Consider the following 56695-nt stretch of genomic DNA (forward strand, 5'->3'; position numbering starts at 1 on the left):
GAGCCTGAAGAGGACCAGGTGACAAAAAAGAAGAACAGTAACGCACTGAGTAACGGGTAGCTGTGGGAGCGATGCGCTTTCATCATGACATTCTCATGTTGGAGTAATACTGATATGGTAACGTTAACAAAAAGCGAAACTCATGTCGTTTTGCTGAGATTCATGATGTTAATCACAAAAGTTAACGTTAACATAATGAGAGTGCGATCGCGATCAAATATTCCTCGCCTGCGCACACGCTACGTGTACGATAGAATATCGTATGATCCTTTTACATCAGTAACTTAGTTAAACCCCGTTGCGACGGCGAGGGTGGAGCACTCAATATGGCATCCCTGAAAGATGTGGCAAAGCTGGCGAATGTGTCGCTGATGACGGTTTCCCGCGCGCTGAATAGCCCGGAAAGGTTGAAACCAGAGACCCTGGCCCGCGTCCAGGCGGCTATCGAACAGACCAACTATGTCCCCGATCTGTCAGCGAAAAAAATCCGCGGCGCTCACGCTACGCCAAACACCATCGGGGTACTGGCGCTGGATACCGTGACTACGCCGTTCTCGGTAGAGATTACGCTTTCCATCGAGGAAACTGCGCGTGCCCACGGCTGGAACAGTTTTGTGGTTAATATGTTCTCCGACGATAGCCCGGAAACCATTGTCGATCTGCTGCTCTCTCACCGTCCGGACGGGATCATTTACACCACTATGGGGCTGCGACAGGTGCCGCTTCCGGCCAAGCTGTTGACCCTCCCCTGCGTGCTGGCGAACTGCGAAAGCCTGCACGATCCGGTCGCCAGCTATATTCCGGATGATGAACAAGGACAATACACGGCGGTGCAGGCCTTGCTGGCTGCGGGCTACCGTCGTCCGCTGTGTCTGCATCTACCGGCTAACCATCTCGCAACCGTCCGCCGCCGTCAGGGGCTGGAACGCGCCTGCCGGGAAGCGGGGATTGACCCGGACGCGCTCGATCACTGCTATATGACCTACGGCGATGAACACTATCGCGATATTCCCGCCGTCGTGTTAGCGCATATCCAACAGCAAAAGCCGCAGTTCGACTCGGTGATTTGCGGCAACGACCGTATTGCATTTATGGTTTATCAGACGCTGTTGGCTCAGGGGTTGCGCATTCCGCAGGATGTAGCAGTCGTGGGTTACGACAATATGGTGGGGATCGGCGATCTGTTCTTACCGCCGCTGTCGACGGTACAGCTCCCGCATTATGACATCGGGCGCCTGAGCGCCCTGCATATCATTAACGGCGACAGCCATCGGGAAACGGTACGTGTTGCCAGCCCGTGGCTGCCGCGCGAGTCGCTGTAATTAATTGCCGATGTTGCGCAGCTTCTCGCCGGACATCAGCTTACGTTCGATATGCTCCAGGGTGACGTTTTTGGTTTCCGGAATCAGCCAGAAAGTCACACCGATAAAAGCGATGTTCAGCGCAGTGTAAAGCCAGAAGGTTCCCGCCGCGCCGATTGAATCAAGCAAGGTCAGGAATGTCGCGCCGATAATCATGTTCGACACCCAGTTGGTCGTGGTTGAACAAGTGATACCGAAGTCGCGGCATTTCAGCGGCTGAATTTCCGAACACAAAATCCACACTACCGGCGCGGCGCTCATCGCATAGCCCGCGATGCACATCATGGTCATGCCGACCGACAGCCAGGAAAGGCCGCTGGAGGCAGTGCCGTTATCAAACTGCATCAGGCAGTAGCCCAGCACCAGCGTGCCGACAGCCATAACGCTAAAGCCGATTTTCAGCGCCGGTTTACGTCCGGCCTTATCGACGGTGAAGACCGCGATAAAGGTGGCGAACATAAAGGTCAGGCCGACAACCAGGGTTGCCACCATCTGCTGTTCGGTGGTGGTGAAACCGGCCATTTTGAAGATACGCGGCGCGTAGTACATGATGATATTCATACCGGTAAACTGTTGCATGGCCTGCAACAACATGCCGAGAAATACCGCGCGGCGCACGTTGCGGTTGATTTTAAACAGCGCCCAGCCGCCCTGCTTTAGCTTCAGGCTTTCACGAATTTCGTTCAGCTCATCGCGGGCTTTTTCCGAGGTATCGCGCAGCATCCGCAGCACCTCTTCCGCTTCCACATGACGTCCTTTTTCCGCCAGCCAGCGCGGGCTATTCGGCAAGAAGACGACCAGAATGATCAGTACAACCGCCGGTAAGGCCAGCACCCCAAGCATCGCCCGCCAGTTACCGCTGTAGCTAAACGCGGTGTCTGAGAGAAATGCCATCACGATCCCCAGCGTTACCATCAGCTGGTACATACTGATCATCTTGCCGCGCACGTTTTCGCTGGCCATTTCAGACAGATACAGCGGCGCGGTATAGGAGGCGATACCTACGGCAACGCCGAGAATGACCCTTGCCGCCAGCAGCATTTCGACGCTGGTCGCAAAAGCAGAGCCAATGGAGCCTGCGACAAACAGCACGGCGCCAACCATCAGACTGTATTTACGCCCGAGACGGAACGAGAGCCAGCCGTTAAAGAGCGCACCGATAGCGGCCCCAAGCATCATGCTGCTCACCACCCACTCCTGCATGCGGCTGGATAAGACAAAATGATCGGTAATAAAGGGCAGCGCCCCGGCAATGACCCCGATGTCGAGGCCAAACAACAATCCCGCCACTGCGGCGGCAATCGAAACAAACTGATTCATGCGCCGGGTATCGCGCTGCGTACGCGGCATTAACGTAGAGTCGTTATTAATTGAAGCCATTTTTTCCTGCCAGACGGAGTAAGACATGTGATGAAAGTACGATATCGGCGGACTAAGGTGTCAGGCAGGACGAGCCAAAGATATGGATTAATAAGCTACCAGTAGCCGTTTTGTGATGGACATTCAACTTTCAAAAGAACAGAAAAAAATCATCTCATTATCGAAAAAACCCATTACACATAGATGTTCAGCTAAAAAACAAATAAACCATATGGACTATTCTAATTTCATGATATGGACAATTATTGTTAATACATAAAAAAACCCTGCCGAAGCAGGGTGAGATTGCTGACAGATGCGCTTGAAAGTGAAGAGGGTTCGTTTTTCTCCCTCTCCCTCCGGGAGAGGGCCGGGGTGAGGGCTTTTTGCACATTCTCCCCTCACCCTAACCCTCTCCCCACAGGGGAGAGGGGATCGTCCATACTCTTTGATAACGCGGCGAAAATTAGCGCGCCAGCCAGCCGCCATCAACCGCCACGGTGTAGCCGTTGATGTAATCAGACGCGCTGGAAGCCAGAAATACCACCGGACCCATCAGGTCGCTCGGCAGCCCCCAACGTCCTGCCGGGATGCGGTCAAGGATTTCGCTGCTGCGCTGTTCATCAGCACGCAGCTGCTGGGTATTGTTGGTCGCCATATAGCCCGGCGCAAGCGCGTTCACGTTAATACCGTGCTTCGCCCACTCGTTGGCCAGCAGACGGGTCACGCCCATTACCGCACTTTTGGACGCGGTGTAAGACGGCACGCGTATCCCGCCCTGGAAAGAGAGCATGGACGCGATGTTAATGATCTTGCCGCCGTTACCCTGAGCGATAAAGTGCTTCGCCGCCGCCTGAGACATAAAGAACACGCTCTTAATGTTCAGGTTCATCACGTCGTCCCAGTTTTTCTCGCTAAACTCGATAGCGTCTTCACGACGAATCAGACCGGCGTTGTTCACCAGAATATCGATATGACCAAACTCAGCTACCGCACGCTCCAGCAGCTGCGGGATGCCGTCAATCTGGCGCAGGTCTGCGGTCAGGCTAAGAAAACGACGGCCCAGCGCGGTAACGCGTTCAATGGTTTCCGTCGGTTCAACAATATTGATACCCACGATATCGCAGCCGGCTTCCGCCAGGCCGACCGCCATGCCCTGGCCCAGACCTGTATCACAACCGCTGACAACAGCCACTTTGCCCTGTAGGGAGAATGCATCGAGAATCATACTTTGTTCCTTAATCTTTCAGAGCCTGTAGGCACAGGCAAGGTTCTATTGGTCCAGCCTGCTGCTTGCACAGACCCTTATGGTTTTAAGAACTCTATAGGGATTTACTCATAAAAATAAAACAGAGTTCCGTTTTACAGTGAGCACATCTTAGCCCTGGCTAAAGTCATTTTCAATTATTATTAAAACGTTGTTTCAATTTTAAGATAAGTAAATCATGAAAATGCAAAACAGATCACGAAGCGTTGCGCCACCGGCAAAATAAAATCAATTTAAATCGATAAAATACAATAAGTTACAACACCTTTGAAAAATGACGGTAGATCATAAAAAAACGACCATAAAACAAAGGTGATCCCGGCATCTGCTGGACAGGCGACAAAAAAGTGCGATCCACCACGGGAAGTTGTTGCGAATTGCGTCCACCATCACAAATAATGAAACGATGTTTTGATAAATTGACACCTATCTTTTAAATCAACTTCCACTGACCAGCTCACGCAGGCTGGCGACATCTCAGGAAGGAAAAGGAGTACATCATGGCTAAAGGCATGCGGGTTAAATTGAATTATGAAGTCAGCCGCGATCCGGACACCGGCGCGGAAATCACCCGCTTAACCCCACCGGAAGTAACCTGTCATCGTAACTATTTCTATCAGAAGTGTTTTTTCAATGATGGCAGCCATTTGCTGTTTGCTGGTGAGTTCGATGGCCACTGGAACTACTATCTGCTGAATCTGGCGAAAGCCGAGGCGGTACAGTTAACGGAAGGTGCCGGTGATAACACCTTTGGTGGTTTCCTCTCTCCGGATGATAAATCCCTCTATTATGTGAAGAACGACCGCACGCTGCTGGAAGTCAACCTCACCACGCTGCAAGAGCGCGAAGTTTATCGCGTCGCCGATGATTGGGTTGGCTACGGTACCTGGGTGGCAAACAGCGATTGCACCAAACTGGTTGGGATCGAGATTGCCAAAAGCGACTGGACGCCGCTCAACGACTGGCAGATTTTCCACGACTTCTTCCATAAAGGCCCCCATTGCCGCCTGCTGCGCGTCGACCTACAAACCGGCGAAAGCAGTGTGATTCACGAAGAGAAAAAATGGCTGGGTCACCCGATTTATCGTCCTTTCGATGACAACACGGTCGCCTTCTGCCACGAAGGCCCGCACGACCTGGTCGATGCGCGGATGTGGATGGTTAATGAAGACGGCAGCAACGTGCGCAAAGTCAAAGAGCATGCACAAGGTGAAAGCTGCACTCATGAATTCTGGGTACCGAACGGTTCTTCGCTGATGTATGTTTCTTATCTGAAGGGCCAGCAGGGCCGGACAATTTATAGCTTCAACCCGGATACCGGCGTCAATGAAGCGGTGATGCAGATGCCAGCATGTTCGCATCTGATGAGTAACTTCGATGGCACGATGCTGGTGGGCGATGGTTCCGGTACGCCGGTCGATGTGAAAGATACCAGCGGCTACACCATCGATAACGACCCCTATCTGTACGCGTTTGATGTCGCGAAGCAGGCATATTTCCGCGTCGCACGCCACGACACCTCCTGGGCAACGGTTGCGAATAGCCGCCAGGTTACTCATCCGCATCCATCCTTTACGCCGGACGATAGCGCAATTCTGTTTAGTTCCGATAAAGACGGCAAGCCTGCTGTTTATATCGCGAAGCTACCGTCTCAGCCTGAGATGCTGAAAGCATAGAATTAGCCACTGTTTAGTTTGAGTTAGTGTTTCTGTAACTGGCCTTGCCCTCCTTTTGGAGGGCTTTTTTATGTCCAGAGTTTTCCCCGGGTCCTTCCAGACACGGTCTTCCCGGAGGCGGCGCAATGCGCCTGTCCGGGCTACCGATCGCGCGGTTCATCTCCTGGATAACACAAACAGAAAACCCCGGCTGACTGCTCCGGGGAAAACGATGAGGAGGTTTTTTTAATTTAGAACGAGTAGGCAACACCGACACGGAAACGGGTCTGGCGGTCGCTGCGGTCGTTGACGCCGACGTTGCCGAGTTCGCCGTACGGCGCCCAGTTTTTATCCAGCTTATAGGCAACCTTGAGGTTGTATTCCTGAGAGTACGGTTTATTGTCGTTACGCTTCACACCTTCCGTACTGCGCGCATAAACGTAGTTCAGCTCAGCGCGCCAGTCGCCCAGGACGTAACCGGCCCATGCATCGCCACGGTTTACCTTATCATCGTCTTTACCTGCATTCGCCGGATAACGGGTGTAGTCATAACGGTAGCGGGCAGCAACATAGAAGCCGTTATCGAAGCTGTACTGTACGCGCAGGTTCGGTTTATAGATTGAGCGGCTATCGTTACTTTCAATCGCAAACCCGGGCGTTACTGAGAAGTTTTTATCCGCCTTCCACTGCCAGCTAATAGTCTCTTCATGACCATTACCAATGACATCAGAATAAGGCTGGCTGGCGCTATCACCACCTGATTTCCACTTCGCCTCGACGGAGAAGCCAAAACCATTAGCGAAACGATGGGAGACGGAAACGCGGTCAGCGTTGCTCTTGTCCGACTTCCCCCCATCGATAAATTCATGACGTAAATCGACGGTGACAGCTGAAGCCGCGAAAGACATGCCACAGAGTGCAGCAAGGGCCAGAGATTTTGCAAACATGAGGTACCCCTTATAATTTAAAATATCGTTTCTTTTTTATGAAACTGCATTTTATTTTTTAAGTAATAATGTTTTAGTGATCGAGATCGTAATTATTTGTTTCAAAAAAGATGGCACAGCAAGACGTGACCGAGCTCAACAAAATAGAGGGTTACGAGGGAATTTGCGGGGAAAAGTGCTCGATAATAAAAACAAAAAAGCCTCCACGAGGAGGCTTAGAAAAATCACATCAGAATGGGCTTATTAGCGCTCGACCGCCAACGCTACGCCCTGACCGCCGCCAATACACAGCGTGGCAAGCCCTTTGCGGGCATCGCGTTTAATCATCTCGTGTACCAGGGAAACCAGGATGCGACAACCAGATGCGCCAATCGGGTGGCCGAGAGCAATCGCGCCGCCGTTCACGTTTACCCGTCGTTCATCCCACTCCAGCACCCTACCTACCGAAATGGCCTGGGCGGCAAAAGCTTCATTGGCTTCGATAAGATCGACCTCATCGAGCCTCCAGCCCGCACGCTCCAGACAGCGGCGGGTCGCATGTACCGGAGCTATCCCCATCAGCGCCGGATCGACGCCGACGCTGGCAAAGGCGCGGATCCGCGCCAGAATCGGCAGCCCAAGCTCCTCAGCTTTGGCTTCGCTCATCATCATCACCGCCGCCGCGCCATCATTAATACTCGACGCATTGCCTGCGGTGACCGATCCCAGTCGATCGAAGGTCGGGAGCAGGCTGGCCAGCCCTTCGGCGCTGGCATCAACCCGTGGCTGTTCATCGGTATCCACCAGCCGCGGGGTGCCGTTGAGCTCGGTCGCTATCGGCACAATTTCATCACGAAAGCGGCCAGAATCAATCGCCCGCCGCGCTTTATGCTGTGAGCTGAGCGCCCATGCATCCTGCAACTCACGGCTGATGCCGTACTCTCGCGCCAGATTCTCTGCCGTGACGCCCATATGATAATCGTTAAACGCATCCCACAGGCCGTCGTGGACCAGGCTGTCAATAAGCTGGCTATTGCCTAACTGCGCGCCGGTCCGGCTGTCGGTCAATACATGCGGGGCGCGGCTCATATTCTCCTGGCCGCCAGCAATCACCACATCCGCTTCACCGCACTGAATCGCCTGAGTTGCGAGGTGCAACGCCTTCAGTCCGGAGCCGCAGACGTCATTGATGGTAATAGCAGAAACGGTATTCGGCAGCCCACCGCGAATGGCCGACTGACGTGCAGGGTTTTGCCCGGTGCCCGCAGTCAGGACCTGACCGAGGATCACCTCATCAATACTTTGGGGATCGACACCGCTGCGCTCGACTAACGCTTTCACCACCACGCTGCCCAGTTCCACCGCTGAGTGGCGCGATAATGTGCCCTGAAAACAGCCTATTGGCGTTCGCAACGCACCGACGATTACGACATCTTTCATCCTCTACCTCTGCTCCGCCCCTGCGCAAAGAAACAGCATCATAGTAGTGAATTGTTATCAAAAAATTTCGTAATTGTTTAAAAAAAGTGAGGGAAATCACAAAGATTATGGGCGATTTTAGCGCCAGGGGTCGCTGACAAACCTGTTTTACGCATCGTGCCCGCTTTTCTGTCAGGTGGCGGCTAGCGCCTTACCTGACCTACGAAAACCCAGCCCGGCCTCCTGACCAACCGACAATACGTTAATCCGCCACCGGGCAATTACGAAGGAGGCTTTCTATTCGCGCCCGTGCCCCTGCAGATGCTGACGCAGCCAGCTTCCCGCTTCTCCCGGCGGCGCTTTCTTGTTCCACAGTAAATCAATAGAAATCGCTCGCGGCCAGCCGGCAATGTCCAGCGTCACCAGGGTGCCGCTGCCGGCAAACTCCTCCACCAGCGCACAGGGCAAAATGCACCATCCCAGCCCCTGCACTGCCATGCTGAACAGCAGCAGATAGTTCGGGGCCGACCAGACCTGCCCCCGCGCCGGTTCCGGAGTACTTTCCAGATAGGTACTTAAGCGCAGCTCCCGCCAGCTATGCAGTTCATCCCAGTTCACTCTGCCCCGGGCCGCCAGCGCGTGATCGGGAGCGACATAAATAGCCATCTCGGTTCGCATCGGCAGGCGAATACTGCCGATCTCCGTCGGATAGCTATCCCTGGCCTCAATCAGTCCCACCTGCGCCCGCTCTTTTTGCAGCAGGTCGACAACATCCTCATCTTCACCAATCAGGCACTCAAATTCGGTATGTGGAAAACGGCGGTCAAACTGCGCCAGCAGATCTTCAAGCACATCGGGATGCAGCGTATCGGAAAGCACAAAAGTCAGCCGTGCCTCCGTTTTACCGGAGAGCGAAATCGCCAGCTCATCAAGCCTGTCGCTGGCCGCCAGAATGGCTTTGACATAGCTCAGCACCTGTTCGCCCTGCGGCGTGAGCGTCGGTTGCCGGGAGCTGCGATCGAAGAGCGTCACGCCAAGATCGGCTTCCAGGTTGGCAATCGCCGTGCTGATGGTGGACTGACTTTTCCGCAGCCGCCGCGCCGCCGCAGAAAACGAACCGCAGGCGACGGTTTCGACAAAAGCGGTTAAGGCTTCGGGAGAATAGCGCATGAACTATCTACTTTATCGATGGATACTATCTTTTGTTTATCATATTTTTCCATAAAATGCCGGGTAAATTCTTATTAAGGCCAGAGGTAACAAGCCATGCAACAACATAACGTACAGCGTAAAACGCTGACGGAACGCGTCATCCACGCGATCAGCTTTGAAGGTCTCGCGACCCTGATTCTCGCCCCTACTGCCGCATGGCTGATGCAGCGTTCGGTCGTTGAGATGGGCGGACTGAGTATTCTGCTGGCGACCGTCGCGATGATCTGGAACATCATCTATAACGCCATTTTCGACCGCCTGTGGCCGGTGTCGCGCGTGGTGCGTAACCTGCGCGTCCGTGCACTACACGCTATCGGCTTTGAGTCGGGTTTTATCATCATCGGCGTAACTCTCGTCGCGCTGGTGCTCGGCGTCTCGCTGTTGCAGGCATTTATGCTGGAAATCGGCTTTATGCTGTTCTTCCTGCCCTACACCATGGCGTTTAACTGGGCCTGGGATACGCTGCGCGAGCGCGTCTTCAAGCATCGCCAGCAACGCATTATCGCCCGTAGCTAACCTTTTGGCGGATCGCCGTACCTTAACCGACGATCCGCCGCTTCATTTATCCACCAGAAACTATCACCGCAGACGAATCATAAATGTGATAAATTGCACTCCTTTTTGTTCGTTTTCTGGTTGATAAAGTCGCATAATGTCTAAAATTTGGTCTAAAGAAGAAACTCTTTGGAGTTTTGCCTTATATGGCACTGCTGTAGGCGCTGGCACGTTATTCTTGCCGATCCAACTGGGATCCGCTGGCGCTATCGTTCTGTTCATCACCGCACTGGTCGCCTGGCCGCTAACTTACTGGCCGCATAAAGCACTGAGCCAGTTCATTCTCTCCGCCAAAATCGCGCCAGGCGCTGGCATTACCGGGGCCGTTAATCACTATTACGGAAAAAAGATCGGTAACCTGATTACCGGGCTCTATTTCCTCGCCTTTTTCGTGGTCATCCTGATCTATGCCGTCGCCATCACTAACTCGCTGGCCGAGCAGTTAGCCAGGCATGTGCCCATTACGCCAGGCGTGCGTGCGCTGCTCAGCCTGAGCGTGGTGCTGGTGCTCAATCTGATCTTTTTGATGGGCCGCCATATCACAATCAAAGTGATGGGTTTTTTAGTGTTCCCGCTGATCGCCTGCTTCCTGTTCCTCTCCATCTATCTGATTGGCAGCTGGCAGCCGGAGTATCTGACCAGTCAAATGCAACTGACCTCGCACACGTTCCACCAAATCTGGATCTCCATTCCCGTGATGGTTTTCGCTTTTAGCCATACGCCAATTATTTCGACTTTTGCTATCGACCAGCAGGAGAAATATGGCGAGCAGGCCATGGGTAAATGCAAAAAAATCATGAAGGTGGCCTACACCCTCATCTGCGCCAGCGTACTGTTTTTCGTTTTTAGCTGCCTGCTATCGATACCGACAACCTATATTGAGACCGCTCGTAACGAAGGGGTGACCATTCTCTCCGCGTTATCGATGATGCCGGGCTCCCCGGCATGGCTGGCGGTCACCGGGATTATCGTGGCGGTAGTGGCAATGTCGAAGTCGTTCCTCGGCACTTATTTTGGGGTGATTGAAGGGGCCAGTGAAATCGTCAAGACGTCGCTCGGCCAGATTGGCATTCGTAAAAGCCGCGCGTTTAATCGGGCGATGTCGATCCTGCTGGTTTCGACGCTGACCTTTGTCGTCTGCTTTATCAATCCCAACGCTATCTCGATGATTTATGCCATCAGCGGTCCGCTCATTGCGATGATTCTGTTTATCATGCCGACCCTGTCGACCTATCTTATTCCAGCGCTAAAGCCTTACCGCTCAGTGGGTAACTTTATTACCCTGGTCATCGGTTTGCTGTGCGTTTCGGTGATGTTCTTCAGTTGATCCTCCGTGCGGCGAAGGCTCTCTTTCGCCGCACTTTCTGCCAATATTCTTATCTCCCCAATCCTCCTGACGGGCATACACTTAGAGCCTGCACACCATCAGGGGGAGTTTCTATGTCCAGCGTAAAATTATCCGGAACCGGCACCTTAGGCGATCGTCAGGTTTATCGCCTGGGATATGGGGCAATGCAGCTTGCAGGACCGGGCGTCTTTGGTCCGCCAAAAGATCCTGAGACGGCTATCCGCGTGCTGCAAGAAGCCATCGCCTCGGGGGTTAATCACATCGATACCTCCGATTTTTACGGCCCGCATGTCACTAATCAACTGATTCGCAAAGCGCTACATCCCTATTCTGACGAGCTATGCATCGTCACCAAAGTCAGCGCTCGCCGTGATGAAAAAGGCAATTGGTTGCCTGCGATGTCCCCCGCAGAACTGACCCAGGCGGTGGAAGATAACCTGCGCAATCTGGGCCTTGACGTTCTGGAGGTGGTGAATCTGCGCAGTATGCTCAGCGCTCATGGCCCGGTTGAAGGTTCGCTGGAAGGGCCATTAACCACGCTGCTGGAGCTTAAAGAGCGCGGGTTAATTCGCCATATCGGGCTAAGTAACGTCACCGCCAAACAGGTGGCGGATGCCCAAAAACTCATGCCCATCGTCTGCGTGCAGAACCAATATAATGTCGCGAATCGTCAGGATGACCCGCTTATCGATGCGCTTGCAGCGCAGAATATCGCCTGGGTGCCGTTCTTCCCGCTCGGCGGTTTCACACCGCTGCAGGCGCAAGAGCTTAATGACGTCGCCGCCGCTCTGGACGCCACGCCAATGCAGGTTGCACTGGCCTGGCTGCTACAACGCTCACCAAATATCCTGCTCATCCCCGGTACCTCTTCGCTACAACATCTGCGGGAAAACCTTGCCGCTGCTGAATTAATCCTGCCGGCCGATGCCCTGGCCACTCTGGATAACCTCCAACCGCAATCCTGATTTTCAGGCATCGGCAAATGAAAATTTGCCGATGCCTGCTCCTTAATATTTGCCTGGAATTACCTTAAAGCCACAGGCACTATACATCCTACAAATTAGCGTTATTCTCTGACGGATAACCCTATATACAGCATAGTTTCATACTTTTTTGACAAGCCTCCTTATTGGAGGCTTCTGTCGTTTTTGTCTCATCAAATTTTTCGAACTCTTGATTACAGGAAAAACAACATCTCATTCAAAGTTTATACAAATCAATTTAGCGATAAAGATAGCTAATAACATCAAATGCTCATAAAAACATCTGATTAACACAATCAGAATGTTTGTATTGCCATATAAAAAAATCAACCAGACACAATAACTTTCACAAGGATTTCACATGATAGAGGGAACGATAAAGACCAGTAAGTATGAAATTATTGCTATTTTCAGGGAAGAACTCCGAAAGCAAGCAGAGATAGAAGTATTTGTTAATAACAAAAGCACTATTACTCAGCTAACGCGCGTGGATTTTGCCGAATTCCATATCTCAACCACCAGCAAAATCCCTCCAGGGCATAAAGTTAAATTTATTTTGCATAGTGATTCAGGAAAAATCGAATTCAGCGCGGTGTTAAAGAAAAATTATGCGTATAGCGAGGGAAAATGCAATAAGGTCGCATTTACCTTACCCGAATGTATCCAGGTGGTGCAACGCCGCCGCGATCCCCGGTTCCGTCTTCGCCACGAACATGAGTTTTTCTGCCATGGCCGACATAAGAATGGCGAAAACTATCTTTTCGAGATCAAAGACATTTCAGACGGCGGTTGCGCATTAATGACTAAAAACCCCAATCTGAAATTCCTCAGCCACAATGCCGTTCTCAAGAACGCCATTCTGGCACTCGCCGAATATGGTGAGATTACCGTAGATTTGGTTATAAAGAATGTCGTTATGGTGACTTTAGATGATAACGAGGAGCGGGAAAGCTACTACCAGATTTCTTGCCAATTTACATTTCGCCATCTTGATAACAAGAAGAGAATAGAGAAAATGCTGCTCGACTTGATTATGGAAGCCAAGAGAAAAAAGAGAGTCTAAAGACATTGGAAAGTATATTACTTTACACCGATGACAATATTATCGGGCGATCAATCCAGGATTACCTGGTTGATAATGAGAAATATGTCACCCCCCTAAGCCTCCAGGATATTGTTACGGGTGCCCATCTCCCTCTGGCGGGGACTGTTATTGTTAACCTCATCCATAAGGATATCTCTGTGGCCACGACGGTCGCATTACTCAACACGCTACGCGTGCACCTCGCACACTGCGCAATGCGGGTTCTGATTGTAAAAAACGAACTCGCCAGCTTATGTCGTGAGCTTATTGACCTGGAAAACTTATTGATTTTGACGGAAAAATCCTCCTTATCGGATTTCTCAGCCATCATCAATCGTCCTGTAACTGCCAGCGACAGCCAGGGTTTATGCACTCAGCGAAAGCTGACAGCCAGGGAACTTCAGGTTCTGGAGTTAATTATTGCCTGCAACAACAATAAAAGAATCGCCGTACTTCTCAATATTGACCATAAAACGGTGCATAGCCATAAGGTTCACATTATGAAAAAACTCGGAATGAATAGCTCACGGATAATGCATGCCAGAATAGTCAACATGTATCATTGTTGAGAACAAAATATGCAGGTGACCAATCAAAATCCGATAATTCATTGGCAATCAGCCTTTAATAATCATTCCCATCGGTAGAAAGGTCACCTATAATAATCTGATCCTCTCTTTACCTCTGACCTGATTTCTAACGAGAGATAATGAACGCAACTCTGTTTTCCGACCATAATTTATCACGTAGCGATATAGCAGTTCGTTATGTCTTTCAGAAAATGTTCTCCCCACAAGGCGTGCTTGTCGCCGTTGAGTGTCTGAGCCGTTTTGATCATATACCTATTTCTCCTGAAAATTTCTTTCGCTATGCCAACTCGGGATTACGAGAAAGCATATTTATGGAGCAACTGGCACTAATCGAAAAACATAAGCAGTGGTTTCTCAAAAATGGTATTTCAGCCACAATTAATGTCGATGATCATATTCTCAACGTTTTACTAAGACCGGAGATTAAAGAAATCGTCGAACAACTCGGCTGCGTTCATTTCGAAGTCACGGAAAACTCCAACAAACTGTTGAATAATGCCCTCGCCTCCTGGAGCGATCCACAAAGCACCTCGCTATGGCTTGATGACTTCGGCTCTGGCTATGCCGGCATTAACGCTATCCGCGGTTATCATTTTGATTATGTCAAAATTGATAAAAACTTTTTTTGGCATTTAATGCAAAAAGATTCTGGTCGGCCTTTAATGGATGCGCTGGTGACCTTTCTTTCGCGTAATCACCATAATGTCATTATTGAAGGTGTCGAAACTGAGGCTCATAAAAAGTGGCTACAAGGGATGGAATGGTTTGCTATTCAGGGACATTACTGGAAAGAGGTCAGCATTGAGCAACTGGTTAAAGAAGATATTACGCTATAAAAAATGCACAGACGTATTTCCCTCACCCCGGCCCTCTCCCACAGGGAGAGGGAGAAAACCAGTCCGACTTTTACTTGCAGAATTAATTATAAACCAGCTCCCAGGTCGCCCAACTGGTTAGCAAACCACTGGTCGCTTTTTCGGGTGCGGGCGTCACGTAGCCGATGTAATACGTAAACACGCCGCCATTGACTGCTTTCTCCACCAGCGGCACCCGGTTTTGCTGTGGATCGGCCGGGACAATTTTATTGCTCTTATCCAGCGTATTATTATCGTTGGTCGCCAGCGCCAGAAAAATATGACTGGCCCCATCCGCCCGCGTATTAGCCAGATAACCGGCATTTTCATTGCTGACGGAATTGACCATAAATCCGTCAATCCAGCGCACGTTCACCATGCGGATTTCATTTTCATCTGCCGAGCCGCCATCATGGCGTAACTGGCAGTTCGATAACTCCAGGGTAAAGGGCTGCGGCTTCATAAATGCCCCCGCCCCGCGATCGTGTACTTCTGCCAGGCTGACCGGCGCCAGCCAGACGCTACCGCTGCCCGCATTGTTGCCGCCGTTGAGCGCCACGCTACAGGAGATATCGGTCACCCGACCGGCAAAATCTACCCGCCCTTGTTCATAATTCGTCTCAAATCCCCACGCCGAAGAGGCCACAAGCGCCCCGCCCATCAGAGTCAGTTGGATGAGTCTTTTGCTATTTTTATACTGTGCTGAATCACTCATTCCCGCCTCCCGAATTAATCGTACGTCAGGTTAAAGATCATGTGCGACTCCACCTCACCGGTACTGGTGGTCGGCCCATATTGATAGAACCGCGCATGGAGAGGCAGGGTGATATAGCGGGTTTCCTGCGTGCGCAAGCTCCCGATGCTGTATTTTTTGTTAAATTCCAGCGGCGTGCCTTCTCTCAAAACCTGAATACCAATGCCTTTCGCCAGCGAGGTTCCTGCTTTTTCGTTCAGCAATGCCCCGCGAGTCAAGGCCGTCCCCGTCGCCAACGTGCCGGAGAAAGAAGTCTGGATATTGGCGTATCCCGACTCGCTTAAGCCACCGCTGCACTGCAGCTCAATATTAAAATCTTTGCCCCCGGCGGTAGTACCCACGCCATTGAGATCGCTGCGCTTGATGGTGCCGACATCAACGTTCATGTTTTTGCCGCTCAGAATGGTACACGAGGGCGAAACCACGGTGATGGCGTTGGCGCTGAGGCGCGTTTCCAGGATTGGGTTGTTGCCGCTCTCCCAGTCGTAAGAGGTATATTTACCCGCCGCCAGAGTACCGCTGCCGGTGACGGCGGCGGTTTTAATCACTTCAAGGGTAAAGCGAGAGCCTTCCAGTGAATAACTGGTGGTCCTGCTGGCGTAGTTGGAGAAGACATCAGGGTAGATAATATTCACCGTCGCGCCGCCGCGGCTAAAACGCAGGCCAATGCCCGGCACGTTGGTGGAATAGATTTTATTCCCCAGATCGGTCGCCCCGGTGGCAACGATTTTTGCCACAAAGCGGTTATTGCCGGTGGTACAGCTATAGCTTGCCCCACCCGGCGCCGACATCGTCCAGTCGCGGGAAACGATAACTGACCCCACCGGTAAATCCGGTGGAACAACGACTCGCCCGACGACCATATCCAGGCTCACCGTCGGTTGCGAAAGGCGCGAACAGGATGCCCATGCCGATGTCGTCCCCAGTGCCATTAAGCCAATAAAAAGCGTCAGTTTTTTACTTAGCGACATAGCGTTTCCTTTGTTTTTTCCTGACTCAAATCCACCGAACATTGTCCGCCGCTCCACTTAACCGTGGCCTTCGGTGCGCTGGCGTCGCTGATAAACATCATGCTGCCCTGTCCTACCACGCCGATTTCCTTCCCGGTAGCGTCAAATATCGTGGCGCCGAACGGTAGAGGCTGACCATTCGCCTGACGCACCTGCAACGTAATGTTGTTTTGCACCGTGGTATCGAAAGAGACCTTGACCACGCTGCCTTCCCACGGCACCACCTGCGCCACGGTACGGTCAAAGGCGACATCGTCGTTGCTGCCTTTCGGGTCAATTTCAACGGAGTTAATCCGGTAAGGTCGCAGATACGGCAGAATGGCGTAGCCGTTGCTGTCAATGCGGGTCCCCGGCGAACCCGGCAACATCGCGCCAGCGGCATCCTTCGCTTCGATCAGCGCCATGGTGGTGCCGCTTTCCGGTGAGAACACCACGCCATGTTGGTGAGCAATCAGCGTCCCGCTAGCGCCCAGACCGCTCTGGCGATAACCCTCGCCCTGGCTATAGCTGCCGTTCAACGTGGTCCACGGGGTACGATAGCTGCCGTTCAGCGCCACATCGTGCTGACCGCCGGTCGCCGTGGTTGTCGACACGCCGTAGTTGAGGTTGTTTTCGCTATCCAGCGAACCGTTGACGCCAATCTGCGAGCTGGCGAAGCGCGAATTATTAAACGAGGTATTTGACGTCAGGTTGGCGGTGCGATTCTCACCAAACCATAACGGATAGCTAAAGTTGAGCGAAACACGATCGTCGCGACGATGGCCGGAGCTATCCGGGGTATAGACGCGCTGCGCGCTGACCGACCACGAGAGACGACCGTACATGTTGTTGTAACTAAACTGGTACTGCTTCTCGGTTCCGGAACGGTTCCAGTAATCCGCTACCCGGCCGCTCAGATAAAAACCGCCCCAGCCATCCGGCAGGTTCTGGTTAACCGTGAAGGTCATACCGTTTTTCTGCCGCCACACGGTGTAATTGCTGTTACGGTTCTTTTCCTGATCGACCGCATACAGCGCGTCGTTCAGGTTGTAATAGCCTTTGGTGGAGTAGCGATAAGCCGCCAGCACGATGCTGGTTTGAGTCTCGGTAAACATGCGGTTAAAAGTGGCGCGATAGCTTTGCCCCTGCTCGTCGAGGGTGTCGCTCTTCAGGCGTGAATGAGTAACGTCGAACGACAGCGCGCCGATGCCGGTGTTCATCCCGGTGCCCAGCAGGAACGCCTGATAGTCATCAAAGCCGGTCACGCCGGTATAGCCGGTAAACAGGTTATTTAAACCGTGCTGCCAGGTTCCCTGGTAGAGCATCGGTTTATTGCGCAGCGAACTATCATCGACCTTACCGGCGGAGAGCGCATAACGGGTCATCCCAGGACGCAGCAATTGCGCTACCGAAGCGTAAGGCACGCTAAACACCTCGACCGAACCATCGGCCTCTTTAACCGAAACTTCCAGGTCGCTACCGTAACCAGAGGGATAAACATCCTGCAGGGTAAACGGCCCCGGCGGCACGGTGGTCTGATAGATAATATTGCTGCCCTGGCGTACCGTCACCAGGGCGTTACTTTGCGCCACGCCGCGGATTTCTGGCGCGTAGGAGCGCATGCCGTCCGGGAACATATTGTCATCGGTCGCCAGGTTTACCCCACGCAGGCCGATGGTGTCGAAGAACTCGCCGTTGGTGAAAATCTGCCCGCCGCTGACAATCGAGTTAATCTGTGGAATCGGCCTTTGCAGGTAGGTCTGGTTGCTGTTCCAGTGTGCTTTCCCCTGCTGCTGCTGCCAGTTCAGGTTACCAATGTGCTTAAGCAGCCAACCATCCCAGGAAAAACCCGCGTTGACGCCAAGATACGCGCTGTTGTTATCCGAGCTGTTTGCCGATGAGCTGTGGCTGTTCCAGGCGTTGGCCATCCAGCCTAAATTCAGCGCCGCAACGCCTTTATCCCAGAACTCCGGGCTGACAAAGTTTTTAAGGCGCTGATCTTCGTAAATTTGTGGTACGGAAATATCCAGTCTCAGGGAGGACTGAATCAGGCTATCTTTGACGTTTTCTTCGTTACGCCACTCTTGCAGACGGCCGCAGAAGCCCTCTTTTTCGCTCAGTTGCGGGTTGAACTTCTCCGGCGAGATACCGTATTGCATCAGCATCGCTTTGGTGTAACAGACGCCCATTTTGCCGTCTTTACCCGCGGTGACTTTCAGGTCGTAGCGACCTTTCCACTCGCCGTTGGTGTACACGTCCAGTGAATAGACGCCCTCGGAGATGGCGCTGGTCGAGAAGCGCGACAGATCGACCTTTTCGCGGCTGCCGACGATAAAACCATCGTTAAACTGATAGACCGTTCCCGGGTTTTCCTCTCCGCTGGAAAATGGCGGAAAGCAGCACAGCGCAACCGCAATGGCCGTGCTTAATCTTCCCGGGCAGATTGACCTCTGCTTCATGATCGTTTCCCTTATTTGACGGCAACTTTCACTGCGACATCTGCGCCATAGTCATTAATGTTGTTAACGGTCAGGGTCTCGCCTCTGTTCACCGCGGAAGAGAGGGCGATGGTCTGGCTAGACTGCGGGGCAAACATCACCGTTTTGCTGTTTAGCGCTTTGCCGCCGTCGCGGGAAATACGGCTTACGGTGACATAAAAAGGCGTCGGATTACTGACGGATAAATTGTTGCCATTTGCGGAAAGAACTAATTTCTCTGCTGCCGCGTCGCGGTTGCCTAATCCGTTGGGACGATAAATAAATTTAAAGCGCGAACGAATCGCCAGTTGCAGAATATTTTGCCCTTCATTTTTCTGGCTCGCCTCGACCGGCGGTATTTCCAGAAGGTTTAGCCACCACAGCGTTTCTTTATCTTTAGCGAGTCCCGCGTTGCTGCCGAGCTTAATACGCAGGGTCTGGCCGCTTTTCGCGTCAACGCGGGAAATAGGTGGGGTGATAATAAATGGCGTCGTAATAGTATCCGGTGTTGCGTCGGCATTACCGTTATCCAGCCAGGCTTGCGCCAGCGCCGGACGGTCGGCGGTGTTGGAGAGCTGCACCGTTATTTCTTTTTCATTTCCTGGATAAATAAAGCGGGTGCCGTTAACAATAATATTATTGGCATGGGCCGCAAAACTAAAAATGAAACAGAAAAAAAGGGCAATACGCTTCATGCTGACCTCAGAATAAAAAATAAGCGGCAGCAGTGGCCGCTTTATTATTGTTTTATACCGCCCCGGCGCGGGGCGGTTTTATTTTTCAGTCGATATTACTGGTAGGTAATTTCGTAAGTCGCATAGCTGTTAACCACGCCGGTAGTGACGGTATCCGGAGTACTGGTGGCGTAACCAACGTAGTAAGTGAAACGTGCGCCATCCGCTACGGCTGCAGCATCGCCAGTTGCAGTAGGCTGAGTGCTGTCACCCGGAATGATTTTATTGGTCAGCGCGGTAGCGTTGTCGGTAGACAGAACCAGCTGAATATTCTGCGCGCCAGCCGCTTCGGTATTCGCCAGGTAGCCCTGTTGTTTGCTGGTTGCACCAGCCAGCAGGTTACCACCAGTCCAGTTCACGCCCAGTTTGCTCACGTCATCCAGTTTGGTATCGTCAGCAGCCTGGCAGTTAGAAACGTCGATGGTGAACGATTTTGGTTTCAGGTAGGTATCTGCGGTAGCTGCTTTAACTTCCGTTAAAGTCACCGGAGACAGATAAACGTTAGCATCGCTGCCCTGGCCGTTTACGGAAACAGTACAAGAGACGTCGGTAACTTTACCGAAGAAATTAACCTGACCGCCGCCTACATTGGTATCAGCAGCATTTGCCGCAGCCATACCAAAAAACGCAGTCGCCATTGCAGCAGAGAGAAGAACCTTTTTCATTGCCATTTCCTTGTCAGAGTGAATTAAGTATCAATGAGCAAACAGTTAATTCGCACAAAAGTCAGAAGCGATATGCGATGCTCACTTGTGCAACTGTTAATAGAAACTTCGACTGACCGGAAGCCGCAATATTTAAGGCGTCAGAAACGGATTCTATAAAAGAATTCGTCGATGCTGTCGGCGTCAAAGAATGCTATTTTTCGCTGATAAATATACATTTGTTCATGAGGTGTTAATCAATGTAACAGATAGATTGCAACTATTAATGAACGAAAATTGATAGTAAAAAACAAAGTCATTGTTATTTACATTGAAGGGGAGAAAGCGATATGGAATTAACAAAATAGCTATTTATCTTGTCATAAAAAGCTATTTATCTACATCGAGAACAATCTTAATAAATCTGCCGCTACGGGCTTCCCACCAGTTGAAAATGCAGGTGCAAGGCACGCCATCCTTCTGGTGTTATCGTCACTTCGCGAAATCCTGCCGTGGTGGTAAACCATCCTTTTTGCTGACCATGCAGTAGCAGCGCCGCCCCAGCCGCACCGCCGAGGTGAAAGCGCCGTTCGCTCCAGTCCAGACAGCCGCAGCATGCTTTGCGCCGCGATCCCAACGTCACCACAATCCCCAGGCGTGCAAAGTGTGCTTCCCCAATGGACGTCAAGGCAGTTCCATCAGGCGTTATCCAATCTTCGCGCAGGAGAAAATCATACAGCGATACCGCCACCTCCCCGGCCAGATGATCGTAACAAGTGCGTGCGACACGTAAACTGACCGGCGTGCGGGTGGACAACATCACGGCCTGCTTGCCAGCCATAGTCATCATATTCTCCAGCAGTCCGGCGACATCGCTCCCGGCGAGGCGATAGTAGCGGTGGCGACCCTGAGCAAGGCATACCAACAAGCGGCTACTGACCAGACGGCTAAGATGGGCGCTGGCGGTTGAGGGGGAAATGTCAGCAACGCTGGAGAGTTCGGTCGCCGTCCACGCCCGACCATCCATTAAGGCACAGAGCATTTTCAGCCGCGAAGCATCCGCCATCGCCGAGGCCAGTGCCGCCATGGCAATAGCGAGCGACTCATCGTCTTCAATTATCTCAACCGGTTTTAACATATCGCCTCATCTGGTTTCCCCAACGGTAAACCACAACTCTATTATAGAAGATCGGGATTCTCTGAGCGGTACTCGCGCAGCACCTGAGCCACCCGAATCTGATAGCCAGAGAAGATATTCTCCCGCCCCTCTTTCTGCGCAGCCTGATGGCAAAGGTTGCGTTTCCAGGCCAGCACCGCTTCTTCATCCCGCCACCAGGAGAGCGACAGAATTTTCCCCGTCGTCGTCAGGCTTTGAAAACGTTCAATAGCGATGAAGCCGTCGATGGTGCAAAGCAGAGGCTTCAGTTCAGCCGCCAGCGCTAAGTAGCGTTCCTGCTTTGCAGGCGTGACTTCGGCTTCAAAGAGTACTGCGATCATGGTGTCATCCTCGCTTGATCAGTGTGAACCGCACTGTAGCTTGCACCAGAGGTTAATGCTTCGTCGGCGGGCGAAGTATGGCTCCCTGTTGCGCGCAAAAAACAGCCAATGCATTCACAAAAACAATAATCAATAACCTAAATCGAGAAAAACCTCGCCGTTAACGCAAATTTTCACTCACTGAATAAAATGCATGAAAATTATTTATCACGTTGTTTTTATTTAGAATAAAAACAAAATAGCGCATTACACTGTCATCTTATGGTCATGAAAGTGTGATCTAAATCGCACTTTTTGCAACGCACGTTATAGTTAGCAGACTTATTATACATCCATCGAAAGCAACAACGCTTTCCACCATAAAAGTTAAAAGGATAAACACCATGAAAAACGTAAAATTACTTGCCGCTGCCGGTATGCTGTCTCTGGTCTCTTTCGCTAGCTTCGCTCAGCCGGTTAGCGTGACTTCAGATACGCTGGATAACGCAGAAGCTAAAATCGCGACCATCGCTAAAGACCAGGGCGCGTCCTACCACATTACCGAAGCTTATACTGGTAACCAGGTTCATATGACCGCTGAGCTGTCTAAATAACCAAATGGTTGCAGAGGGAGCTGCCGGACAGGTCGCCTGAAGGCGGCTAAGTCTGGCTCCCGCCACATAATAAGCACAGAGCAATGTCGAGCCCCTGATGGGGCTTTTTTGTTTTTGTCGATCTGGAAAAGCTCCCGGTGGCGCTGCGCTGACCGGGCTACGGGTGCCCAGCCGTCTGCAGGACGGTAGCCCGGACAGGCAGGTTACCGACCAACAACCGTTCTCTTATTCGATAACGCCCGTTGAATCGACAACACGCTTAACAACACAATCACCAACCCCACCAGCGCCATTCCCTCTATTTTCTGTCCGAGGAAAATCCAGCCCAATATCACCGCCGTTACCGGACTCAGCAAACTCATCGCCGATACCGCCACCGGAGAAAGACGACCGATTCCGCGAAACCACAGGCCATACGCCAGCATTGCCCCGGCAAGACACAGCCACAAATAACCCGCAGCCTGAGTCAGCGTCACCTGATGCAGCGGCGGATCGACCAGCAACGCAATCGGTGCCAGAACAATGCCGCCGATCAGCAGCTGCCAGCCGGTCAGCGCAATAACGGGCAAAGAGATCGCCCAGCGCCGCGACAGCCAGGTCCCCAGCGCCATACTGATCGCCCCGAGGAACGCAGCCGCGATCCCCAGCGGATCGAGCGCCGTTTGCGGCGACAGCAGCAACATCGCCATCCCCACGATCCCAGCGCAGGCCGACAACACCGCCACCCAGGGCGATCGTTGGCGATCGACGCACCAGGCCAATAGCATCACCAGTAGCGGCTGAATAGCGCCAATCACCGCCGCCAGCCCACCGGGTAAACGATAAGCGGCAATGAATAGCAAGGCCTGGAACGCACCGATGTTGAGGATCCCGGTGATGATCAGCTTCCACCATTCGCTGCGCAGCGGAAAGCGGCGGCTCCAGAGAAGCAGAGCGATCCCGGCAGGCAGAACCCGCAGCAGCGCGGCGATAAACGGCCTGTCCGGCGGTAGAAACTGCGAGGTCACAATATAAGTGCTGCCCCAGATGGCGGGGGCCAGCGCGGTCAGCAGCAAATCAACAACGAGATTACGCGAAACAAAGGCCATGATTTTATCTTCACATCAAGGTAAATTGTGGTGTAAGTATGTATCGATAATTATCTTGATATCAAGACAGGTGGGCATTAATGGACAAATCACCACAGACCGACGCCGTGGATCGCATTCTTGAACAGTGGCAACGGGAACGCCCCGATCTCGATTGCAGCCCAATGGGGCCAATCGGCCGGCTGAAACGCTGCGCGATGCTGCTGGAGCCGCGTGTTGAAGCGGCCTTTATTCGTCACGACCTGGTGCGTTGGGAGTTTGATATGCTCGCGACCCTGCGGCGAGCAGGAGAGCCATTTGTGCTGTCGCCAACGCAACTGTTTTCAACGTTGATGATCACTTCCGGCACCATGACGCACCGCCTTAAGGCGCTGGAAAAACGGGGTTTTATCAGCCGCCAGCCAAACCCGGAGGATGCGCGCAGTCTGCTGGTCGCGCTTACGCCCGAAGGGAGAACGTTGATCGATAAAGCGGTGGAAAGCCACGTGGAGAATGAGCATCAGCTGTTGGATGGCCTCTCTGTTGCAGAGCGCCAGCAACTGGATGAGGCGCTGGCGGTCTTTATGCGCCTGTTGGAAAAGAGTTAATAGAACCTGTCGCCGTTATTTTCCCGGAGGCGATGCTGCGCATCTGTCCGGGCTACCGGCTCGCAGACGACGGTGCCCCCGTAGCCCGGGCAAGGCGCGTCGAGCGCCGCCCCCGGGAAAGCTATGCCAACGCAACTTCCGCTTTTCTCCCGGCTCGCGCTGCACTTAGCCGGACTACAGCATCTATACGGGCTAACGGCCTGATTAACCATTACCCAGCGGAAACGGGCGATCCTGCACGACCGTCTTCATCACCAGCGTCGAGCGTAAGTGCTGCACGCCGGGCATCGCGGAAAGCTTGTCATCATAAAGTTTCTGGAACGCCGGGAGATCGCGTGTGACCACGTGCATCAGATAATCCGGGTCACCGAACAGGCGCTGAGCCAATACGATTTGCGGGATCTCTTCCACCGCCTCTTCGAAAGCGCTCACTGCTTTCTTATCGCCCTCTTTTAACGTCGCGAAGACAATCGCCAAAAAATTGAAACCCATTTTGGCGGGATCAAGATTCACCCGATAGCCGGTGATCACCCCTTCTTGTTCCAGCGCGCGCAGCCGTCGATGACATGGGGAGAGGCTTAAATTCACTCGTTCGGCAAGCTCAGTTATCGATAGCCGCCCGTCGGCCTGAAGCTCAGCAAGAATTTTTCGATCGATACTATCCATTTGGAAGATTCTCTCTTAAAAGAACGTTTAAGAGCATAACATTGAAAGCTCATTGCGCAATAAAGCCGATATTCTTTCCCTCAAATAGCCATAATTGATGAGGGAAACGACAATGGGAAATCGCCATTACCGCGCAGAGGTGGGCTGTCCATGGAGATGAGCTTTATCGCCAGTTTCTGGCTGGTCTCTTTTCTACTGATCATCACCCCCGGTGCCGATTGGGCCTATGCTATCAGCGCGGGGATTAACGGACGTCGCGTGATACCGGCGGTCGCTGGACTCATGTCCGGTCACCTGTTGGCAACGCTTGTCGTGGTTGCGGGTATCGGGGTCTTGATTGCCAGCCATCCGCTGGCGCTATCGACGATTACCCTGCTGGGTGCGGGCTACCTGATGTGGCTGGGCATCGCTATTCTGCGCCACCCGCCAACGCCAAATGCCGAAGAACAGACAATGGGCACCTGGAATCGCTGGGCAGTTAAGGGGCTCTGCATCAGCGGGCTGAACCCAAAGGTTTTCCTCCTGTTTCTGGCCCTGCTGCCGCAGTTTACCGATCCTAAAGGAAGCTGGTCGGTAGCACAGCAAATGTCGACCCTTGGCGGCATTCATCTGGTGACCTGCACGCTGGTCTATTTACTGGTCGGCTACGGCGCAAAAACGCTATTGGCGACCCGGCCCCAGATGGCACAAAAAGTCAGTATTGCTTCCGGTATGATTATGGTGGCAATAGCCGCCCTGCTGTTCTACGAGCAGTTAAGATAGCGTTCGATATAAGGCGTGAGCGAGCTCTCACGCCACAGTATGTAGAAACCAGCACCGGACTGTTTTTACAAAATGATTCCCGCATTTAAAATAATCAGACTCTATGCTCTGGTGCACTTATCAATTTTAATCTTTCCTCCGCAATAAGCATCTTATCGACAAGAAAGACTCATCTTAGTCGTATTCAAATTATTCCTGGCGACCATCAGAAATATTCACTTTCTTATTACTGCTATTCATAACAAGGTTTTTGCAGTATGGTTAACAACCTTATGATTTATGTATCTCTGAAAACATAGCCAAGGAGAAAAGAATGAGCAGGACACTATTTCCATCGAAAAAACTAAAACTCATCATAAATATAAAAATAAGCACCCCACAACCAATAAAAATGACATCTTAAAACTATTATTAGAACCAGCATCAAAGATAATTAATTTAAATGCAGCCGAGCTTCATCATTTACCCGACGATGCTAAATAAAATGTACTATACGTCTGCATGCTAAAGGGAACATAATGAAAAATAATGTAATTTTAAGAAAAAGGAACTTCCTGACTCACAATGAAATTGAGTCATTACTCAAAGCAGCGAATAGTGGACCTCACGCTACGCGTAACTATTGCCTGACATTATTGTGTTTCATTCACGGATTACGAGCTAGTGAAATATGTCGCCTGCAAATTTCCGATATCGATCTAGGATCTAAATGTATCTATATACACCGCCTTAAGAATGGATTTTCCACAACCCATCCTTTGCTGAATAAAGAGATCCGCGCGTTAAAAAACTGGCTGGATATCCGCAAGTCCTACCCTCAGTCTGACAGCGAGTGGTTATTTTTATCGCGAAAAGGTAATCCCCTTTCTCGCCAACAGTTTTATCAGATCATTTCCACATCAGGCGATTTTGCCGGGCTATCGCTTGAGATTCATCCGCATATGCTCCGCCACTCATGCGGATTCGCCTTAGCCAATATGGGCATTGATACCCGCCTCATACAGGACTACCTCGGTCACCGTAACATCCGCCATACCGTATGGTATACGGCCAGTAACGCTGGCCGTTTTTATGGCATCTGGGACGAAACGAAAGACAGACTGCGGAGCCCTGTTTTACCGTAATACGCGATGCCATGGACGGCGTCAGAATTGTAGATATCCCTCGCCAAACATTAAGGAATATTAACCATGCTTTGATTATGATTATTGTTCCTGCAAGTTCATATTTCAAACATCTGCTGTCTTATTATCATATCCATCCGTTACCATGGATATAAATGCACTATTTTTCATCAGATTAAAATATCACCAGCAGTGATTTTTCCCTTTTAAGTTTATATACCTGCTAAAGAGACAACCAGGTTATGTTGTAGTAACGAATAAAATCCGTAAGAATAAGATTTATCACGCATCAATATACTTGTCAGGCACGACTATAATGTCATCATTTAACCGTGATTAATCCCCTTCATATAATACGCCATTAACATTGCGGATTATTTGTGAGCTCCCCCTGTTTTTGAGCAGGGTCGTGTTATTTATCAAGATCATATCAGGAGTCATTTATTGTGAACCGACGTCGTTTTCTTACCGGTAGAGAAGTGCAGGCAATGATGCTGGCCGCCCGGCATGGGCAGACAGGAGAGAGAGATTATTGCCTTATCCTGCTCGCTTTCCGTCATGGTATGCGTATTAGCGAATTACTCGATCTTCACTATCGCGATCTCGATCTTGCTGAAGGTCGCATTAATATCCGTCGCCTGAAAAATGGATTTTCAACGATACACCCCTTGATGGTGGATGAATGTGAGGCAATCAAACGCTGGAGCCAGGTACGCACCGCCTGGAAAGGTGCAAAAAAAACCGATGCGTTGTTTATATCGCGACGTGGTACTCCGCTTTCCCGTCAGCAGGCCTACCGCATTATCCGCACTGCTGGCGTCGATGCAGGCACGGCAACGCACACTCACCCGCACATGCTACGTCATGCCTGTGGTTACGAGCTGGCGGAAAGAGGAGCGGATACCCGTCTTATTCAGGACTATCTTGGTCATAGAAACATTCGCCATACCGTGCGATATACCGCCAGCAACGCTGCTCGATTCGCGGGATTATGGGAACGAAACAATCTCATGGAAGTGAATTTACAAAATCAAAGGATACAGAGTAAAGAATTGATAAATAAGAAAAAATAACAGAGTGAACAGGTCAATTGGGGCCAAACTGTGTGCATCATAAAAATATTCAGTAACCTTTTGCAACCATAGAATGCATCCCTTACGACAAAGATAACAATATCACATTGATTATTATGCATTTTTTATTTTCGTTATTTTCAAATAATCCCCTTCTTTTCACCGCATAGGCTCCACACCACGTTGTTCCAGATAGCCTTCCGTGGCTCATCCCCCCAACATCATCAATAGATTACATTAACAAAAAACAATAATTAAGATTAAAACTCCAAATAAAAACAACAAAACCAGATTATTCAGTTAATTATTCTAACGAGTCAAAATGGCCCCAAATGTCTCATATTTTGGGTGAAAAACATGCAGAACCGCAGTCGAAAATCCCGACTGAATCATGGAATACCTGGAGGTCATGATGACGGCCAGATCGGTTCGTAATCCCGATATTGTACAAAGGAAAACAACATGAAAATCAAAACACTGGCAATCGTTGTACTGTCAGCTCTGTCTCTGAGCTCCGCAGCGGCTCTGGCCGATACCACGGTAAATGGCGGCACGGTGCATTTTAAAGGGGAAGTCGTCAACGCAGCATGCGCAATTGACGCAGGTTCAATCGATCAGACCGTTCCAATGGGCCAGGTTCGTTCGGCAAAACTCGCCACTCCAGGCAGCACCAGTACGGCAGTCGGCTTCAATATCCAGTTGAACGATTGTGATACTACCGTGGCCACCAAAGCATCCGTCGCGTTCACAGGTACCGCAATTGACAGTACCAACACCACCGTACTGGCGCTGCAAAGCTCAGCGGCAGGTAGCGCGACTAACGTTGGCGTACAGATCCTTGATCGTACAGGTACTCCGCTAGCGCTGGATGGCGCGACCTTCGGCGCGGCGTCCACTCTGAACGATGGCACCAATATCATCCCGTTCCAGGCTCGCTACTACGCGACCGCCGCAGCCACTGCCGGTACCGCTAACGCTGACGCGACCTTCAAAGTGCAATACCAGTAATTCATTCATCAAGCAGGGAAGCATGTCGGGCCAGGAAGGCCCGTTATCCATAACGGAACTCGGGTGATAACGATGCAAAGGATGAAGTCAGGTCTGTTGATTTTTTTGCTCCCCCCGCTGGCGATGGCCGGCAATCAGTGGAACGCCACTTTGTCCGGGGGAAATATGCGTTTTCAGGGCGTCATCATTGCCGAGTCCTGCCGTGTTGAAGCGGGTGACCAGCAGATGACAGTCAACATGGGACAGATCAGCAGTAATCGGTTTCATTCGGCCGGGGAAGATACCAATCCGATCCCTTTCGATATTCATCTGCAGGAGTGCAGCACCGCCGTCAGCCAACGCGTTGGCGTGACGTTTCACGGCGTCGCCGATGGTAAAAACCCGGACGTACTCTTGGTCGGCGAGGGCCCGGGGATCGCTACCGGTATTGGCGTTGCTCTGTTTGATAAAGAAGACCATCTGATCCCACTGAACAGTCCTCCCGCAGCCTGGACAAGATTGTATACCGGGCCAACTACATTGCACTTTGTGGCGAAATATCGGGCAACAGGGCATCAGGTTACCGGGGGAGCGGCTAACGCTCAGGCCTGGTTCTCCCTGACCTACCAGTAATTAACCAGCAGACGTACCAAAACAGGAAACGACGGTGAGTATAAAAGGAATAAGCGTGAGAAAAACACTGGCGATGACGCGCGGTTTACTGGCAGGAGTGCTGATGATAGCCGCTATCGGATTTACCGCTCAGGCCCAGGCAGGCGTGGCGCTGGGCGCGACCCGCGTTATTTACCCTTCCGGGCAGAAGCAGGTTCAGCTGGCGGTCACCAATAACGACGAAAAGAGCACATGGTTGATTCAATCATGGGTGGAAAATACCGATGGTGCAAAAGACGGGCGTTTTGTTATCACCCCGCCACTGTTTGCCATGCAGGGAAAAAAAGAGAACACCCTGCGTATCATTGATGCCACCAACAACCAGCTGCCGCAGGACCGGGAAACCCTTTTCTGGATGAACGTCAAAGCCATTCCGTCGATGGACAAGTCGAAACTTAGCGATAACACCCTGCAACTGGCGATTATCAGCCGCATCAAGCTTTACTATCGCCCGGCAAAACTGGCGCTGCCGCCGGATCAGGCGCCGGAAAAGCTGAAGTTTCGCCGCAGCGCAGGCTCGCTCACGCTGATCAACCCCACCCCATATTACCTGACGGTCACCGAACTCAATGCCGGAACCCGGATACTGGAGAATGCCCTGGTTCCGCCAATGGGAGAAACCAGCGTCAAACTGCCTTCCGATGCAGGTAGCGAGATTACGTACCGGACCATTAACGACTACGGCGCACTGACCCCGAAAACGAAAGGCGCAATGCAATAACTGACGGGAGAACGCATTCTCCCGGAAATAAAAATAAGAACTGACAGCCGGGCGACTTTGGACCGGAGGGACTATGTCACATCTGAAATATGGACTCGACTACCTGGGCTCCGGGCGTATAAACAGCCATGGGCCGATAAATGTGCGCGCTTTCGCCCCAGTCACGCTGGCCCTTTTACTCTCCTCACTGATCTTTTCAGTGCAGGCAGAGCTCTATTTTAATCCGCGTTTTTTAGCGGACGACCCTGCCGCCGTGGCAGACTTATCAGGATTTGCCAGCGGCCAGGAGGTGCCTCCGGGAACCTATCGCGTCGATATTTACCTTAACGATGGTTTTATGGCCACTCGCGATGTCACTTTTAATGCAGGAAAGAGCGACCATGCGCTGCTCCCCTGCCTGACCCGCGGGCAGCTTTCAGGAATGGGCGTGAATACCTCATCCGTTGAGGGGATCAACACCCTGGCGTCCGATGCCTGCGTGCCGATAACCGAGATTATCAAAGATGCCACCACCCGCTTTGATGTTGGCTTACAGCGGCTCTATCTGACCATTCCCCAGGCGTTCATGGGCAATCGCGCCCGTGGCTATATTCCGCCTGAACTCTGGGACCACGGGATTAACGCCGGGCTGCTGAACTATAACTTCACCGGTAATAACGTCCACAACGACATCGGCGGCAGTAGTCACTACGCCTATCTGAATCTGCAAAGCGGGCTGAACCTCGGTGCGTGGCGTCTGCGTGACAACACCACCTGGAGCTACAGCAGCAGCGGCAGTTCTTCAACCAATGAAAACAAGTGGCAGCACGTCAATACCTGGCTTGAGCGCGACATCACCCCACTACGCTCACGCCTGACGCTTGGCGACAGCTACACCAACGGCGATGTCTTCGATGGCATTAACTTCCGTGGGGCGCAGTTAGCCTCCGACGACAATATGCTGCCGGACAGCCAGAAGGGATTTGCTCCGGTGATCCACGGTATTGCCCGCGGCACGGCGCAGGTTTCGGTGAAGCAGAACGGCTATGAGATCTACCAGAGCACGGTGCCGCCCGGCCCGTTCACCATTAACGATCTCTACTCCGCAGGCAACGGCGGCGATCTGCAGGTGACCATCAAAGAGGCCGACGGCAGCAGCCAGGTTTTCACCGTTCCCTACTCATCCGTCCCGGTGCTCCAGCGCGAGGGCCATACCCGCTATGCCGCCACCGCTGGGGAGTTTCGCAGCGGCAACGATCAGCAGGACAAACCGAAGTTTTTCCAGAGCACTCTTTTGCACGGTTTACCGGCCGGCTGGACGCTGTACGGCGGTACCCAGCTGGCAGATCGCTACCGCGCCTTTAATCTCGGCGTGGGGAAAAACCTGGGGCAGTTAGGTGCCTTGTCGCTGGATGTGACTCAGGCCAACGCGACCCTGCCCGATGACAGCAAGCATCAGGGACAGTCGGTGCGTTTCCTCTATAACAAGTCGCTGACGGATACCGGAACAAATATTCAACTGGTGGGCTACCGCTACTCTACGCGCGGCTATTTCAGCTTAGCTGACACCACCTATAACCGAATGAGCGGCTACAACGTCAACACTCAGGATGGCGTGATTGAAGTAAAGCCGAAGTTCACCGACTACTACAACCTCGCTTATAACAAGCGCGGCAAAGTGCAGCTCAGCGTTACCCAGCAGTTAGGACGCACCGCCACCCTCTACCTCAGCGGCAGTCATCAAACCTACTGGGGAACCAGCAGCGCCGACCAACAGCTACAGGCCGGGCTGAACGCCGCCATTGATGATATCAACTGGACGCTGAGCTACAGCCTGACCAAAAACGCCTGGCAGCAGGGCCGTGACCAGATGCTGGCGCTTAATTTTAGTATCCCGTTCAGCCACTGGATGCGCTCCGACAGTACCTCGGTCTGGAAAAATGGTAACGCCAGCTACAGCATGTCTAACGATCTGAATGGTCGAACCACCAGCCTCGCAGGCCTGTACGGCACGTTACTGGAGGACAACAACCTGAGCTACAGCGTACAAACCGGCTACGCGGGCGGCGGGGAAGGTAACAGCGGCAGTACCGGCTACGCGGCGCTGAACTACCGCGGCGGCTACGGTAATGCCAACGTCGGCTACAGCCGTAGCGACGGCATTAAGCAGCTTTACTACGGCCTGAGCGGCGGCGTACTGGCCCACGCCGATGGCGTCACTCTCAGCCAGCCAATGAACGATACCGTGGTGCTGATCAAAGCTCCTGGAGCAGACGGGGTGAAGGTGGAAAACCAGACCGGTGTTCGTACCGACTGGCGCGGCTACGCCGTGCTGCCCTACGCCACCGAATACCGGGAAAACCGGGTGGCGCTGAATACCAATACGCTCGCCAACAATGTCGACCTTGATGATGCCGTAGTCAGTATTGTGCCGACCCACGGAGCGATAGCGCGTGCCGAATTTAAAGCCAGCGTCGGTATGAAGCTACTGATGAAGCTGACTCACAACGGTAAACCGGTTCCCTTTGGCGCAATGGTCGCCTCTGTGGGTAGCCAGAATAGCAGCATCGTTGCCGATGATGGCCTGGTCTATCTGAGCGGGATGCCGCTGACGGGCAAGGTGCGTGCGAAGTGGGGAGAAGGGCCGGATGCCAGTTGCGAAGCCGACTATCGTCTGCCGCCGGAAAGCCAGAACCAGGCGCTAAGCCAGCTGTCGGCAGTATGCCGCTAAGGAAGCCATGATGATGAGAAAAAACCTGTATCTGCTGGGCACCATACTCTCTCTGGTCTCCCTCAGCACGCCTGCTGTCGATAGCACCATCACGATTAGTGGATATGTGCGAGATAACACCTGCGCCGTTGCGGGGGAATCAAAGGATTTTACCGTCGACCTGATGAATAACGCCGCAAAGCAGTTTAATGCCATCGGCACGACCACGCCGCTGGTGCCTTTTCGCATCGTGCTGTCGCCCTGCGGCGGTTCCGTTACCGCGGTCAAAGTCGGTTTTACCGGCGTAGCGGACAGCGACAACACCAGTTTGCTTAAGCTCGATAGCGGAGTATCGGCGGCTTCCGGCATCGGCGTGCAGATCCTCAGCGGCAGCCGGGTACCTCTGGTTCTCAACTCCCCCTCGTCAAATATTACATGGACAACACTGAAGCCCGGTCAAACCAATACGCTGAGCTTTTATGCCCGATTGATGACCGCACGCGTTCCGATAAGCGCAGGACACGTTAGTGCTACCGCGACGTTCACTCTTGAATTTCAGTAACCGGAGGCTGATATGAAATGGACTCATGCACGCTGGCTGCTGGCCGGTTTACTGGCCTTCGCCAGCACCTCCCATGCCGCCGATGTGACCATTACCGTTAACGGCAAAGTGGTGGCCAGGCCCTGCACCATATCTACGCCGAAGGCTACCGTCGATTTGGGTGATTTATACACCTTCAATATGCTTTCACCCGGAGCGGCATCGGGCTGGCATAACGTCACGCTCGATCTCAGCAACTGCCCGATTGGCACGTCACGAGTCACCGCCACCTTCAGCGGAACGACTGACAGCACAGGCTATTACAAAAATCAGGGAACGGCGGGAAACCTTCAACTGGAATTACAGGACACCAGCGGAAGCCGATTTAACAACGGTTCAACCAAAACGATGACCGTCAACGATGCAACGCAGTCGGCCAGTTTTCCATTACGCGTCAGAGCGCTGACGGTCAATGGCGGGCCAACACAAGGAACAATCCAGGCGGTGATTAGCGTCACCTACACCTGGCTTTGAGGCAGGAGATATCATGAATCAGCAGATTACCCCCCCCGTTCAATGTCGCCTGACCTTCATCAGGGCGCTGTGGGTTTTGATCTTTTTATCTGGATTCTCGACCAGCGCCAGAGCCTACACCTGCTACGACTCCACCGGCACGGTATTGAACAGCGATACCGGAGGAAAGGTATCCAACGTCTATGTCAATCTACAGCCAAGTCTTGGGGCAGGACAAAACCTGGTCGTCGACTTATCCAATTCTATTTTTTGCAAGAATGATGCTCCGAACACGCGTAACGATATGGTGAGCATGCTACAAGGCTCGGCCTATAGCGGCCTGCTGACAAATTTCACCGGCTCTTTAAAGTACTACGGAGTCAGCTACAATTTCCCGCTAAACTCCCCAACCGCCAGCCACAACTTTACTTCCGGTAACTACACTAACTGGAATACGCAGCTCTACCTGACTCCAATATCGACCGCCTCCGGGCTGGCAATAAGCGCAGGTTCGCATATCGCAACACTGGTCATGTATCAGGTCGGTTCCGATATCAACGGCGGCGGTAATGTTCGTACTTCAAAATTTACCTGGCACATTTATGCTAACAATAGCGTGATCATCCCTACGGGCGGGTGTGATGTTTCCGCCCGCAACGTTACGGTAACGCTACCTACCTATCCCGGTTCTACCGCAATCCCACTCACGGTAAGATGTGGGCAAAATCAAAATATCGGGTTTTACCTCTCTGGCACCACGGCTGATACCGCCAACACCGTTTTCACCAATACGTCCTCAGCCTCCCCGGCTCAGGGGATTGGCGTTCAGCTATTGCGTAATGGCTCTATCATGCGATCAAACAGTACCGTCGCAATGGGAACCGTTGGCACTTCTGCGGTTAATTTGGGCCTCACCGCGACCTATGCACGCACCAGCGGGCAGGTCACCGCGGGGAACGTCCAGTCAATTATCGGGGTGACCTTTGTTTACCAGTAGCGCGCCTGTCGCGCACGGCAGGGTGGGGATAGATTATATCCTCTCGCCCTGCTCGTTGGTGGCCGACGGGCTGGTAAAAGTCATGACGGCCTGTGGGATGCGGCCCGTGGTGCTGCCGCTGGACGCGACGACATTACCTGCCGGAGCTGATATTCGCCGCATCGTGGTATTTCTGCCCGAAGCTCCGGCCAGGCTGCTTATCACTCTGCAGCAAGTCGCCTCGATGCTGGAGCTGGCGGCCACGCCGCTACCGATGCTGATCCTCAGCCGTAGCCCGGCCAGCTGGCTGTGGCATACCCTGCTGCATCAGGTTATCGACCACCATCTGCTTTCTGAAGTGAGTGCCGCCGCCTCCGACCTGCCCGTCCCGAGTCTGACCACGCTACTCCAGGACTATACTCTGGAAAGATATCCTTCGCTTAAACAGCTGGCGGACGAAGAGATGCGGATCGGCGGAAGAAAAGCTGGCGGACTCACCAGACAGGAGCTGAATGCTATTCTCGGTTTACTTAGCGGAGACAGTGTTAACGCCCAGGCAAAACACCGCGGTATTAGCCACAAAACGCTTTATACCCAGCGAACCGCAGGACTGAAAAAAATCGTCGAGCATCATCCTCAGTTGGCAACCCGTTTCCCCGGCAACCAGACAAAGAGACAGAAAATACAACCTAACGCTGCGCTTTCCGCTTTTGAGCGAGAATTTGTCCATGCTGTACACTGTCGGCAAATTTTCCCGGTTTTCCAGCCCATTACTGATGGTCGGATGCAGCTTAAAGGTCTGGAGCTCCTCTCTCGCTGGCGGCAAAACGGTCACGTTATTCTTCCGGGCGATTTTTTACCGCAGTTGCGTTCAGAGTACGCGTGGCTGGTTTTGACGGCCTTTGTACTCCGGGAGGCCGTGCAGAATATCAATCAGCATCCGGGGGAGTTTTATTTCTCGGTCAATATCCCCGCCGCCATCGCCAGCCATGAAAATCTGGTCAGTATGCTGGAAACGGCGCGTCAGCAACTGCATCAGCCACATGTATCTTGTCGGCTGGTACTGGAATTTGCTGAAACCATCGACATCAACCGCCAGAGCAAAGTGGCTGAAAACATCGCCCGATTACGCAAGCAGGGCTTCACCATTATGCTGGATGACTGCTTTTCACAAAGCAGCGTCATGTTTCCGGTGCGCTCCGTCAAATTCAGCGCATATAAGCTGGATATGAGTATTGTGAATGATATGCAGGGAGATCTACACGCGCTCGCGCTGATAAAAAGCCTGATCTACTATTGTCAGCTGACCGGCAGCCGCTGTATTGCTGAAGGGGTGGACAGTCTGGATAAATTCAATAAATTGAAAGCGCTGGGGATCGATCGGTTTCAGGGATACTTCATCTCTGCGCCGGTGGAGCGAGAAAACGTCGGCGATCTTATTCAGCGCCTCTTATCAGGCCGCGATCTGACTCTTATCGCCGGGTAAATAGCGCCAGCACGCTGGCGCATTGATTTCAGGCGCGAATATCGTCGTACTCGCGGGTATTATCAAATTCATGTTTAGCAAACGGGCACAACGGAATAATTTTCCGCTGCTCGCCACGCATTTTTTCGACCACTTTCGCCACCAGCTTTTTCCCCACGCCCTGACCTTTCAGGCTGGGGTCCACGTCAGTGTGTTCAATAATACTGAGATGCTCGCCTGTCGGTACAAAAACGATTTCCGCCACCTGATTCCCTTCGGCGTCATTGACGTAAAACTTGTTGTGGCCTTCCAGTATTTCCATCATTTCCTCGCTTATTTGTGGCGATACTTCAATGCGCCGCTTGGGCAGGTATCGATAACCTTCATGACCGTGGTGACATCCACCTCATCGGGAACGATCCACGGTTTACGTTTCAGGTTGAAGAGCTTTGCGCTACCGCGCACGCAGTTTCCCGAGTGCTGGCAGAGAGCGGTATTGAAGTAGACATCAATCTGCTCCCCGGTATAGGCACGATAGCCCGCTTCCAGTAGTTCCTTATCCATGACATTGCCTCAGCTGTTTTTATTGGTATGGTTGTAAGCATAGTCCCGGACGCTAACGCTGGCTATGGGGGATAAGGTCGCGTTAATTTAACAAACGCCACTCTCGCGCCTGATTTACCGCCTGAATACGTCCCTTCACCTGTAGCTTCTCGTAAAGTTGCTTGAGATGCCATTTGACGGTTTCCGCCGAAATGCCCAGCTCGCGCGCAACGCCTTTATTGGAATACCCCTCGGCGATCAAACGCAGCGTTTGCTGCTCCCGTTCGGTAAGACGCAACGCGGGCGGCTGCGGGCGATTCTCATCCGTGGCAATCCCGGCGGTCGCGAAATGCGATAACAGAGATGGGATATCAGCGGTCAGGTTGTCGTCCGGCCCACCACGTTTAAGTATCTCACTCAGTAGCGAAGCCATCTCCGCCCCGCCCTCCAGCAGGCTGCGCAACAGTCCCTGGTGCAATGCGCGCGAAAGGGCCGGGCGGCAGACAACCACAGCCTGCTCCTGAGCCCCCGCGCGCCAAAGGGCAACAGCCTGCATCAGCCGTAAACGCACGGCAAACAGCCACTCGCCGTTGTGTTCCCGGACGCTTGCCAGTTTATCCAGTCGCCGCGCGGCGGCCAGCGGATCGCCAGAAGCATAAAGTAAACGACACTGGCTTAACGCGATATATCCGCCAACCGCATCCTGCTGTTGCGCCTGATTAAGCCCCTGCAGGCGGCACAGCAGCGCTTCGGCAGTTGATCTGTCACCCGCGTGGAGCGACATGGCGAGCCGTTCCGCCAGCAGTGGAGCCTGCGCCCGCAGCCAGCCGCGCTGGGCGGCCAACCCCTCGGCATGAAGCAATAACGACTCCGCCTTTTCCCGCTCGCCTGCCGCGCGAGCCTGACGGGCCAGCACGATGTAGCAGCGGCTAAGGCCGTCCGGCGGGCAAAAGTTATCAATCATCTCCAGGCGCGGGGCGAGCAGGCTCTGGACCTGCTCAACGTCGCCTTTTTCCCAGGCAATCTCCGCCAGTATGGGGGCCAGAGTCGCCCCGCTGCTGGAGTTAGCACCGGTATGCTGTTGCGCATAACGCAGCGCACGCGTGGCTTGCCGCTCCGCCTCGGCGAGATTCCCCTGGCGCAGATACCCCTGCGCCATTACGAACGCCCGGTAGACTTCAACAAAAAGGTTGCGGTTGGCAACGCTCGCCCCCGCCACCCGCTGCTGAACATCCAGCGCCTGCTGTGGCCGTGAATCCGCGAGGTGGCAGTAGCTGAGGATGTTGCACACCAGACCATCGACCCAAACATCGCCGCACGGCACCTCGCACAGCAGCGGCTCGACAATGGCAATGCTGCGCGAAATGTTGTCAGCAAAGGCTTCGCAAATCGCCCGCACAACCTGCAACTTTACCCGCGAACTGTGGGCCAGAACATCAGGACTGGCAGCCGCCTGCATCTCAATGGCATCGAGCAGTTGGCGGGCATCACTAAAGCGGAAACGGTGCGCTAGCGCCCAGGCCAGATTGAGCTGAAGTTCAATGCGCGACGGATCAAGGTTGTCGGGTAGATAGCGGATCCAGCGCACAAGGGTATCAATATCCCCCTCTTCCGCCAGCGACTGCGCCCCGGCCTCGGCATCCTTCGTCGCCGATTTACCAGCAGCCAGCGCGTGGCGAATCGCCTCAGCCCAAAGCTGTTGTGAGGCAAACCAGCCGCTGGCGCGGTCGTGCAACTGGCGAATATCAATCTCGCTACTGTGCTGCAGGCGTTGCAGTAAGGCATCGCGCATCAGCGGGTGATAGCGAAACCAGAGGCCGCCCTCATCCAGCGCCGACAGAAACAGGTTGTGCTGCTCAATCCACGCCAGCATCTCCCTGGCGTTATCTTTGCCGCTAACCGCATCGCATAACGCCGGGTGCAGGCGGTTAAGCAGTGAAGTGTGCAGAAGAAAATCAAATACCTCAGTGGGAAGCGGCGCAAAGATAACCTCTTCGAGATAGCGGGAGATTGACCGCGAGCTGGCGCTAAGCCCCATCGCCGCAGATGAAGAACCGGCGGCATCATGGGATAGCGCGGCCATTTTCATCCCCGCCACCCAACCTTCCGTCAGCGCAATCAGCCGGGGAATATCCTGCGCATTAAGCGCTGACGAGGCAGCAAAATAGGCATTGGCTTCGCTGGGATTAAAGCGCAATTCCGGGTCATACACCTCCAGTAGCTGGTCCTGCATTTGCAGGCGGCTTAGCGCTAAAGGCGGCTGGTGACGGCTGCCGATAATCAGATGCAAAGAAGACGGCGCATGGTTTAGCAGCCAGCTCATTCCCCGCTGAATCGCCGGGTCGGTAATGCACTGATAGTCGTCGAGAATAAGATAAAGCGGGTGTGGGCACTGATTGAGCTGATTGACGAGTTCGGCAAGGAACAGAGTGATATCGGCTGGAAGTTCCCCCTCCAGAGCATGTAGAAAAGGCGAGCTCCAGCCTTGCCACAGCGGTCGTAGCGCCTCCTGCAAATAGCGCATAAACAGCAGCGGCGCGCTGTCATCCTCATCAAGGCTCAGCCAGGCCAGCGCATCACCTTGTCGATGGCGATGCCGATACCACTGCGCCAGCAGGGTCGTTTTGCCAAATCCGGCGGGGGCGCAAACCAGCGTCAAGCGGCGGGATGTCGCGTCATCGAGGCGCTGGAGCAGGCGCTCCCGGGCCAATAGCGTTTCCGGCGAGCGGGGCGGCGTAAAGCGGGTGGCGATTAGCGGCAGCGCGCGCGTGAAGCGGAAAGGTTCCTGCTCAACAAAGGCCGCCAGTGAATCATCCTGTGAGGATAAAAAAGCCATACCGCGATTACCTCTTAATCCAGTCCGTTGGTCATTATCCCCCCCATCAGGGGGGTAGGCCATGCTTATCGTGCCAGATAGAGTAATTCAATTCACTACGTTGATATGACGTCAGTCGCAGAGATCCCAGGTTTATTAATCAGTACAAGGTGAGTACAGAATATGGCTATCGAAAATAAAGTTGCGCTGGTAACCGGCGCGGGTCAGGGCATTGGCCGCGGTATTGCGTTGCGTCTGGCCAAAGATGGCGCGTCGCTGATGTTGGTGGACGTGAATCCTGAAGGGATTGCCGCCGTCGCCGCCGAAGTCGAGGCGCTGGGCCGTAAAGCAGCCACCTTCGTCGCCAATATCGCCGACCGCGATCAGGTTTATGCCGCCATTGACGCGGCGGAAAAGGCGTTGGGCGGCTTTGATATTATCGTCAACAACGCCGGGATCGCGCAGGTACAGGCGCTGGCCGACGTAACCCCTGAAGAGGTTGATCGGATTATGCGTATCAACGTTCAGGGCACCTTGTGGGGCATTCAGGCGGCGGCGAAAAAATTCATCGACCGTCAGCAAAAAGGGAAAATCATCAACGCCTGCTCTATCGCCGGGCATGATGGCTTCGCGCTGCTGGGGATCTATTCCGCGACCAAATTTGCCGTGCGCGCCCTGACCCAGGCGGCTGCAAAAGAGTATGCCAGCCGCGGCATTACGGTTAACGCTTACTGCCCGGGGATTGTAGGTACCGGTATGTGGACTGAAATCGATAAACGCTTCGCAGAGATAACCGGTGCACCGGTTGGCGAAACCTATAAAAAGTATGTGGAAGGCATCGCGTTGGGTCGTGCTGAAACGCCGGACGATGTGGCAAGCCTGGTTTCGTATCTGGCAGGCCCGGATTCCGACTATGTTACCGGTCAATCGATCCTGATCGATGGCGGTATTGTTTACCGTTAAAAAGTAAACCCGGCACAGCACAGATCTGCGAAAAATTCGTCACGTGCTGATGCTGTGGTTTTTGTAGGCCGGGCAAGGCGCTAGTCGCCGCCCGGCAGACAAGTGAGCACACTATCATCAGTCTAAAACCCGGCACAGCACGCGCCGGGTTTCAGAGGTATTACGCGTTAGCCGTCGGTTCCTGCGGCTTCTTGCTCTGGGTGTTTTCCAGCATCCGGCGAACCGGCACAATCAGTACACACAACACCGCGGCACAGATCAGCAGCGCAATGGAACAGCGGGCGAACAGGTCAGGCAGCATATCCAGCTGATCGGCCTTCACATGACCGCCAATCAAGCCTGCCGCCAGGTTCCCCAGCGCGCTGGCGCAGAACCACAGCCCCATCATCTGACCACGCATTCTTTCCGGTGCCAGCAGCGTCATGGTCGCCAGACCAATCGGGCTCAGGCACAGCTCGCCCAGCGTCAGCATCAGGATGCTGCCGACCAGCCACATCGGCGAGACGCCAGCTCCCTCGTTGCTCAGCACGTTTTGTGCCGCCAGCATCATCAGGCCAAAGCCCGCGGCGGCGCACAGAATGCCGATAACAAACTTGGTGATGCTGCTCAGACGCACGTTTTTACGCGCCAGCGCAGGCCACGCCCAGCTAAATACCGGTGCCAGCAGAATGATGAACAGAGCATTGATCGACTGGAACCATACCGCCGGGATCTCAAAAGAGCCGATCATACGGTTGGTGTAGTCGTTAGCGAACAGGTTGAATGAGGTTGGCTTCTGCTCGAACGCCGACCAGAAGAAGGCCGCCGAAACCAACAGGATAAAGCAGACCAGCAAGCGAGCGCGCTCTTTACGGCTTAAGCCTGCGAAGGCAAACAGATAGATGAAGTACAGCACCACCGAGGCGGCAATGACGTAGACCAGCATGCTGGCAACCGCGACAGGGTTAATCACGATAACGCCCTGGGCAATCAGCGTAATGACAATTGCCACGCCGACCGTCAGCGCCAGCAGCCATCCGCCCACGCCGTTTCTTTTCACGACCGGGCTATTCCAGGTTGAGTCGAGACCGACTTCGCTGTCGTAGCGTTTCATCGCCGGAACGGCAAAGACGCGGAAGATAACCAGCGCGACCAGCATCCCGATACCGCCGATACCAAAGCCCCAGTGCCAGCCGTGAGACTTAATCAGCCAACCGGAGATCAGCGGCGCAATGAACGACCCCATATTGATGCCCATATAGAACAGCGAGAATCCACCGTCGCGGCGCGCATCGCCCTTCTTGTAGAGCGTCCCAACCATCACCGAAATACAGGTTTTGAACAGGCCGGAACCGAGCACGATAAACATCAGGCCGATAAAGAACAGCGTGTCGCCCATCACCGCCGACAGCGCGATGGACAGATGGCCCAGGGCAATCAGAATCGAACCGTACCAGACCGCCTTTTGTTGACCAAGCCAGTTATCCGCCAGCCAGCCGCCCGGCAGCGCGGCAAGATACATCGCACCGGCAAAGATACCCACGATCGCCGAGGCGTTCTCACGCGCCAGCCCCATGCCGCCGTCATAAACGGTGGCCGCCATAAACAGGATCAGTAATGGACGAATGCCGTAGAACGAAAATCGCTCCCACATTTCGGTGAAAAACAGCGAACCAAGCGGATATGGATGACCAAAAAAGGTCCGACCTTCATTTTTATTCACAGAGGAATGCATAACTTCTCCCAAAAGATACCCGCAGCGATTTAAAACCACGGGAAGCGTGTTGACCTTTTATACACAAAGTCAATTATTCACATTTAATGTGATGATATTTAACCATTTGATAACCTAAAAATGGTCCTGTCTAGTCCCTTACCCCAACTTTTTAGATGAAAATTCGACAAACGTCTACTTTTCTGGATTTAAAGTTGGTGAGAGGGGAAATGTGATTGACATGATAAAACACACAAAAAAAATCATTTAATCATTAAAAAACAAATGATTAATAATATTTATTCTTATGATTACCGGGTCGTACATGAGTAAGCAACACCTAATCAATAACCCTAATAAATACGTGTCTGATGAGCACAATGTCAGGAAAGGCCGATAAAACTAACAATTAAAGTTGTGAATGGATCGCCATCAGGGGGCGTAGATAATCCAGCACCGAACTTGCACAACTCGAGGGTTAAATCGCCGAACCGACGGCATTCGTATGCGGCTTTAACGGGTTTTTATGACGCGCCAGCAGGTAAGACTGACGCGTTGTCATGGACGATTATTTAATCCAGCGATCTTTAATTTCGCTATATTCAGGAGAAGCCATCACCTTCTCCAGCGCCTGGTTTATCTCCGCCAGCAGCGGGTTCCCTTTACGCAGCGCAATGCCCAGGCCTTTACCATAATATTCAGGGTCGGTGGCGTGCTCATCCATAATGACGAAGTCCGGGTTCTCCTTCAGCCAGTTTTTCATCGCCGCCACATCGCCAAACACCCCGTCCAGACGTCCGTTTCGCAGGTCGATTAGCGCATTCATATAGCTGTCATAGGCTTGAGATTCAATCTCGCCATGGCGATCCTGGAGGTAGCGCTGATGCGAAGTCCCGTTCTCCAGGCCAAGCTTTTTACCTTTCAAATCGGCAAAGGTATGGGAGGTATCTTTGCGCACTACCGCAACCGCCGACAGTTCGTTTAAGTACGGTGTCGAGAAATCAACCTGCTTTTCACGCAGCGGTGTGATATCCATACCGGCGATCACCGCATCCATTTTCTTAAAACGCAGCGCCGGGATCAGGCTATCAAAACTCTGATTGGTAAAGTTGCAGGTCGCCTGGAGTTCCTTACATACCGCTTTGGCAATATCGATATCAAAACCAGCCACCTGGTTATTACCATCGACAAACTCAAACGGCGGATAGGTTGCGCTGGTACCAAAATGAATCACCCGTTCAGCGGCCAGCGCCGAACAAGAAAATAAACCGAGCGCAATAGCGAGATAAGTACCTTTCATGTTAATGCTCCCTGTGATGCCCCTACAATAATTCAGCGGTCTGAAAGATGGTCGGGATCGTTATTTCCGTCAGGCACCGAATCAAATTCATCGCCCAAATAATTATCGTCATTGATAAACCGTCCAGGTTATGGCCTGCGAAATAGCAGGTACCGCCCGTCCGGGGAGAACAATCATACTTGAACTGATGCGGGTTCTGTAGATTCCTGCCGCCTTATGGGAGATAAATTAATGAATCATATCCACAGGTTACGCGATAGATTACAGCATAATATATCAAGCTGAAGGTTATGTTTCATATCAGCAAAAATAGTAATGGTTTAAGCAGAGATAAAAATTTCACCATAGGTGCAATACGCAAAATATCTAACCCCGACCTAAAAGTCGGGGGATTTTTTTCCTAACTCAGATAGCCCAGCACCGACATCCGCAGCCATTTTCACGATAGTTGCTCAGTCAGCATCTGCCAAAGAAACTCTTCTTTCATCGCTCGTTGAAATGCCCGTTGGCTATTTTCCGGCGAGCTGCCGTGACCGGCTTCAGTTTCTTCATACAGCCAGACATTATCGTGGCCCTGCTGCTGCATGTACGCCACCATTTTGCGCGCATGGGCTGGGCTGACACGGTCGTCTTGCGTGCCGGTAGTAAACAGCGTCGGCGGATAGTGCTTATCTGCGCGAACCTTGTCGAAAGGCGAGTAGTTTTGCAGCCATTGCCACTCTTCTGCGTTCTCCGGGTCGCCGTATTCCGCTATCCAGGATGCCCCTGCCAGCCAGCGATGATAGTTACGCATATCCAGAAGCGGCACCTGGCAAACCAGCGCGCCAAAAAGCTCCGGGTAATCCGTTAGCATATTGCCGATCAGTAAGCCGCCGTTACTCCCTCCTTGCGCCGCAAGCCGTTTCGGGCAGGTTACACGACGCGCGATCAGGTCTTTCGCGACCGCAGCAAAATCTTCATAGGCACGGTGACGATGCTGCTTCAGCGCCGCCTGATGCCACAGTGGTCCGTATTCTCCTCCGCCGCGAATATTCGCGACGACGAAAACGCCTCCCTTTTGCAGCCAGGTTTCCCCCATCGCGCCCAAATAGTATGGAGACAGAGAAACCTCGAAACCGCCGTAACCATAAAGCAAAGTCGGGTTGTCACCGGTTAATGCCAGTCCCTTAGCGGAAATCTGGAAATACGGGATGCGCGTACCGTCCAGAGAAACAGCAAAATGCTGAGTCACCTCGATACCCGAGGCATCAAAACAAGACGGGTCCTGTTTCACGGCGATAAGATTCCCGCTATCCAGACAGCCAAGGCTCAGTCGGCAGGATTGCAAGAATCCATAGCTAACGACTCGATAGCGGTTGCTCTCTATATCAATGCCATATGCTGAAATACAGGTGAAATCGGGCAATTCCAGCGTGTTAACGTTGCGCCACTGACCGTGTTCAGGGCGGCAAAATGTCACTTTTTCGACCACATCCTGAGTCAGATTGAGTATCAGGTAGTCACGCGTCGTATCGTAGCCTTGCAGCGTAGTGTGGGCATCCGGCGTGAACAGAACGGTAAAATCGCGCTGGCCCTGCTGAAAAGCCGTAAAATCGGTCGCGATCAACGAGCCTGCGGGATAGGTTTTGTCGGCAATCTCCCAAGGCGAGGTCAGCATCACCAGAAGCCAGTTTTGCAGAAAACCGCATGATGCATCTTCAGGAATAGCAATGGGTTCCAGTTCATTTTGCGCGCTCAACAGCCAGGTGCGGCGGCGATAAAAATCCTCAGCACGCTGCACCAGCGTTTTCTCAAAACCTGGGGTCGGATCGTGCCAGGCAAATACACGCATATCCGACTCAGTTCCGGCGTAAATTAGCGTCGCGTCCTGCGATGGAGTACCTCGCTGCCAGCGGCTCACGCAGCGAGGATAGCCCGATTGGGTCAGCGTATCGCCACCGGTATCAAGCGCTAAAAGAAGCGTATTTTCATCAAGCCAGCGAGCGGTGCTTTTGCTTTCGGGAAGATAAAACCCGTCGGCAATAAAAGTCTTGTTAACCAGATCAAATTCGCGGATTTCACATGCATCACCACCGCTCGACAGGTAAATCAGCGCCCGCGTGTAATCCGGGTAGAGGATATCGGTACCGTGATAGTTCCAGCTTGCACTCTCTTCTTCATTTAGCCGGTCGATGTCCAACACCGTTTCCCATTCAGGGTTATCCGCTAACCAGGATGCTTCCGTCGTTCGCCGCCAGATACCGCGCGGATGCTGGTCATCCTGCCAAAAGTTATAAACCGTTTCGCGATAGTGGCTAACCCAGGGAATATTCGATTGATCGTCCAGCGATTGCAAAACGGCCTTCTGCGTACGGTGAAAACGCTCACCCTGGGCGAATTTTGCGACGGTGCGGATATTCTGCTCCGCCACCCAGCGCAGGGCGTCATCGTCCTGCGGAGTTTCCAGTTTGTTGAGCAGTTCCTGAACGTTTTGTCGCGTCATGATTATCTCGTCCTGATAAATGGGCAGAGTGTTGTCGATATGGCTGACTTCTTAGCCATGCGCAGATTTGTAGTGGAATGTATCAAAGTAAAGGTAAGGGCAATTTCTGTACTAACCAGACTAGCGAATTACACAATGAACGTGTAGATAAAATACGCCTGGATGCTAGCAGCCGCTATCGTGAACACGAGGTTTTTTGTAGGAGATTTACGAAATCGGATCTCGTGCGTATGGGTATAAGATTTGAGTGTAACCGATGGATTTATAAGATAAAATAGATGGAGCGGGCGAAGGGAATCGAACCCTCGTATAGAGCTTGGGAAGCTCTCGTTCACTCCATCTCGATATTGTACAGGGCGCTGTACCTGATTGCGTGACTATAGAGGATCAATGTCATGGCGATCAACAACAATCAGTACCTTTTTCAGAACAAATCCGGGCTGTGGATTTTCCAGATCTTCGTACCTAAATACATGCGCCACGCATTCGGACATAAGCGCGCCTGGCGCAAGTCCACGGGCACAAAAGATATAGTTAAGGCTCGGCAATTCAGAAACCATCTTCTTATTGAATTCAATAAGTTGAAAGAGAAGTTAAAGCCGGATACTGAGGAGAAACGCATCTCTGGTGCTATCGCGTCTCTCTATCAGGAGGTAAGCACCAACAATGAGATCGAGGACAGGCGCGGCAAGCCAGACGAGGATAAAACCACGTCCCCCACCCTTTGCGAGATACGCGATGAGTACAGCGAAAACTACAAAAACCGTCGCTCCTACTCCACTCTGAGCAAATCAGCCCGCGCTGTGGAGGTCTTTCTTGCCACCATCCAGGAAACAGACATCAAGATTGATCTGATTGGTCGGCGCGTAGTGACACAATTCATCAGAACACAACAAGAGCGGGTTGCGGGTCAGACTTTACAAAACTGGCTAACCTGCCTGGGCAGTCTGTACGAGTTCGCTCTGAGATCTTACGATGCCATCCCCGAGGGAAACCCCTTCCACAATCACAATCTGGAAGCAAGGCGCACAATCGAAAGTTACGAACCATTCGAGCTAACCCAGATAAAAGCGCTGCTTGACGGTGCGGATGAGGTGATCCGGGATTTGATCTTGATGGGCCTTTATTCCGGCTGCCGTCTCGATGAACTGGCAAGCCTACGTAAGGATGAGATTGTTGTGATTGAGGGTATCCGCTGCTTTTACATCAGCAAGTCGAAGACAAAGGCGGGGATTCGCTATGTTCCAATCCATAGCTTACTTGTTGGGATCGTCGATAAATACCTGAGCCAGAACCACGGCGACTACCTACTACCGCCGTCAAACCGGATTATCAGGAAGGATGGGAAAAAAGGCCCGTGGTATAGCCAGAAGTTCACGCGCTTGCGTGGTCATATCTTGCCCACTGCAACTGTTCGTCAATGCTTTCACAGCTTGCGCGGGATGTTCATCACCTGCTTAGACCGTGCCGGAGTTAGCGAAAGCAGAATTGGTTCCATCACCGGGCATACAGAACAGAAAGCGAAAACCGAAGCATTCCGCACCTACAGCCAGGGGGCCAGCATGAAGGAGTTAGCAACCTATGTTAATTTGGTAACCTACAAGAAAATTTAGGTGACAAAAAACAATAAATAATTACAATTACAATTACATTTAAAAAACCATACAGGAAATGTGAGCAAAAAAAATGATAAAAAAAACCATCATCATCATATTGTTAATTATAGCGGGTCTTTGGGGCTATGGAGCAAGTATTGGTTACTCTCAAAACAATAAGGGTGTATCTTTATTCCAAGTTGCTTACACATATAACTCCCTGAATTTTATAAGCCAACACGGATATATGTTTCTCATACGACAAAACCATCAATTAGTCGATAGAGCTAAAGATTTAAATCGTGATTTTTCGAATGATAACAATTAGTTTCGGGGCCTATAATGAAAAAAATATTATTTGCATCATTAGTTTCATTTTCAACTCTTGCGTCATATGCCGATACTCCTTATGCAGGTGAACAAGAAATGTCAGAGGATGTATCTCTTTTAGCCCAGTCATCTTTATTATATAAAAATAATGGTGAAAAAAGGATGTATGACAATACAAAGATGTTATGTCTTGGCATACAAGGAAAGTATGATCTAACAAAAAATAGAACTGAGAATATGATCCGATGGATGGGGAAAGTTCAGAGTATTTGCTCTGAGTATTGATCAAAAAAAACCGGGCGGTTTTATCCGTCCGGCTCAGATAGCATCTTTCAGCTTTTGCTGTTTCACGTAGAACAAGAGCGCCTGATCGAGGCCGATGCTGGCGACTTTGCTCAGGAAAGTGCTTCGGGGAATTCCGATCAGCCGCGCGAGCGCGGAGACGTTCAGCAAGTTGGCATCGTCCAGAGTCTTAACCTTGACCGACAGTAGCGGCGAGTTTCCCACGCCAAGGATTTTCAATTGCATGTATTTACCTCTCCAGTATGACGGAGGGCGGCAATTGCCGCCCCAAAACCGTTAGCCCTTCCGGGCTATTGCTTCACCTGATTACGCTTCGGCGGTGTTAACCGTCAGCTTGGTGATCATGCTCTGGTTGTAGCAGATCGGCAGCAGGCCATATTCTGATTGAATGGTCTGATTGTGCAGATGGTCTTCCCAGCCGTACTGGAAGAACAGACTTTCCGCTTCCACAGCCGCCAGGCGAGCATCACGAGATGCAGGGCCGTGGTAGCATTCAAACGGTTGCAGATCGCTACCGACCAGATTGTTTGCACCAAACACCGGAACCATAAACGCTTGCCCAGCCGGGATGAAGTCGCGGTACAGTAGGCCGGTATTAACAAAGGTCAGGCCGTCAACAGTCATCGCCTGAAACGCTGGCAGGCTCGCCTTTACGCTGGCGTTAAACAGGTTGCTATCTGGCAGCACACCATGATTAATTAAAGTCAGCATAGACGGATGGAACTTGATCGCCTTGTAAGCCTCTGGTGAACATAGAACGACGACACCACGCATGGAACTGAGCCAGCCACCCAGCGCAAAACGCATCGCGTTTGCTGCGGTATCCAGATCCTCTAACGGGCCGTTACCAGTTTTGGTAGCATCCACACTGGCAGTTGCGACGGTCTGACCGAATTCATCCTCAAAATCGAGCACTGGCCGATCCTGGGTATACGGTGCAAGAACCTGACCAGAGAACAAAGCGCGGGCCAGGTAGAATTCTTTCGTCTGACGAAATTTCAGGTACTGGCGAATGCCCTCATCGGAAACTAACTCGCCAATGTCTGTTTGACGTTGAGTCCCACTACGGCGTCGCCCCTGGAATGATTCAGCACCAATATTCCCAGTCGTCACAAAGTGTGGAATTTCGATCAGGCGGTTTTTGCTGCGTGGACGTTCGGTCACGTCAACTTCCGTCGAGTAACGGTTAACACTGGCAGCGACGGCCTGCATATTTTCGTGAAGCTCGTCGATCTCCCGCTTAGGCAGTGGGCTTGTTTTATCTTTGAAGATGTCCAGCGCCTGCAAGAGGAAGTTATCACCGAAGCGTTCTTTGTACGCGCCGCTGTAGTAATTGATCTTAAAGCCAGAGGTAGAAATAGTCATCGTTATGATTTCCTTATCGTTATTATTATTCAGAAACAGAAACGCGGTTTAAACCGCTGGTTTCAATAGCCGTGATGGCAGCAGCCAGAGCCGCTGGAGTAGCAGCCCGGAGACCGTTACGTTTCAGGACGCAGCCGCGATCCACCACAATTACCGGGATGTTGCTCCCCGCCTTGTGGCTATCCAGCGCGATCAGAACATTAGCGCCGCTCGCATAGGCTGCACCCGCTGGGGTCAGTAGTGTGCCGGGGACGGTATCTACAGCCAGGGTGGCGAATGTGATTGTTTTGTGTGAAAACACCGGATCATCGCGATACGCGATCACATCCTGCGGGGATAAGTCTTCTTCGTACATAAGCATAAATTGTCACTCCATAAAGTTTTTGTTTGGTTATTCAGTCGTTTCACGATGATGTTGCAGCATCGCCGGTATAGCAGCCTGTTGGCCCTATCGTCATAATTGACGGGGTATAGGTGTCAGAAAAAAACCAGGCGGCAGAAGAACCACCCCGGAGGACAAGCGATGAGCGTTGTTATTATTTTTCTGATCTTGAAATGCAGCGCCATGAACTGGCGTTATCGGTTTCCGATAACCCGGCTTTACCGGGCTGGGAAAAGGTGAGCAACACAGCGGGAGACCTCTAATCATCGCCGTGCGCTCGATGCCAGTTTTCATCGTGGCAAGATGGCCCGGAGGAGAGCCGGGGCTTATGGCAAACCCCATCGCGGCAGGCTAATACCACGGCAGGATTATCTTTTGCAGCGCCCTTTACGGGCGTTAGCTTTCCTAACCCGGCAAAACCGGGCTGGGATTGAATAGGCGGCGCTGGGAAGCAAAGATGGCCCGTGCAAGGTATCAAGGAGCCAGCGCCTGAGAGGAGATTAAATTACGTTCAATTGGCTGTAGTTCGCAGTAGGACTCTTTCGAATCCATTAATCACCCTATGTTAGTATTTTACCACGAATGATAATCATTATCAACAAATTTCACGTAAAATCAGTCGGTAACTCATTCAGTATCAGCAATTCTACCTTCAATCATTCACCCTTTTAATCGGTGTGGATTCGATAATATATGAGTATGCTGCCGGATCTGCGGCGACTATCTCCCGGCATTTGGTACGAGCACGGGCCAATGCCGCTTCGTCCACAATGTGCGGTGTAAAGGTTCCAGCTCCTACACCCAGGCTTTTCATGATGCGTTTAGATTTCTGCTTGCTGTCTCTCACTGGCGCAGCTTTCGGCGCTGGCTTCGTTGACGGCTTCCAATCAGGGTGGCGGGTCAGGTAGTCATCAACGGCGGCTTTTACAGCGTCCTGCCGCTGTTCGGTTTCCATCTGTTCGATGGTGCGCCCGTTCATGGCTGCGGCTATGGAATCGCGAACGGTTTTGAGTAAGTTTTTCATTTTTGTTTTTATTCCTTAATAGGATAACCAGCCCGTCACGGGCGCAACGATACGCCAGCAGCAACGGGCAGGTATGGTAAAAGGTCTATGAGATTCAAGGTCAAGCCGTCGCGGTCTGGCTCGCTGTTGTGGTTTGTTGGCTTTTTCTAACGCGGCGAACAGGGTTTATTTGAATAGGCCGCGATTTGCTCGCAGCTTTTCGGGCCACAACCTGCCGATATTCAACATACAGCGGATCATCGTACTCTGGCATCCGTGGAGCCATTGCGGCATTGGTAACCCCATCACCCCGGAGGGACATCACCACGGTAAATAAGGGCAAGCCAAGCGCCTGACAGATATCTGCGAGCATCGCGCCCTCGTGCCACATCGTTATTATCAATCTCCCGTTGTTCGGGTTCGCAAAGCGCCTGCATCTTGGGTTATAAGAGCTATTGTACAATTCGATAACACGTTCCAGCGGAAGACGCAGCAGCAGCGCGACTTTGCCCGGAGGTACTCCGGCGACCAGCATGATTTTGCATTTTTTGATTATGTCGCCGTCGCGAGCGCGGTTTTTAAACAAGCGGGTTAAATCTGGGTCGGGTAGATCGATCTTTGCTGATTGGTCTGTTTTTTGTTCTGGTTCAGTGCAGCCCGCTTTGCGCGAGTTAACTTCGTTAACGTCATCTGGTGACGCTGGTTCGGGTAAGTCTGTGTTCTGGTTGGCGGTCAGCGCCTTGCATTTCTCAATCATTTTACCTCGCGTTAAAACTTAGGATCTTCGTCGTATTCCGGCTCTGTTGTCGGTGTCGATAACAGGTGCGGTGGAATGTGCCAGGGCCGGGCCTCTGCCATGTATTCATCTTTGGTACGAGTCGAAATTCCGTCTCGCTCGTCCTGGGTGTGACGTGCCACCCAATAGACGTAACGGAAACTCTGCAATGTGCCGTCAGCGTTGCGGTTAGGAGCCACATCACCAGTCAGGCTGTTAATAAACGCCTCAGTAATGACGCCGTGCACATCAAAGATTTGGACTTCCAGATTCCCCGAATTATTACCCTCGGTGCGATCATCGTCAGATTCCACGCTATAGCGCTGTCCAGCAACAAACGGGGAAGACTTAGGGGCCACGTCAGCACTCTGACCAAAGGATGTGTCTGCGGGCTGGTTGGCGGATTCTGTCTGCGGTTCTGTAGCTTCTGTAGCTTCTGTAGCTTCTGTAGCTTCTGTAGCTTCTTCATGACCATTACCATTTCCCTGCTTCTCCTCGGATTTTTTGGCCGCGTTCCCGCTGGCACGTTCGTGATTCCAAACAGGCTCGCCGTCATCTTCTGCGAAGATGATCTCCAGGTTTCCAATCACCTCCATAAGGCGGAAAGCGGTATAAACCACCATCCCACGTGGAGCGCCTGGGGCTGTCCGTCTCTCTCCTGTATCCTTTATTAACCCTATCTTCAAAAGGGATTTTAGGATCTTATCCAGTCGGTCACGGGACACACCGCAGCATTTCCAGATTTTTTCCCGTTTTTGAAAAAACTTACCGCCGCTGGCCTCGAATCCCTTTATCTGATTGAACATGTACAGATAAACGCGGAACATGTCCGGTTTCCATGTTATGACCTCTCCTGTATTGCGGATGCGGATGCTGTCAGCGCAAACCAAACGCATTTCAATGTTGGTGAATGGTTCGTCTGGCGGTGGTGTCTGCGGCAGTTTAGTTTTTTTTACTCTCATTGTTCATTCCCTGTGGGTTCGTTAGTGATTCGGGTAGTGGCTGGCCCGTTATCAGGCGTTCACGGCGTCTCTTTTTTTAATATTCCGCGCCATGTCCTGGCACATGATGCGGATCATTCTGGGAACCGGCATCCCCAGGCGATCCGACTCCTCGCGTAGAATCGCGTAGGTTTCGTCATCAAGCGAAAGTTTCATGGTTATCCTCTCTGTTAATCCGTCGTTGCCATATCCGGGACGGGTTCGCCTGTCAGCTTCTCAAGCTCGCCAGCCGCCTCCACCATTTTCAGCAGCAGCACCTGATCATTGAGCAAGCCCGCGCCCTGACGAGCGTAAAATAAGCGCCACGCGGTCAGCACGGGCTGGATGATTTCGATCACGTCACGCCCTTTTGCCAATTCAGCGTTATACGGAGAGAGGATTTTTTTGATGTTTTTAGCGCCGCGATTCTGTGATTTCAGGCGTTTCAGGATGTTCAGCGCCTGGCGTGTCTCTGGGTAGAGTTTATCGGCTTTTGCAGCCCCACCCATGCGGGAACGGAATGCGTGCAAATTTTGAGCGGTTGTAATTCCAGCGTCGATGGCCTCGACGATCTCGTTTGCAGTTGCGCTGGTAAAGTCCAGCAGGGCGGGTTTTCCCATTATTTCCCCTATGTATGTGATGGTTATTCCGGCTGGGGCAATTCCCAGTCTACGATATACAGTTTACAGTATATGAGACTATTTGTCAATGTATTTTCTCATTTAATTTATATAATTATAGATTATGTAATAAGTCAATTTACAGATATGCACAACCAATGTCAAGCGTCAATGATGAAAAATGCCATATCGCAAGCGTGTACGCTAAAACGCTATGTAAGGCGCTGTAACGCGTTCTGACTCCTACCCGCTACAATCGTATTGCCCAAGGTGTTACAGCCCCGCGCAGCCCCCTCTCGTTGAGGATTTCGCGGGGCATGAAGCATGATTGGCACGAACGTTGCTTAATGATGTTTGCTTATTATGTCCCGGCCCACACTCTCGCCGCCCCTATTGACTCTGCGGGTTACACTCCTCGTGACAATGTGTCCAAATTACTGCGCGGGCTGTTGCCCTTGCTGCCCAAAAGGTGGCGAGCCTGTTCGGTCAGAACAGGATAACGAGTCACCGCATGGGCGATTCATATCGCGAAGCGTGGCGCGTATGCGTCTGAACAGAGACCAACAAACAGATAGCCATCACAATGGCGATCTCAAAAGGTGTTGGTCGTTTGCCCTGCGGTAAGGTCTTCACGGCCAGGGAAGACCGCATGATAATTCAGGTTTGTATTGATCTAATTCCGGTTTGTATTAATTTAATTCTATGACTTTTTCAAAGACTTTTAAACCCACTTAAAAAACTTTCTCAAAGACTTTTAAGTCACCTAAAGATCTTTTTAAAAGACTTTTAAGCCATGTGCAAACTCTGCTAACGCCTGCACCAGGGACACCATGTTGTCCCTACCCCACCCCGGTGAAAATCACCTGGGTTACGTCTGCCGCCACCCGGCGAGCTTTTCTCAAAATAAATGCCATTAAATAGCCTGATAATAATGATCAATTACAATTAAATACGCCCTACCTCGACCCGTCCGGGCAACTTCCCGCTCTTGGAGATGGTCAAGTTGCGACCTTCGTTATGGTGGAGGTTATACAGCGGTATGGCCTGAGCGCCAGCCGTGGCGCGGGTTCGTTAAATTTGTCTGCCGATATCATGGCTCGCCTGTTCATCGCGGTGCTAAACCAAATCCGCATCATCCACGCCGCATTTCGTTGAAAAAAAATTCCTTCGCCAAAAGCCAGAAAAAATGAGAATCACCTCGCTTTCAGACCGATTTTCAGGCACATGGGACGCATTCTGGAGGGTGCTTTGATTGTGGTTATCGTGATTCAGGTTGCAAGGGAAATCGTCGTGGTGTGCTTCTGGTAAAGCGTGGGAGTGCTTGCCAGAGGGTGGAAGGACTGAGGCCGTACACGTTGTGAGGAGAGGGCAAGATCTGGGCCAGGAGCCGGAACATATCGCCCGTCATGTTGGTGGGAAATTGCGCCAAACTGGAGGAAGAAGATCGAAGCGCCGAAAGTGAAGACTAACAGTCTCCACTCTCCAAGTGGTTGATAATACGTAGATGAGCCTGCTCACATCATCAGACAGCCTTTATATGCATCGTTTATGCAGGATCAGGCAAGGTTTATTCACTTCTCTGATCTGGTGCTCGGGACTCGGGCGGGACTCGATAACCTGACCAGTAAGATATTTGCGAAAGACTGTTGACTTTTTCCGTGGGGTGTGAGTGTACGTCAAGCAGATCTGTTGGTGTGCAGGGATATTTTCGTGAACGAGACACACAAAAGACGGGCCACTTTGACCAGCGCCCCGCGAGGGGGCGTGATATTTCCCAGCCAGCTTACGGCATGACCTCATATTGGTGATTCTCCCCGGCGGGCGGGTAGGTGTTTGCATGAACATTCCTTGTGTACAACCTGCGCCCATTTTTTGATCATTTAGTGCGATTATTAAATTAAAGCACTTTCCATGTTACTGTTTTTGATCAAAAATACATCCATTGAAAGATTCAGAGCCGCACGGCGGCAAGGGGAGAATATGGGTAACGCAATGGTCGCGTTGAAAACCGCCGACGAAGTGAAAGCAGTCAGCGCGGAGTTAGCAAAGAACAAAAAGACGAACCTGTTTCGCTGCCTCTGGGCGATGCAATTTGAAAGCGCTCTTCGGTTCGGTGACGCCGTCAAATTGACGTGGGATCAGTTCGCGGAGGGTAAGACGCATCTTTCTATAAAGCAGGAGAAGACGGGGAAAATTCATAAGGTCGCCATTACCCCGGCTATGCGCTCCATAGTCCAAGCTCGCCGGGAAGAAGCAGCAGACCGCCCAAAATTCGGTGACTACATATTCAGCCTTTCTGATCTGAGATCGAAGGGTAAGCCAGTTTCACACAACGCAGTGCTGACGGAGTACGGCAAGTGCGGACGCCGTGCAGGTTTCCAGGATGTGGGAAGTCATACACCACGCAAGAGCAAAGGCCGCATTCTCTTTGAGAACGGCGCACCGCTGGAGCACATCACAAAGTTGTTGGGCCAGGCCAACCCGGCTTCGACCCTGTTTTACATCGGGTTCACGCAGGAGACGGCTGACACATTAGCGGGAGAATATTCTCTCGGGGAGGAATGGTAATGATGAAAAAATGCACAACATCAGTGTTAACAGTTTTGGCCCTGCTGGCATGTCAGCCAGCACACGCCGGACGGATCACGATGCAACTCACTGAACAAGAGGAGACAGCCAACGGCAAGACGCTTTGCCGTTATGAAAATTCTATCTATTCATTTAGTTACGTGACGCTGAGCAAGCATTGCGCGTCAGTCAAAACCTTCGACACCGAGGATTCAAATTAATGAAGAAGGAAGAAGCTCTCGCCAGCTTCGTCTGGTGTGGGGCCGTGGTTCAGGTCTACACGAAGACGGTGACGTTTGCCGGGACGGTTATACAGCGGCATCTGCTATCGAAGAACCTAAGGAGCGCAGTACAACAGGCAGTTAATCAAGCAGTAGAGAAGGCGGCGCAGGCTGAGTGCTTGGCGGTAGACAGCCCGCGCCATGTTCAACAAAACCGACGGAGAGTCAGGAATGAAGAACAGCAACATTATGGCGTTAGCGCTCGCGCTTCGCAACATCGAAGCCGGTCAGGCGGTTAAAATCCCGGCGATGACTGGAAGCCAGCTTCATTTGCTAATGATGTGGCTACAGGCTTTGAGAGAGTAATACGATGGGGGCTATGCCCCCTTTTCATGGGAATTTTTTGCCTTGCTTCTGATAATAATCCTTCCAGAATCTCATCGGCGATTCTGCACAATAATCGGACAACTCTTTGAAATCAGACTTAAACTGGGGGAGATTTTTAGCCAATGTTATTTGCTTCGGCAGTGCGCCTGTACCATCACCAACAACTTTAAACGTCATTGCGCCACGCTTTCTATCCTCGTTAATT

58 protein-coding genes (2 of these 58 only partly in view) are annotated in these 56695 nt (G+C 52.1%); 28 read left to right on the plus strand and 30 right to left on the minus strand.

The annotated features are described in order from the left end of the window. A protein-coding gene (locus HV127_RS01665) for an MFS transporter (RefSeq protein ID WP_182234733.1) crosses the window boundary here: on the minus strand, nt 1-86 show its beginning. Its footprint begins 1156 nt before the window's first position; only the first 86 of its 1242 coding nucleotides appear in the window; its start codon is at nt 84-86; the stop codon falls past the left edge of the window. 240 nt (nt 87-326) lie between these two features. On the opposite strand from HV127_RS01665, the gene HV127_RS01670 reads away from it, so the two are divergent. Beyond that, a complete protein-coding gene (locus HV127_RS01670) occupies nt 327-1322 on the plus strand; it encodes a LacI family DNA-binding transcriptional regulator (protein ID WP_182234735.1) in 996 nt (331 codons plus the stop codon). Here the strand turns inward: HV127_RS01670 and araE are convergent, their stop codons facing one another. Both araE and kduD read right to left on the minus strand, forming a co-directional pair. Further along, nucleotides 1323-2741, minus strand: a complete 1419-nt coding sequence (gene araE / locus HV127_RS01675) for an arabinose-proton symporter AraE (protein WP_181484998.1) — start codon at nt 2739-2741, stop codon at nt 1323-1325. It lies immediately after the preceding gene. Between the two features lie 445 nt (nt 2742-3186). Continuing rightward, nucleotides 3187-3948, minus strand: a complete 762-nt coding sequence (kduD, locus tag HV127_RS01680) for a 2-dehydro-3-deoxy-D-gluconate 5-dehydrogenase KduD (protein WP_110276421.1) — start codon at nt 3946-3948, stop codon at nt 3187-3189. A gap of 539 nt (nt 3949-4487) precedes the next feature. Between kduD and HV127_RS01685 the strand changes: the two genes are divergently transcribed. Beyond that, nucleotides 4488-5663, plus strand: coding sequence for an oligogalacturonate lyase family protein (locus tag HV127_RS01685; protein ID WP_110276420.1), 1176 nt, complete (start codon nt 4488-4490; stop codon nt 5661-5663). Nucleotides 5664-5893: 230 nt separating this feature from the next. Here HV127_RS01685 and HV127_RS01690 read toward each other — a convergent pair whose 3' ends face one another. From HV127_RS01690 to HV127_RS01700, 3 genes are all read right to left on the minus strand, one after another. Next, a complete protein-coding gene (locus HV127_RS01690) occupies nt 5894-6589 on the minus strand; it encodes an oligogalacturonate-specific porin KdgM family protein (protein ID WP_182234737.1) in 696 nt (231 codons plus the stop codon). A 243-nt stretch (nt 6590-6832) separates the two neighbouring features. Beyond that, nucleotides 6833-8008 (minus strand): acetyl-CoA C-acetyltransferase, encoded by a 1176-nt coding sequence (locus tag HV127_RS01695; RefSeq protein WP_182234739.1) that lies wholly within the window; start codon nt 8006-8008, stop codon nt 6833-6835. A gap of 276 nt (nt 8009-8284) precedes the next feature. Next, nucleotides 8285-9157: a LysR family transcriptional regulator gene (locus tag HV127_RS01700; RefSeq protein ID WP_182234741.1), complete on the minus strand. Its 873-nt coding sequence runs from the start codon at nt 9155-9157 to the stop codon at nt 8285-8287. A 96-nt stretch (nt 9158-9253) separates the two neighbouring features. Between HV127_RS01700 and HV127_RS01705 the strand changes: the two genes are divergently transcribed. From HV127_RS01705 to HV127_RS01730, 6 genes are all read left to right on the plus strand, one after another. After that, a complete protein-coding gene (locus HV127_RS01705; protein ID WP_182234743.1) occupies nt 9254-9715 on the plus strand; it encodes a multidrug/biocide efflux PACE transporter in 462 nt (153 codons plus the stop codon). A 136-nt stretch (nt 9716-9851) separates the two neighbouring features. Next, nucleotides 9852-11081, plus strand: coding sequence for an amino acid permease (locus tag HV127_RS01710; protein WP_182234745.1), 1230 nt, complete (start codon nt 9852-9854; stop codon nt 11079-11081). 113 nt (nt 11082-11194) lie between these two features. Further along, nucleotides 11195-12067 carry an aldo/keto reductase family oxidoreductase gene (locus HV127_RS01715; RefSeq protein ID WP_182234747.1) on the plus strand — a complete coding sequence of 291 codons (873 nt, stop codon included), beginning with the start codon at nt 11195-11197 and terminating at the stop codon, nt 12065-12067. Nucleotides 12068-12446: 379 nt separating this feature from the next. Next, on the plus strand, nt 12447-13148 hold the full coding sequence (locus HV127_RS01720) for a PilZ domain-containing protein (RefSeq protein WP_112213990.1): 702 nt from the start codon (nt 12447-12449) through the stop codon (nt 13146-13148). Between the two features lie 5 nt (nt 13149-13153). Beyond that, on the plus strand, nt 13154-13738 hold the full coding sequence (locus tag HV127_RS01725) for a helix-turn-helix transcriptional regulator (RefSeq protein WP_182234750.1): 585 nt from the start codon (nt 13154-13156) through the stop codon (nt 13736-13738). Nucleotides 13739-13878: 140 nt separating this feature from the next. Then, nucleotides 13879-14595, plus strand: a complete 717-nt coding sequence (locus tag HV127_RS01730; protein WP_181484988.1) for an EAL domain-containing protein — start codon at nt 13879-13881, stop codon at nt 14593-14595. Between the two features lie 82 nt (nt 14596-14677). On the opposite strand, the gene HV127_RS01735 is transcribed toward HV127_RS01730, so the two are convergent. From HV127_RS01735 to HV127_RS01765, 7 genes are all read right to left on the minus strand, one after another. Continuing rightward, nucleotides 14678-15328 (minus strand): type 1 fimbrial protein, encoded by a 651-nt coding sequence (locus HV127_RS01735; RefSeq protein ID WP_182234752.1) that lies wholly within the window; start codon nt 15326-15328, stop codon nt 14678-14680. A 14-nt stretch (nt 15329-15342) separates the two neighbouring features. Continuing rightward, nucleotides 15343-16338, minus strand: a complete 996-nt coding sequence (locus HV127_RS01740; protein ID WP_182234754.1) for a fimbrial protein — start codon at nt 16336-16338, stop codon at nt 15343-15345. After that, entirely contained in the window at nt 16329-18815 is a 2487-nt protein-coding gene (locus HV127_RS01745) for a fimbria/pilus outer membrane usher protein (protein ID WP_182234756.1), read from the minus strand. Before HV127_RS01745 ends, HV127_RS01740 begins: the two co-directional genes overlap by 10 nt. Nucleotides 18816-18826: 11 nt before the next feature. After that, nucleotides 18827-19528, minus strand: a complete 702-nt coding sequence (locus tag HV127_RS01750; RefSeq protein ID WP_112217404.1) for a molecular chaperone — start codon at nt 19526-19528, stop codon at nt 18827-18829. Nucleotides 19529-19623: 95 nt separating this feature from the next. After that, entirely contained in the window at nt 19624-20232 is a 609-nt protein-coding gene (gene mrkA / locus HV127_RS01755; protein WP_112217405.1) for a type 3 fimbria major subunit MrkA, read from the minus strand. A gap of 409 nt (nt 20233-20641) precedes the next feature. Beyond that, a complete protein-coding gene (locus HV127_RS01760) occupies nt 20642-21349 on the minus strand; it encodes a winged helix-turn-helix domain-containing protein (protein WP_182234758.1) in 708 nt (235 codons plus the stop codon). 41 nt (nt 21350-21390) lie between these two features. After that, entirely contained in the window at nt 21391-21708 is a 318-nt protein-coding gene (locus HV127_RS01765; protein ID WP_182234760.1) for an antibiotic biosynthesis monooxygenase, read from the minus strand. A gap of 383 nt (nt 21709-22091) precedes the next feature. On the opposite strand from HV127_RS01765, the gene HV127_RS01770 reads away from it, so the two are divergent. Continuing rightward, entirely contained in the window at nt 22092-22301 is a 210-nt protein-coding gene (locus HV127_RS01770) for a YdgH/BhsA/McbA-like domain containing protein (RefSeq protein WP_181484981.1), read from the plus strand. 203 nt (nt 22302-22504) lie between these two features. Here the strand turns inward: HV127_RS01770 and HV127_RS01775 are convergent, their stop codons facing one another. Beyond that, on the minus strand, nt 22505-23389 hold the full coding sequence (locus HV127_RS01775) for an EamA family transporter (protein ID WP_182234762.1): 885 nt from the start codon (nt 23387-23389) through the stop codon (nt 22505-22507). A gap of 80 nt (nt 23390-23469) precedes the next feature. On the opposite strand from HV127_RS01775, the gene HV127_RS01780 reads away from it, so the two are divergent. Continuing rightward, nucleotides 23470-23976, plus strand: a complete 507-nt coding sequence (locus tag HV127_RS01780) for a MarR family transcriptional regulator (RefSeq protein ID WP_182234764.1) — start codon at nt 23470-23472, stop codon at nt 23974-23976. A 204-nt stretch (nt 23977-24180) separates the two neighbouring features. Here HV127_RS01780 and HV127_RS01785 read toward each other — a convergent pair whose 3' ends face one another. Beyond that, on the minus strand, nt 24181-24642 hold the full coding sequence (locus tag HV127_RS01785; protein WP_142466879.1) for an Lrp/AsnC family transcriptional regulator: 462 nt from the start codon (nt 24640-24642) through the stop codon (nt 24181-24183). Between the two features lie 150 nt (nt 24643-24792). Between HV127_RS01785 and HV127_RS01790 the strand changes: the two genes are divergently transcribed. The 11 genes from HV127_RS01790 to HV127_RS01840 all read left to right on the plus strand — a co-directional run bounded on the left by HV127_RS01790 (nt 24793) and on the right by HV127_RS01840 (nt 36186). Beyond that, nucleotides 24793-25404, plus strand: coding sequence for a LysE family translocator (locus tag HV127_RS01790; protein WP_182234766.1), 612 nt, complete (start codon nt 24793-24795; stop codon nt 25402-25404). A 518-nt stretch (nt 25405-25922) separates the two neighbouring features. Then, nucleotides 25923-26528 carry a tyrosine-type DNA invertase gene (locus HV127_RS01795; RefSeq protein ID WP_182234768.1) on the plus strand — a complete coding sequence of 202 codons (606 nt, stop codon included), beginning with the start codon at nt 25923-25925 and terminating at the stop codon, nt 26526-26528. Between the two features lie 446 nt (nt 26529-26974). Next, nucleotides 26975-27601 (plus strand): tyrosine-type DNA invertase, encoded by a 627-nt coding sequence (locus HV127_RS01800; RefSeq protein ID WP_182234770.1) that lies wholly within the window; start codon nt 26975-26977, stop codon nt 27599-27601. Nucleotides 27602-28063: 462 nt separating this feature from the next. Continuing rightward, nucleotides 28064-28609, plus strand: coding sequence for a type 1 fimbrial major subunit FimA (gene fimA / locus HV127_RS01805; RefSeq protein ID WP_112217156.1), 546 nt, complete (start codon nt 28064-28066; stop codon nt 28607-28609). Between the two features lie 72 nt (nt 28610-28681). Next, nucleotides 28682-29221: a fimbrial protein gene (locus HV127_RS01810; RefSeq protein WP_182234772.1), complete on the plus strand. Its 540-nt coding sequence runs from the start codon at nt 28682-28684 to the stop codon at nt 29219-29221. Nucleotides 29222-29255: 34 nt separating this feature from the next. Continuing rightward, nucleotides 29256-29981: a fimbria/pilus periplasmic chaperone gene (locus HV127_RS01815; protein WP_182234774.1), complete on the plus strand. Its 726-nt coding sequence runs from the start codon at nt 29256-29258 to the stop codon at nt 29979-29981. A gap of 73 nt (nt 29982-30054) precedes the next feature. Further along, the gene (locus tag HV127_RS01820) at nt 30055-32691 is read left to right on the plus strand and encodes a fimbrial biogenesis usher protein (protein WP_182234776.1); all 2637 of its coding nucleotides are present in this window, start codon (nt 30055-30057) and stop codon (nt 32689-32691) included. Between the two features lie 10 nt (nt 32692-32701). Next, the gene (locus tag HV127_RS01825) at nt 32702-33232 is read left to right on the plus strand and encodes a fimbrial protein (protein ID WP_182240529.1); all 531 of its coding nucleotides are present in this window, start codon (nt 32702-32704) and stop codon (nt 33230-33232) included. A 12-nt stretch (nt 33233-33244) separates the two neighbouring features. Further along, on the plus strand, nt 33245-33745 hold the full coding sequence (locus HV127_RS01830) for a fimbrial protein (protein WP_182234778.1): 501 nt from the start codon (nt 33245-33247) through the stop codon (nt 33743-33745). Between the two features lie 13 nt (nt 33746-33758). Beyond that, nucleotides 33759-34721, plus strand: a complete 963-nt coding sequence (locus HV127_RS01835; RefSeq protein WP_228727442.1) for a fimbrial protein — start codon at nt 33759-33761, stop codon at nt 34719-34721. A gap of 28 nt (nt 34722-34749) precedes the next feature. Then, nucleotides 34750-36186, plus strand: coding sequence for an EAL domain-containing protein (locus HV127_RS01840; protein ID WP_182240533.1), 1437 nt, complete (start codon nt 34750-34752; stop codon nt 36184-36186). 28 nt (nt 36187-36214) lie between these two features. Here the strand turns inward: HV127_RS01840 and HV127_RS01845 are convergent, their stop codons facing one another. The 3 genes from HV127_RS01845 to HV127_RS01855 form a co-directional block, all read right to left on the minus strand. Continuing rightward, nucleotides 36215-36487, minus strand: a complete 273-nt coding sequence (locus tag HV127_RS01845; protein WP_110276387.1) for a GNAT family N-acetyltransferase — start codon at nt 36485-36487, stop codon at nt 36215-36217. 11 nt (nt 36488-36498) lie between these two features. Beyond that, a complete protein-coding gene (gene yjdI / locus HV127_RS01850) occupies nt 36499-36729 on the minus strand; it encodes a 4Fe-4S mono-cluster protein YjdI (protein WP_182234780.1) in 231 nt (76 codons plus the stop codon). A gap of 82 nt (nt 36730-36811) precedes the next feature. Next, the gene (locus tag HV127_RS01855) at nt 36812-39544 is read right to left on the minus strand and encodes a LuxR C-terminal-related transcriptional regulator (RefSeq protein ID WP_182234782.1); all 2733 of its coding nucleotides are present in this window, start codon (nt 39542-39544) and stop codon (nt 36812-36814) included. A 162-nt stretch (nt 39545-39706) separates the two neighbouring features. Between HV127_RS01855 and HV127_RS01860 the strand changes: the two genes are divergently transcribed. Then, nucleotides 39707-40486, plus strand: a complete 780-nt coding sequence (locus tag HV127_RS01860) for an acetoin reductase (protein WP_110276384.1) — start codon at nt 39707-39709, stop codon at nt 40484-40486. A 160-nt stretch (nt 40487-40646) separates the two neighbouring features. Here the strand turns inward: HV127_RS01860 and HV127_RS01865 are convergent, their stop codons facing one another. From HV127_RS01865 to HV127_RS01875, 3 genes are all read right to left on the minus strand, one after another. Beyond that, nucleotides 40647-42200 carry a peptide MFS transporter gene (locus tag HV127_RS01865; RefSeq protein WP_182234784.1) on the minus strand — a complete coding sequence of 518 codons (1554 nt, stop codon included), beginning with the start codon at nt 42198-42200 and terminating at the stop codon, nt 40647-40649. Nucleotides 42201-42747: 547 nt separating this feature from the next. After that, nucleotides 42748-43479 carry an arginine ABC transporter substrate-binding protein gene (locus HV127_RS01870; protein WP_182234786.1) on the minus strand — a complete coding sequence of 244 codons (732 nt, stop codon included), beginning with the start codon at nt 43477-43479 and terminating at the stop codon, nt 42748-42750. Nucleotides 43480-43918: 439 nt separating this feature from the next. Then, nucleotides 43919-45961, minus strand: coding sequence for a prolyl oligopeptidase family serine peptidase (locus HV127_RS01875; protein WP_182234788.1), 2043 nt, complete (start codon nt 45959-45961; stop codon nt 43919-43921). Nucleotides 45962-46356: 395 nt separating this feature from the next. Between HV127_RS01875 and HV127_RS01880 the strand changes: the two genes are divergently transcribed. Both HV127_RS01880 and HV127_RS01885 read left to right on the plus strand, forming a co-directional pair. Further along, nucleotides 46357-47574 (plus strand): tyrosine-type recombinase/integrase, encoded by a 1218-nt coding sequence (locus HV127_RS01880; RefSeq protein WP_148852911.1) that lies wholly within the window; start codon nt 46357-46359, stop codon nt 47572-47574. A gap of 324 nt (nt 47575-47898) precedes the next feature. Further along, a complete protein-coding gene (locus HV127_RS01885) occupies nt 47899-48171 on the plus strand; it encodes a hypothetical protein (protein WP_148852917.1) in 273 nt (90 codons plus the stop codon). Between the two features lie 33 nt (nt 48172-48204). Here the strand turns inward: HV127_RS01885 and HV127_RS01890 are convergent, their stop codons facing one another. The 3 genes from HV127_RS01890 to HV127_RS01900 form a co-directional block, all read right to left on the minus strand. Further along, nucleotides 48205-48414 (minus strand): hypothetical protein, encoded by a 210-nt coding sequence (locus tag HV127_RS01890; protein ID WP_148852919.1) that lies wholly within the window; start codon nt 48412-48414, stop codon nt 48205-48207. A gap of 81 nt (nt 48415-48495) precedes the next feature. Further along, nucleotides 48496-49554 (minus strand): major capsid protein, encoded by a 1059-nt coding sequence (locus HV127_RS01895; protein WP_182234790.1) that lies wholly within the window; start codon nt 49552-49554, stop codon nt 48496-48498. A gap of 25 nt (nt 49555-49579) precedes the next feature. Next, entirely contained in the window at nt 49580-49915 is a 336-nt protein-coding gene (locus tag HV127_RS01900) for a hypothetical protein (RefSeq protein WP_182234792.1), read from the minus strand. A gap of 113 nt (nt 49916-50028) precedes the next feature. On the opposite strand from HV127_RS01900, the gene HV127_RS01905 reads away from it, so the two are divergent. Next, nucleotides 50029-50199, plus strand: a complete 171-nt coding sequence (locus tag HV127_RS01905; RefSeq protein WP_182234794.1) for a hypothetical protein — start codon at nt 50029-50031, stop codon at nt 50197-50199. A gap of 389 nt (nt 50200-50588) precedes the next feature. Here HV127_RS01905 and HV127_RS01910 read toward each other — a convergent pair whose 3' ends face one another. The 5 genes from HV127_RS01910 to HV127_RS01930 form a co-directional block, all read right to left on the minus strand. Beyond that, nucleotides 50589-50960 (minus strand): hypothetical protein, encoded by a 372-nt coding sequence (locus HV127_RS01910; protein WP_182234796.1) that lies wholly within the window; start codon nt 50958-50960, stop codon nt 50589-50591. 100 nt (nt 50961-51060) lie between these two features. Next, entirely contained in the window at nt 51061-51696 is a 636-nt protein-coding gene (locus HV127_RS01915) for a hypothetical protein (protein WP_071557269.1), read from the minus strand. Between the two features lie 11 nt (nt 51697-51707). Continuing rightward, the gene (locus tag HV127_RS01920) at nt 51708-52676 is read right to left on the minus strand and encodes a hypothetical protein (protein ID WP_182234798.1); all 969 of its coding nucleotides are present in this window, start codon (nt 52674-52676) and stop codon (nt 51708-51710) included. Nucleotides 52677-52727: 51 nt separating this feature from the next. Continuing rightward, nucleotides 52728-52871, minus strand: a complete 144-nt coding sequence (locus tag HV127_RS01925) for a hypothetical protein (RefSeq protein ID WP_182234800.1) — start codon at nt 52869-52871, stop codon at nt 52728-52730. Nucleotides 52872-52885: 14 nt separating this feature from the next. Continuing rightward, on the minus strand, nt 52886-53314 hold the full coding sequence (locus HV127_RS01930) for a hypothetical protein (RefSeq protein WP_117073748.1): 429 nt from the start codon (nt 53312-53314) through the stop codon (nt 52886-52888). 1980 nt (nt 53315-55294) lie between these two features. Between HV127_RS01930 and HV127_RS01935 the strand changes: the two genes are divergently transcribed. From HV127_RS01935 to HV127_RS32005, 3 genes are all read left to right on the plus strand, one after another. Then, nucleotides 55295-55882, plus strand: a complete 588-nt coding sequence (locus tag HV127_RS01935) for a tyrosine-type recombinase/integrase (RefSeq protein ID WP_040215122.1) — start codon at nt 55295-55297, stop codon at nt 55880-55882. A gap of 2 nt (nt 55883-55884) precedes the next feature. Next, nucleotides 55885-56103 (plus strand): hypothetical protein, encoded by a 219-nt coding sequence (locus HV127_RS01940; RefSeq protein WP_040215145.1) that lies wholly within the window; start codon nt 55885-55887, stop codon nt 56101-56103. Between the two features lie 231 nt (nt 56104-56334). Next, nucleotides 56335-56469, plus strand: coding sequence for a hypothetical protein (locus HV127_RS32005; RefSeq protein ID WP_254915114.1), 135 nt, complete (start codon nt 56335-56337; stop codon nt 56467-56469). A gap of 24 nt (nt 56470-56493) precedes the next feature. On the opposite strand, the gene HV127_RS01945 is transcribed toward HV127_RS32005, so the two are convergent. Beyond that, nucleotides 56494-56695: the 3' end of a hypothetical protein gene (locus HV127_RS01945; RefSeq protein WP_040215118.1), read on the minus strand. Its footprint extends 425 nt past the window's final position; only the last 202 of its 627 coding nucleotides appear in the window; its start codon lies off the right edge, out of view; its stop codon occupies nt 56494-56496.

This window comes from Klebsiella sp. RHBSTW-00215 (assembly GCF_014103785.1).
In the GTDB taxonomy this organism is placed as follows: Bacteria; Pseudomonadota; Gammaproteobacteria; order Enterobacterales; family Enterobacteriaceae; genus Klebsiella.

Bases quoted from the DNA above. Each gene is read 5' to 3' on its own strand.
- HV127_RS01670 (WP_182234735.1), top strand. From the start codon at position 327: ATGGCATCCCTGAAAGATGTGGCAAAGCTGGCGAATGTGTCGCTGATG.
- araE (WP_181484998.1), bottom strand. From the start codon at position 2,741: ATGGCTTCAATTAATAACGACTCTACGTTAATGCCGCGTACGCAGCGC.
- kduD (WP_110276421.1), bottom strand. From the start codon at position 3,948: ATGATTCTCGATGCATTCTCCCTACAGGGCAAAGTGGCTGTTGTCAGC.
- HV127_RS01685 (WP_110276420.1), top strand. From the start codon at position 4,488: ATGGCTAAAGGCATGCGGGTTAAATTGAATTATGAAGTCAGCCGCGAT.
- HV127_RS01690 (WP_182234737.1), bottom strand. From the start codon at position 6,589: ATGTTTGCAAAATCTCTGGCCCTTGCTGCACTCTGTGGCATGTCTTTC.
- HV127_RS01695 (WP_182234739.1), bottom strand. From the start codon at position 8,008: ATGAAAGATGTCGTAATCGTCGGTGCGTTGCGAACGCCAATAGGCTGT.
- HV127_RS01700 (WP_182234741.1), bottom strand. From the start codon at position 9,157: ATGCGCTATTCTCCCGAAGCCTTAACCGCTTTTGTCGAAACCGTCGCC.
- HV127_RS01705 (WP_182234743.1), top strand. From the start codon at position 9,254: ATGCAACAACATAACGTACAGCGTAAAACGCTGACGGAACGCGTCATC.
- HV127_RS01710 (WP_182234745.1), top strand. From the start codon at position 9,852: ATGTCTAAAATTTGGTCTAAAGAAGAAACTCTTTGGAGTTTTGCCTTA.
- HV127_RS01715 (WP_182234747.1), top strand. From the start codon at position 11,195: ATGTCCAGCGTAAAATTATCCGGAACCGGCACCTTAGGCGATCGTCAG.
- HV127_RS01720 (WP_112213990.1), top strand. From the start codon at position 12,447: ATGATAGAGGGAACGATAAAGACCAGTAAGTATGAAATTATTGCTATT.
- HV127_RS01730 (WP_181484988.1), top strand. From the start codon at position 13,879: ATGAACGCAACTCTGTTTTCCGACCATAATTTATCACGTAGCGATATA.
- HV127_RS01735 (WP_182234752.1), bottom strand. From the start codon at position 15,328: ATGAGTGATTCAGCACAGTATAAAAATAGCAAAAGACTCATCCAACTG.
- HV127_RS01740 (WP_182234754.1), bottom strand. From the start codon at position 16,338: ATGTCGCTAAGTAAAAAACTGACGCTTTTTATTGGCTTAATGGCACTG.
- HV127_RS01745 (WP_182234756.1), bottom strand. From the start codon at position 18,815: ATGAAGCAGAGGTCAATCTGCCCGGGAAGATTAAGCACGGCCATTGCG.
- HV127_RS01750 (WP_112217404.1), bottom strand. From the start codon at position 19,528: ATGAAGCGTATTGCCCTTTTTTTCTGTTTCATTTTTAGTTTTGCGGCC.
- mrkA (WP_112217405.1), bottom strand. From the start codon at position 20,232: ATGAAAAAGGTTCTTCTCTCTGCTGCAATGGCGACTGCGTTTTTTGGT.
- HV127_RS01760 (WP_182234758.1), bottom strand. From the start codon at position 21,349: ATGTTAAAACCGGTTGAGATAATTGAAGACGATGAGTCGCTCGCTATT.
- HV127_RS01765 (WP_182234760.1), bottom strand. From the start codon at position 21,708: ATGATCGCAGTACTCTTTGAAGCCGAAGTCACGCCTGCAAAGCAGGAA.
- HV127_RS01770 (WP_181484981.1), top strand. From the start codon at position 22,092: ATGAAAAACGTAAAATTACTTGCCGCTGCCGGTATGCTGTCTCTGGTC.
- HV127_RS01775 (WP_182234762.1), bottom strand. From the start codon at position 23,389: ATGGCCTTTGTTTCGCGTAATCTCGTTGTTGATTTGCTGCTGACCGCG.
- HV127_RS01780 (WP_182234764.1), top strand. From the start codon at position 23,470: ATGGACAAATCACCACAGACCGACGCCGTGGATCGCATTCTTGAACAG.
- HV127_RS01785 (WP_142466879.1), bottom strand. From the start codon at position 24,642: ATGGATAGTATCGATCGAAAAATTCTTGCTGAGCTTCAGGCCGACGGG.
- HV127_RS01790 (WP_182234766.1), top strand. From the start codon at position 24,793: ATGGAGATGAGCTTTATCGCCAGTTTCTGGCTGGTCTCTTTTCTACTG.
- HV127_RS01795 (WP_182234768.1), top strand. From the start codon at position 25,923: ATGAAAAATAATGTAATTTTAAGAAAAAGGAACTTCCTGACTCACAAT.
- fimA (WP_112217156.1), top strand. From the start codon at position 28,064: ATGAAAATCAAAACACTGGCAATCGTTGTACTGTCAGCTCTGTCTCTG.
- HV127_RS01810 (WP_182234772.1), top strand. From the start codon at position 28,682: ATGCAAAGGATGAAGTCAGGTCTGTTGATTTTTTTGCTCCCCCCGCTG.
- HV127_RS01820 (WP_182234776.1), top strand. From the start codon at position 30,055: ATGTCACATCTGAAATATGGACTCGACTACCTGGGCTCCGGGCGTATA.
- HV127_RS01825 (WP_182240529.1), top strand. From the start codon at position 32,702: ATGATGAGAAAAAACCTGTATCTGCTGGGCACCATACTCTCTCTGGTC.
- HV127_RS01830 (WP_182234778.1), top strand. From the start codon at position 33,245: ATGAAATGGACTCATGCACGCTGGCTGCTGGCCGGTTTACTGGCCTTC.
- HV127_RS01835 (WP_228727442.1), top strand. From the start codon at position 33,759: ATGAATCAGCAGATTACCCCCCCCGTTCAATGTCGCCTGACCTTCATC.
- HV127_RS01845 (WP_110276387.1), bottom strand. From the start codon at position 36,487: ATGGAAATACTGGAAGGCCACAACAAGTTTTACGTCAATGACGCCGAA.
- yjdI (WP_182234780.1), bottom strand. From the start codon at position 36,729: ATGGATAAGGAACTACTGGAAGCGGGCTATCGTGCCTATACCGGGGAG.
- HV127_RS01855 (WP_182234782.1), bottom strand. From the start codon at position 39,544: ATGGCTTTTTTATCCTCACAGGATGATTCACTGGCGGCCTTTGTTGAG.
- HV127_RS01860 (WP_110276384.1), top strand. From the start codon at position 39,707: ATGGCTATCGAAAATAAAGTTGCGCTGGTAACCGGCGCGGGTCAGGGC.
- HV127_RS01865 (WP_182234784.1), bottom strand. From the start codon at position 42,200: ATGCATTCCTCTGTGAATAAAAATGAAGGTCGGACCTTTTTTGGTCAT.
- HV127_RS01870 (WP_182234786.1), bottom strand. From the start codon at position 43,479: ATGAAAGGTACTTATCTCGCTATTGCGCTCGGTTTATTTTCTTGTTCG.
- HV127_RS01875 (WP_182234788.1), bottom strand. From the start codon at position 45,961: ATGACGCGACAAAACGTTCAGGAACTGCTCAACAAACTGGAAACTCCG.
- HV127_RS01880 (WP_148852911.1), top strand. From the start codon at position 46,357: ATGGCGATCAACAACAATCAGTACCTTTTTCAGAACAAATCCGGGCTG.
- HV127_RS01885 (WP_148852917.1), top strand. From the start codon at position 47,899: ATGAAAAAAATATTATTTGCATCATTAGTTTCATTTTCAACTCTTGCG.
- HV127_RS01890 (WP_148852919.1), bottom strand. From the start codon at position 48,414: ATGCAATTGAAAATCCTTGGCGTGGGAAACTCGCCGCTACTGTCGGTC.
- HV127_RS01895 (WP_182234790.1), bottom strand. From the start codon at position 49,554: ATGACTATTTCTACCTCTGGCTTTAAGATCAATTACTACAGCGGCGCG.
- HV127_RS01900 (WP_182234792.1), bottom strand. From the start codon at position 49,915: ATGCTTATGTACGAAGAAGACTTATCCCCGCAGGATGTGATCGCGTAT.
- HV127_RS01910 (WP_182234796.1), bottom strand. From the start codon at position 50,960: ATGAAAAACTTACTCAAAACCGTTCGCGATTCCATAGCCGCAGCCATG.
- HV127_RS01915 (WP_071557269.1), bottom strand. From the start codon at position 51,696: ATGATTGAGAAATGCAAGGCGCTGACCGCCAACCAGAACACAGACTTA.
- HV127_RS01920 (WP_182234798.1), bottom strand. From the start codon at position 52,676: ATGAGAGTAAAAAAAACTAAACTGCCGCAGACACCACCGCCAGACGAA.
- HV127_RS01925 (WP_182234800.1), bottom strand. From the start codon at position 52,871: ATGAAACTTTCGCTTGATGACGAAACCTACGCGATTCTACGCGAGGAG.
- HV127_RS01930 (WP_117073748.1), bottom strand. From the start codon at position 53,314: ATGGGAAAACCCGCCCTGCTGGACTTTACCAGCGCAACTGCAAACGAG.
- HV127_RS01935 (WP_040215122.1), top strand. From the start codon at position 55,295: ATGGGTAACGCAATGGTCGCGTTGAAAACCGCCGACGAAGTGAAAGCA.
- HV127_RS01940 (WP_040215145.1), top strand. From the start codon at position 55,885: ATGAAAAAATGCACAACATCAGTGTTAACAGTTTTGGCCCTGCTGGCA.
- HV127_RS32005 (WP_254915114.1), top strand. From the start codon at position 56,335: ATGAAGAACAGCAACATTATGGCGTTAGCGCTCGCGCTTCGCAACATC.